The organism is Bacillus sp. MUM 13 (genome assembly GCF_001866725.1).
Taxonomy (GTDB): Bacteria; Bacillota; Bacilli; order Bacillales; family DSM-1321; genus Peribacillus.
In genome coordinates this window covers 1-57,671 of the sequence record NZ_MLYQ01000049.1, presented here as the reverse complement: position 1 = coordinate 57,671, position 57,671 = coordinate 1, and the positions used below count along the sequence as shown (strand labels likewise).

Here is a 57,671-nt window from a genome sequence, read left to right as displayed (position 1 = left end):
ACTAACCTATGCCTGTGATGTTTTAATGATCAGTCGTTGGGATTAATAATGGCAAGTACCTGATGATCTTCCCAATTTCCGTTAATTTTTACATTCTTGATGGCAATCCCTTCCTTATGAAAACCGGCCTTCTCCAATACCCGGATGGAACCGATGTTGTGGGGCATCACGCCGGCTTCAATTCTATGTAATTTAAGTTCCGTAAAAGCATATCGGACCACAAGCTTGGCAGCAATTGTTGTGTAGCCTTTTCCGTTATGATCTTTATTGAGAGAGTATCCGATGAATGCACTTTGCAGAGAGCCTCGAAGTACCTGGAAAAGATTGATATTTCCTATGAGTGTATTATTTTTAGCAAGGAAAATGCCAAAATGATAGGATTTATCTTCCTTTGAATGCTGTTGCCAGGAGTTAATAGCTTTTGTTTGAAATTCTAAAGTATAGTAATCTTCTTTACGTTCAGTGGAAAATGGCTCGAAAAAGCTTTTATTTTTGACAAATAAATTTAGCAGCGCACCGGCATCCGCTTCAGTTAGGGGTCTTAGGTATATCTTTTCGCTATGTAACATGTTGTCCGCCTTTCTTTGCCGCAAAGGACATTTAATAGAATTAAATTTATTTTACCATAAATTTCAAAGCAACTTTATTGGAGTCGGTTTTTTTAAAGCGGTACAATCGCATAGAATTCTGGAAATTGGGCAGATTGGTTAACAGTGTTAGGTGGTTATCATATGGAGAATTTAGATAGTGAAAATACATTTTTTAAAGGGTGCCTTTGGGGAGTACTTTTGTCCATCCCGCTGTGGGCTCTGATTTTGTTTATAATTTATAAAATTTTTGGTGAGATGGCATAAAAAAAAGCCTGCATAGGGAGCAGGCAGCCACGTACATATTTGTTTTACATTCCTTTTACATATAAAACGATTATAACAGTAATGATTAATCCAAATATAATGAAAGTCCCAATCCCTGAACTGTACACAAAATAAACAGTGGTGTGGCTAATCATATTAACAAGCAAGAATATCAATAAAATAAAACACGATAAAAGGACAAAAGGCATATTTTTATTTCTCTTCATGTCAGCCAGGCTCCTCATCATGTAGCGGTATATTTCTATACCCTATGTGAGGGGAGCCTTGTATTATTCTGGATTCTCCAGGAGGCTGATTTTCAACTCGCTCGAATGAAGCGGGATTTGGCTCTAATGAAGACGAATTTCGCTCTAATCAGGGAGGATTTGGCTCGAATGAAGGCTGATTTGAACCAATTATCCATTTAACTGGAAAAAATTAGCCTTCAGAGGGTGACTAAGTTAGGTGTATGCGTGGCTCAAGTCAGCTGAATTTTGTTAATGTGAGGAGGATGATTTTCAACTCGCTCGAATGAAGTGGGATTTGGCTCTAATGAAGTCTAATTTCGCTCTAATCAGAGAGGATTTGGCTCGAATGGAAGCTGATTTGGGTCGATTATCCATTTAACTGGAAAAAATAATCCTTCAGAGGGTGACTATGTTAGATGTATGCGTGGCTCAAGTCAGCTGAATTTTGTATATGTGAGGGGGAAGATTTTCAACTCGCTCGAATGAAGTGGGATTTGGCTCTAATGAAGCCTAATTTCGCTCTAATCAGAGAGGATTTGGTTCGAATGGAGGCTAGTTTGGACCTATTATCCATTTAACTGGAAAAAAATGTTGCCTTAGAGCTCTTGATTCCTGCTGAAAACAACATAATCTTGTAGTTTAGTAACAAAAAAAGGCATGAGGACCCAATCCTCATGCCTTTTTACCTCAGTTATATACCGAACTGGGAATCTTTAAAACAGGATTTCCAGCAGCAAAAGGTGCCAATTCATATTCCTGATAAATCAAGTAAATGCCACCTTGGGCAAAGAAAAATTGGGATTTGCTGTTCATTGGGACATCGCTTCTTTTATGTACAAAGTAGCCGGTGGACTCGTGCTTGATCAGGTAGTTGTAGGCGTATGTTCTGACTTTTTCCATTGTTGCTTTTGTGGTAAGGATGTCGCTTATTTTTACCCGGGTGCCGCTGCTGTTAAAATTAAAGCCTTCAACATAGTCGTTTCCGTGGGCGCCGCCTAGATAAGTATAGTCAGTGATCAGTATGCTCAATTTAGATCCGTCATTGTATTTAACTTTATAAGATGTGATGTATTTGTAGTTACAGGCAAATCCGCTGCACCATTCTTCGCTTCTGTCTCTTTTTTCCTGCGCTTGGGTTGCCAAATATGCCTTATAAGATCTTGCTGCTTCACTCAATAAGGTTTGGTTGATTTTCTTTTCAGCGGTCTTATTTTTCATGCCGGAAACCTGTGGATAGCTAAGATCGCTTACTTTGTATGTGTGCTTAGTAACCTTGATAGCTGTATAGAATTTCAGGTATCTGGTAGAAACATAGGCTTTTTTATTTTTGTACAATATCTCAGACCATCCGGAACTCAGTTTTGCATATACATTTACATTTGTGCCGCTTAATAATGAACCGACAACTTTCCCCTTTAAGCTTGGAGCACTTCTGACATTTAATGTAGTTTTGGTATTCACATAGGCTATCTTGGCCGAAGCTGCACTTGCCCCGTGAGACGTGAAGAGCAAGGAAACGAAAAGTGACAAAACAAGCAGGGTTTTTAAGGCTTTTTGTATGTTCATACTATCCCTCCGTTTAATTTAAGGTACCTTGCTATTATATAAGAAGAAAATTAAAAAAACGATGAGTTTGGTAAAATATGGACAAAAAAACAAGCCGCCCGCCAAGAGGCAGGGGCTTGCATCAGGTTCTTATTTATTGGTACCATAGCTGATCATATTAGTGAAAATCCTGTATGCACCAGGCACCTGGCTTTGGATTTGCCTGTAGAATACTAGGCTTGTATATAGGTAGGTGCCTTTTCCGTAGTCGGCAGCGAGTATGCCTCCAGTAAATGGCGCTTCATTAGGGTCGGCCATGCTGACGAAGGTTTCATAGCGGCTGTCCCATTCCATCGGATAATACAGTCCTCTTTCCTGAATCCAGTTTTCCCAGTCTTTATCGGTAATTTTGTTCGGGTAGCTGAATAGCGGAGAGTTCGGATTTGTTATAGTTACCTTGGCATTTTCATCTGTTACTCTCCAGCGTATGGATGGGTCGCCAATTTTTAGTTTGTACGGCGCGGTGGCAGCAGGGTCCCATTTGTCGCCAGGTTTATGGTATTGGACAACAACGTGTCCGCCATTTTCCGCGTATTGCAGCAAACGTGCATTGTTTTTCAAAAGGTCGGCACGGGAAAGGTAAGCCCGGATGCCTGTAACAATGGTATCGTATTTGCTTAAATCACCTGTGGATAAATCTGCTTCTGTCAGCTTCGTGACATGAAAGCCTGCTTGAATAAGGCTATCTGCCACTTTATCAAATCCGCTGTCCACATAACCGACGTTCAGGTTTTTTGGCTTGTTCAGTTCAAAGGCTACAGCTTTTAGCTTTGCCGGGTATTGATAATAAAATGTTCCGATATGTTTATAGGATATTTCCTGGATGGTGGAGCCGAGTTTCTGTCCATTTCTTTCAGCTATGGCATCTATAGAGTAATCTCCCGCTTTAATGCCAGCTGGCGGTGAAAGCTTAAAGGTGACATCCTGCTCCTCAAGCTTCTTTTTAAAAGAAAGAACAGCTTTTTGAGGAGAAACCTTCCACCCCTTTGGTATGTGTAAGGAGACGGCTGTTTTAGCAGCTCCACTTTGATAGTTTTTAGCTTTGACTGTGACGGGAATTTCCTTTTGCACCTCAAGAGTGTTTACAACAAGGTTATCGGGTGACAAAGTTAAACCGACCTCCGGAAGAACGGCAATGGTTCCTTCCAGATCCTGAACGTGGCTTGCCGCTGTTCCATTGGCCTTGTAGTTTATCTTGGCTTGTATGGCAGGTGCTTGGTACGGGTCATAATAGGCAGCATTCTTAGGGACGGTTATAGTGTAAGTAAAAGTTGCCGTGCTGCCTGGCTTTAGAGTTTTGTTCTGATTATGAGTGGCCGCCTTCCAGCCCTTTGGAATGATGAGAGACGCTCCGGCATTTGTGATGGTATGCTTTCCGTTGTTTACCAGTTTTACTGTAACAGTCGTTTTCTGTCCTTTTGTGAGAATACTTGAAGATGATTTTGCCGTAACTGAGAGGCTCGAGGAAACAAAGCTGGCATTTTGCAGCTGGTCTTCCTTGAGTGAGAGCTTGTGCAGCAAGTCAGCCTTAAGGGCGGAATCCAGGCTTGCACGTTTGGTTTTTGCAAGTGCAGAGCGGACTTCTTTTAATGCCTGCTGGCTTTTGTCAAAAACCTTGCTGCGGTTCGGATAAGAAGAAATAGCAGAGTTAAGGTCATACTGAAGGGCTATAAACTGGTTCTTTAAGGCTTGCTCTTTTTTAGGGAGCTTTTTTGCCCATTGTTTTAAGTCATAGGGTACACCTGCAAACAGGTCCTTATTGTCACCGACTGCGCTTTTCAGGAGTTCCAAATCAACTTGTCTCGGTTCTGCAGGAATGACAGACCCCATTCCCTGGCTTTTGTGCATGAACCGTGATTGTTCTCCTAGCTGAGGATAAGTCATTTTATAGACTGGATCATATTTGCCGATTTCTATGGAAGTGGTTGCTGATTCTTTGGAGGCGGCAGGGAGGTAGAGTTTCTTAATTTGCCAGACGGATAAACCTTCTTTTAATTGCTTTGGAAACACTTTAGGATCTGCGGCGTCTTTAAATGCCCGTTCTGTCAATATCTCCATTGTGCGGTGGTGGCCGTGCTGTGTATCATCGTTTCGGAAGGAGGGCATCGCAATGTCCGGCTGATAGGTGCGGATAAATCGGATGACACGTTCATAGGTGAGTGTTTCTCCCCATTTTGAAAGGGTTTCTTCAGGTGTTTTTGAAAAACCGAAATCATAGATAGGGTCAGAAGTGGTTCTGCTTAAATGGTAAGCTGTGACACCAGTGATTTTGGCAGCTTCAATCATTTCTCTAGAACGGATTATGCCAAGTGCATTGCCTAATTCATCGCCAATCTCATTTTGTCCCCCCTCGCCGCGGTTGGCAATCAGGCTTGATGTTTTGACTCCAAGCCCTCTTGATAAATAGGCCAAAAAGTCACTGCGCTCATCATCAGGATGGGCTCCGGTATTCAAAAAAGAGACGGTTGTTCCAAGAGGCTTTACAGCATTCCAAAGGGCAACATCAGGTTCTTTTGCTGGAGCGGCAATTCCTTCGATAGGGAAAAAGGATGCACAAAGCAGAATCGAAAGGAATGAGAATAGAATTCTTTTCATTTTGTAACCCCTTTCATTTTTTGTGGAGTTTTACAAACTTTCCTCCTTTTGGCCTGGGTATATAGTAGGTTAGTTAATATTCCTAACTAACAGGACGAAAAAACCCCTTAGCTAATGAATAACACAACAATTTGACTTTGTAAATACATGGATAACTTTTATTTAACAGAATAATCCAAATAATAAAAAAATATATTGAAACCGCTTTACATATAATTTATAGTTTAGTTAATTAGTAAAACTTACTAACCAAAATAATTAAGGCCGTGATGTGATGAGTCTAAAAGGGACACCAATGCATATGAAATACATGAATAAAAAAAGAATATTGCTGTGCATCCAGGAGTTTGCACCAATTTCACGGGCAGAAATTGCCGCTAAAATTAACATATCTAAGCCTACTGTATCCATGCTTGTGGAGGAGCTGATCCGGGAAAATTGGGTGTATGAAAAAGGCAGCGGTGAATCTTCATCACAGGGAGGAAGAAGGCCTATTCAGCTTTACTTTAATGAAAAAGCCATGTTCATTCTGGGTACAGATATCGGCGGCACAAAAGTCCATACTATTCTCAGTGATTTAAACGGCAGCATCATAGGGGAAAAAAGCTTTCACACAGCTGAATTTCTGAAGAGCGGGCTTTTGGAAAAAATTGCAGAAGATGTGGACTCCATGCTTATGGATAAGAACATTAACAGGGATTCCATATTAGGGCTGGGGGCAGGTGTTCCCGGTATCACGGATTCTAAACGTGGCATTGTATTGGAAGCCCCTAGCCTTGACTGGGTGAACTACCCGTTCATTGAGGAAGCTAAAAGGTACTTTGAATTTCCGGTTGTGGTGGATAATGATGTGAATGCTGCAGCTTTGGGAGAACAATGGCTGGGAGCAGCAAGGGATAAGAAAAACGTACTATTCATAGCTGTCGGAACTGGAATCGGAAGCGGCATTATCATTAATAATCAGCTTTACCGGGGAGCCTTTGGCGCAGCAGGAGAGATGGGCTATATGGTAACAGACCGGCAGGATGTAAAGAGAGATTTTAAACCGGTTTTTCAGCATTATGGATATTTGGAAAGTGTGGCAGGGGGGAAATCCATAGGAGAGGCATTTACCAGGAGCGTCAGAAATGACCCTGGCCACCCGCTTTACATGGAGGCCCTGTCTTCGGAATTAACTGGGGAGATGGCTTTTCTATGTGCTGCAAAAGGAGACGGGACTGCTAAAAAAGTAATCGGGGAAGCGACCGAGCATTTGGCATTTGGTGTCATTAATGCAGCAAGCCTGCTTAATCCTGAAATAATCATTCTAGGAGGTGGTGTCTCGAAATCATCTAATCAAATTTTGCCTAAGCTGTGTGAAATGGTCAAACAGTATCTTCCGGGATCACTGGAAATCCAGACAACAAAGCTTGGAAATCATGCTGGTGTTCTTGGAGCAGTTTCTCTGTTTTTAAGGGAACATAAAAGCATTCTTACTCATATTGAAGAGGGGGATTTTTTGTGAAGGTGAATAAAAAGATATCGGCAATAACGGCTTTAACCCTATCAGCTGCCATGTTCATGACGGCATGCAGCTCAGAGAAAAGCTCTGGTGATGGAGAAAAGAAAAAAAGTCTGGAAGAGAAAATTGTGGTCTATTCTCCTCATGGAAAGGATATTTTATCAGAGTTTGAGAAGAAGTTCGAAGCGAAGTACAACATTGATGTAGAGTGGCTCGATATGGGCTCGCAGGAGGTGCTCGACCGGGTCCGCTCTGAGAAAAATAATCCTCAGGCAGACATCTGGTGGGGAGCTCCGTCTACAAGTTTTGACCAGGCAAAGGATGAAGGATTGCTTGAACCCTACAAGCCAAAATACGCAAACACCCTCGCAGACGGCTTTCACGATCCAAAGTGGTATTGGACAGGAACTAGCCAAACTCCAGAAGTCATCATGTACAACAGCAAAAAGGTATCCAAAAGTGAAGCACCAAAAGATTGGGATGACCTTCTTGACCCCAAATGGAAAGACAAACTAATTATCCGCTATCCTTTAGCATCAGGAACCATGAGAACAATCTTCTCTTCTATGATTTACCGTGATTATAAAGATTCAAAAGATCCGGCAGAAGGCTATAAGTGGCTTGAGAAGCTGGACAAAAATACGAAGGAATATTCCGCCAATCCTGAAATGATGTATAACAAAGTGGCAAAAGGCGAAGGTGTCGTGACCGTCTGGGATATGCCGGATGTAGTTATGCTGAAGGAAACGAAAAATTATCCTTTCGAATTCATCATTCCGGAAAGCGGGACTCCTGTTCTAACAGAAGGGATCGCTGTAGTGAAGAAGGCGCCTCATCCAAAAGCGGCGAAAGCTTTTTATGAGTTTGTGAATTCTCCTGAAGCGGCTAAGATCCTGGCTAAGGACTTCTACAGGATTCCGACGAGAAACGATATTAAAGATCTGCCGGATTGGATCAAAAATACAGAAATTAAGAGCATGGATATCGACTGGTCTGTTTTCCAGAAGGAAAGCGATGGCTGGATGAAATACTGGGATGAAAATATAAAGAGCGGGAACAAAGAAATCAAGGAATAGGAAGTGAAAGGTATGGCGTCGATACAAATAGAAAATGTCCAAAAAACCTTTGGAAAGGTAACGGCAATTGATCACTTAAACCTTGATATTAGGGATGGTGAATTCTTTACCTTTCTTGGGCCAAGCGGATGCGGCAAGACGACAACACTGCGCATGATTGCCGGTTTTTATTATCCGACAAAGGGCATCGTCCGGTTTGGGGATAAGGATATGACGCAAGTACCTCCTGAAAAAAGAAATACAGGCATGGTTTTTCAAAACTATGCCCTTTTTCCTCATATGACCGTGTTTGAAAATGTAGCGTACGGACTTAGGGTGAGGAAAACCTCTCTCAAGGACATTAAGGAGCGTGTCGGCAATATTCTTCAGAAGGTACGTCTGGAAAAGTATGCTGAAAGACAAGTTAGCCAGTTAAGCGGAGGGCAGCAGCAGCGTGTGGCCTTGGCCCGTTCGCTTGTCATTGAGCCGGAAATTCTTTTGCTGGATGAGCCCCTGAGCAATCTGGATGCCAAACTGCGCGATGAAATGAGAAGTGAAATTCTCAGGCTGCAGCGTGAATATAAAATCACCACAATTTACGTGACTCATGATCAGGCGGAGGCATTATCGATGAGTGACCGGATTGCGGTGTTTCATTATGGAGTCTGCCAGCAGGTTGGAACGCCGGCAGAAATATATAATGAGCCAGCGAATGATTTTGTTGCAAGTTTCATAGGTGACATAAATCTGCTGCCGGTCAAAGAGATTTATAGGGAACATGGAAAACTGGAAGCTGAAGTTTTCCATGAAACCCAGCGTTTTTCTATACATACCCATCACATCGAGTCAGAGTTTGAGGGAGAGAACCTTGCCCTTTCCGTCAGGCCGGAAGCAATCAGGATTTTGGCGGCTGACCAAGACGGGCTATCTAATGTGTTTAAAGGCACGATTGAAGACATCCAGTTTTTTGGCTCGGTCATTAATCTTGACGTTTCGGCCGCGGGACATCGTCTTAAGGTCAATATCCTGAACAATAGTTCCTCTGCCTTGTATAAAAGGGGAGAGCAGGTGCTGGTTCATATACCAGAAGATCATATCCGCATTATTCCAATGGTAAAGGATGATGCTTTATGATGAAAAACCGGGACTCCAGGCTGACATATGGGCTGTTGATACCTGTTGTGCTTGTCCTTATTGCTTATGTGCTTTATCCATCGATTCGTACTCTTGTGGAAAGCCTGAATAAAGACGGCAGCCTGACACTATCAAACTATCAGGATTTCTTTTCCCAAAAATCGAAGACCAATTTAGAGGCGCTTTGGAATTCGGTTTATATTTCTGTATTAAGTGTAGTGGCCAGTGCCGTTATTGGTATCCCGCTTGCTTTGATCTTCAACCGCTATGATTTCCCTGGAAGGAAATTTTTCTCTACGGCAGCTATCATGCCAATTGTTCTTCCGTCGTTAGTCGGTGTAATGGCTTTTATGTTTTTATACGGTGAAACCGGACTGATTCCTAATTTAATAAAAGATTTGTTTGAACTAAAAAAAGTACCCTTCAAAATTGGGGGAGTATCCGGAATCCTGCTTGTGCACGCCTATACGATGTATGTGTACTTTTATATGACCGTTTCATCCGCACTGAATAAAATTGATCCTTCTCTTGAAGAAAGTGCCCACAACCTTGGGGGCTCAAGATTCAATGTGTTTTGGAAGGTGACGTTTCCGCTTTTGACACCTGCGATCGTGGCTGCTTCGCTTCTCGTGTTTATGATTTCTATGGCATCGTTTAGTGCGCCATTTTTATTGGCAGGCGGTTACCGGGTCCTTAGTCTGCAGATATATTTTTCGAAAATTAATGGTGATATGGAAATAGCTGCTGCACAATCGGTCATTCTTTCAATCGTTTCAATCAGCTTCCTGCTGTTCATGAGGTGGTATCAAAACAGGAAGGACTACCGAATGGCGACGAAGGGGATCGGAGCTCATCGCAGTGAAGTGAAAAATCCTGTCACGAAGTGGATCATGGTGATCTTCGGAATCTTGGCTGTCATCATTTTGCTTCTTCCGCACTTTACAATCCTGCTTCTTTCGCTGGTTCCGGATGGCACGTGGACATGGCAGACCTATCCATCGACATTCAACTTTGAAAACTTCCGTTTGCTTTTTGAAGATCCCAATATTCTGAAGCCGATTAAAAACAGTTTATTGCTGGCTGTGATTGCAACCGCAGGCAACCTGGTATTTGGTGTGCTTACTTCGTACTTGCTTGTGAAGAGGAAATTCGTCGGGAAGAACTTTGTGGATATCTTAGTGATGATTCCCTGGGCGCTGCCGGCAACAGTAATCGGGATGAATCTCGTTTTTGCTTTTAATGAACCGAATATTTTTTCCTTTGGAAACATTTTAGTAGGAACTTTTTGGATTTTGCCGCTTGCTTATTTTATCCGGCACATTCCGCTTGTGGTGCGGTCTACAAATGCAGTCCTTGAGCAGCTGGATGATTCGATTGAGGAAGCATCGCGGAGTCTCGGTGCAAAGTGGTTTTATACGTTCAGAAAAGTGATACTGCCTATTATTATGCCAGGTGTCCTTTCTGGAACACTGCTTGCCTTTGTTGAAGCAGTGGGAGAATTTCCTACTTCAGTTCTACTATATACCTTATCAAACCGTCCAATATCCATAGAAATCATGAATCAGCTGCGCATGTTTAATATGGGGCAAGCGGCAGCTTATGGCATGATCCAAATTATCTTAATTGCCGCTGTTCTCTTCATTTCAAATAAATTTTTTGGTGTAAAGGCGGAACAATCACTTTAATGGAGGTATTGTATGTTTGAAGATTTTATCAAAAGCGAAGGCACGGTCTTTCCCGGGAAAACCTATGTAGAGCAATTACTGAAGCCTGTTTTTAATGATCAAAGGGATTTCCTGTTTCATGTGATGTTTGATATTCACCGGGCGCATGTGATTATGCTTGCTGAAGAGGGGATTATTGAAAAGTCTGAAGCTGAGGTCATGCTCGGGGGAATCAATAAGGCCGCAGCTTGTGATTCTTCTTCATTATGTTATAAGCCAGAGTTTGAGGATTTATTTTTTATGATGGAAGCGCGGATTGGGGAGGAAATAGGCGCTGAGCTTGCCGGCAAGATTCATATTGCAAGGAGCCGGAATGATATGGGTGTGGCGATGTACCGGCTCGTGCTGAGACAGAACCTTCTGGAAACCCTTGGGCATGTTCAGTTATTAAGCGAGGCTCTGCTCTATCAGGCAGAGAAACATAAAAATACGGTGATGACCGGCTATACGCATACACAGCCGGCCCAGCCGACAACGCTTGGGCATTATCTGCTCGCTGTTTATGATGTGCTGCAAAGAGATGCGAAGAGGCTCCAGACTGCATATGAAACGGTGAACAAATCGCCTCTTGGAGCGGCCGCCCTGACGACTACAGGCTTTCCGATTTCGCGCAGCCGGACATGTGAATTGCTTGGCTTTGAGGGAGTGATTGAGAATTCCTATGATTCGATTGCAGGTGCCGATTATCTGCTTGAAACGGCTTCTGCCATTATGACGTTAATGGTGGATTCGGGCCGGTGGATTCAGGATTTCCTGCAGCATGTGACAAGAGAGTTCGGCTCCTTTACTGTGGCGGATCCTTATGTCCAGGTGAGCAGCATTATGCCGCAAAAACGAAATCCGGTGTCCATTGAGCATGCGAGGGCACTTGCCAGCAGCTCTTTCGGGGACGCAATGGCTGCTGTGAACATGATTCATAATACACCGTTTGGCGATATCGTGGATACAGAGGATGATCTGCAGCCGCATCTGTACCGGGCATTCAATAATGCAAACCGTGTGCTGAAGCTGATGTATGCCGTCATTTCCACCCTGAAGGTCAATGAAGGGCATATGAAAAAAATGGCCGGTAAATCAAGCATCACCATCACCGAGCTGGCCGATACATTATCACGTGACTACGGGATATCCTTCCGCCATGCCCATTCCATTGCAAGTGCCGTTGCAAAAAAAACAAAGCAGCAGAATATGGAATTATATGATTGGGACGTTCAGGACATAAACAATATGCTGAAGGATTTTGTCTCTGTCACACTTACAAAAGAAGAGTGGCAGAAAATTATTTCCCCGGAATATTTTGTTGAAATCAGGAAGGTACAGGGCGGACCGAATCCTGATGAAGTTGAGAGGATGATTTTACAGCGGAAAGAAGCTCTTTTGAAGGCTAAAGGTGATTGGGAAAAAGTGATGAATATATTGAAGGAAAAACGGGCTGAACTGATAGCTTTTACGTTCAGAGATTGAACCGGGGGGAGAGCTCCCGGTTTTTTTTGGTATCATGAATTTGTGATTGTCCTGCCATTTATTGTATGATAGGGTACTAAGAATATATGGGTTAGGATGAATGTAATGAATCAGCCGCAAACGAATGAGACGATTGCACGCAGGGATAAAAAGCTGTTTAAAATGTTGGTGATTATCGCTTGGGCTTTTGTACTCTGCGTGAACACTTGGACAAAAAGCCTTGAGCAATTCCTTGATTTTAAATCGCTGGGTTTTACCTGGAACCCGTCTCCGGATTTTGTATCCTTTTTTTATTTTTATGATTTAACATTGATACACCAAGACTTTATCATCGTGAAGCTTGGACATTTCACAGGTTTTGCCGTGATGGATCTATTGCTGTATTGGCTCTTGAAAAACCATAAGCGGGCAATTTTGATTTCTTTTGCCTTTGCGTTTTTTACGGAGTTTTTTCAGCTGTTCTTCGGCAGAGACGGACGCTTATATGACCTTGGGATTGACACACTGGGTATCTTGTTTGTCTCCTTTTTTCTGAGTGTGTTTGAGCGGAGGGTACGCGGATAGAATGAGGGGCAAATCTTTAGGGATTTGTTCTTTTTTTATGCCTTCGCTCGAATCAAAGGGAGTTTGGCTCGAATCACTGGACATTTGGCTCTAATGAAGGGGGATTTCGCTCGAATCAGAGCTGATTTGGCGTTATTATCCATAAAAATGGAAATTAAAGTGCGTGATAGCCCTGTGCAGTGAGGGAAACAGAGATGTTTTGAATATATTAATGGCGAAGAGTGCGCCTTAAGACAAAATAAGGCGGACTATCTAGCGTTTTTTGCTAGAGTAAGAGGTAATTTCGGAATGTGTTTCATTCACGACCATGTTCGTTCTCCGTTTGGTTTGTCAAAGCGCCCAATTAGGCCTTTTTTGCATTCGCTCGAATCACCGGGAGTTTGGCTCGATTCACTGCACATTTGGCTCTAATAAAGGGGAATTTCGCTCGAATCAGAGCTGATTTGATACTATTATCCATAAAAATGGAAATTAAAGTGTGGAAAGGGCTATGTAAAGTAAGGAAAACGGGCTTTTTTCGCATTTTTTTAATGATACAGGTAATTGTATATGATTTTCATCTTCTTTATCAAAGGTGAAGTTAAGGTTATTGGGTGATTCTGAATGATATCCCTGAAGTCTTATAACATCTAGCGACAATGTGGAGCACTACAACTTTATTTAATGTGGTTTCAATTCCTCGACAATAGAAAAATGGAAAGCCATTTGAGTAAGAAAAAGCAAATGCTTATCTTGGAAAGTGTTTATGGAACTTGGGAAGCCGCAGATAAATTAAAACTGAGAAACTACGCATTCTGGTTTGAAGATTATTCCAGTTATTTCATAGGAAAATAAAAATACATATAAAAAATAGGAGCTGGAAATTGTATCTCCTAGCTCGTGTGTTTTACTAAAGTAAAGTAAGTTTACTCTCCTAAATTCAATAACCATTTACGCAATTTATCCTTCGGGTAGTACACCTTACCGCCTATTATAATATGCGGAATGTCTGAATGCTCTTGAATTAAAGATTTTGTATCTTCTCTCGATATCCCTATAAAATAATGCACATCATTTTCTTTAATTAGTTGGTGTTCATCATCTTCATTTAACGAATCGAAAAGGCTTTTTGCATTCGGGTTTTTAAAATTTTTCAGTCCATCTCCGATAAAATATCCTGCAACGGCAATCCCTATCGATACAAAAAACATACTCCATTCCATTACTTTCTCTCCCTACTAAAAAATGTTCATTCTATCTAATGTTTGATGTTAAAAACCGTATTCATTTTATTTTTATTAATCTGTGCCTTTAGTTTAAGTACATTCCTTCACAATATTATTCTTATTTTACCGTAAATATCCAGTTTTGTTAAAACTAATTTAATTAGATGGAGGGGGAAGTCATCTCAACATTTTTCAACAAATCAACCTTGTCCTTTAACATAGCTTTATAAAAAAACAAGTAAAAGATCGATATGGCGTTGATTGCCCAAATAGTGATGGTGATGATGAGATCATCCATCCGCCATGTAAGGATGATGGCAACAATAATCATGGAGAGGGAAAGCAGCATTTTTTCAATCATATTTGGCCACCGTTTTTATTTTTAATTGCTCTATAAATTTTTCAGGATGGTCCAAGCGTATCGCTACTTTGCTGTATGTTTTTTCAATTCCGAAGAAAAGAACAGCACGCTGTGGTTCTTTTAATTCTAAAATGATGTGTGGGTGCATCGCCTCGAAGTCTTTGGCTATAAATTCGATTGTTGTGGTCCTGTCGGTTTTTTTCTCAAGTTCATTCGGATTTGTGTTGATTTCAGCGATGTTATCAAGCGGCAATGCCATTTTCTTTGCCAATCCAAGAGAGAGGTACAAGGTGCTGCCTGACAGTTTAACCGGATTCAGCCTGATTGTCTGGATGTCACCAACAAAAAATATGACGGAGCAGATGTTCAGTATGAGAAGCACTAGTGACAGGACAGCTGAATAGTTGTGAAGCCACCAGTGTATGCCAATTGTTTCAATCACAATGGCATGAAGCAACATGATCTGAAATGCAATCATGCTAGTATTTTTATGGAGGGTATAGGTGTTTTCTTCAGCAGCTGGAATTTTTCTCCACGACATAAAGGTATAGTAAAACATTAGGAAATCTGAAGCGGCTGCCCTCACTATAGGATGTTTGCCTGTTTTCTTTTCGACTGCAGACGGAAAGGAGAAAAGCAGGCCTTCTTCGCTTTGGCGGACTTCCTGTATGATTGCAGGGAGATTGCGCATGAGCATAAACAGCAGTCCCAGCTCCAAAAACAGAAGCAGTCCTTCAATTGCAAATCCTCCATATGAAAGAGCCTTGTACGGCTGGAAGTATTCCTGCGGGATCAGAAATCGTGCCAATATAATGCCGGCAGCCATTGAAAGAATTAGACGCTTCACATGGCCATTCTTTTTCCTATTAATCACAACAAGCAGCAGGGGCGATATGATTGCCAAATCAAAAATGGAGCCGAGCGTGACCAAGTTCGTTTCCTCCAGCAGGATAATTGGAGAAAGGGGGGAGCGGTATAATAAAATATTTGATCCAAGCACCAGGAATAACAGCGCCTTCCAGATATAATTTTTATTCCCTAACTTCCGAACTAGCATCTCATCATCTCCCTTATACATTCATTATAGCGTGTTTGAAAATATTTCCTTAAATTAATTTTTACATTTTTTCAAAACTTTTCATGCGGCTGGTAAGGTTTTGTGCTTAATCGGGAAAGTGGTTTCAGAAATCATGGTATAGATAACTGAAAAGGATGATTTTTCAAGGGAGGTGTTTCGTGAGAATAAAGTTATTTAAATCATATTAAAGTCGTTTAAAAAATAATAAAGTCATTTAAAACTAAACGTCAGTTATGCTATTCAACAATAGGGCCAGTTTGTTGAACATCACTTATAAAGAAAAATTGGTTAGAAGGAAGAAACTGTGAAGACTTTCACTTGAACTACCATGAAAATTAACTGACTGCTTGATTGTGTTCTTTTCTCTCTAATCAAATCTGTAGGGTAAAACAAGCTAGATAGCAATATGGTGAAAAACTGCGTAATTAAGAGATAAGTGTTTGTTTAGAGGGAAGTTAGTTGAAAAGAACCGAATGGTAAACATCTTCCCGTTTAAACCGACATAAACAACAAGGGGGGACGACTATGCACAGAAAATGGAAAGCCATGTTGTCATTTTTGATGGTATGTACGATTGGAATGGCCATTCACGCCATGGCGGCCAAGAAAACAGAACAAAGCGGACTGTATGTCTCTCCTGTTGGCGATGATAAAAATCCAGGAAGCAGGAAAAAACCGCTTAAAACCATACAAAAAGCAGTCAATCTCGCAGAACCTGGTACCACGGTCTATGTACGACATGGGACTTATCGTGAACAGGTGGTCATCAAAAAATCCGGGCGTAAAGAAGCCCCTATTACGTTGAAAGCGTATCCGAAGGAAAAGGCGACCATTGATGGAAGCCGCGTTCAGGTGTCGTGGGACCATCAGGGCTTGGTTTCGATCCATGACAAAAGCTATGTCACGGTCGAGGGATTTGAAATCAAGCAGTATAAAACCAAAAAGGAAGACTTGGTGCCCATCGGAATTTCCGTCAGCGGGAGCGGGAAAGGGGTCAAGATTTTACGGAACCATGTGCACCATATCGAAACGCAGCATAAAAACGGGAACGCCCATGGAATTGCGGTATATGGCACCAATGCACCGGACGCGATCGAGGATATTATCGTTTCAGGAAACAAACTGGAAGACATGAAGTTGGGTTGGAGTGAGTCGCTCGTGTTAAACGGAAATGTTTCGAACTTTAAGGTGACAGACAACCTCCTAAGGCGAAACGACAACATCGGAATTGATATCATCGGATTCGAGGGTGTATCCACTGAGGAGAAGTTCGACCAGGCGAGAAACGGAATCATCCGCAACAATACGGTCTATGACATTTCCAGTTACGGAAACCCGTCCTACGGAAATGATTATTCTGCGGGCGGTATTTATGTCGATGGAGGAAAACAGATCACCATCGAAAACAATCGTGTCTATCAGAATGATATAGGCATAGAAGCGGCCAGTGAACACGGCGGAAAATCCACAAGCTCGGTCACGATAAGGAACAATGTCATTTATGAAAACAGAAGTGCAGGCATTGCAATCGGTGGCTATGATCACAAAAGAGGAAGCACCGTGAAAAATAGGATTACAGGGAACATCCTGTATGAAAACGATTCCAAATTTCAAGACGGGGGCCAACTGCTCATACAATACCACACAAAGCAAAACAGGATTGAGAACAACATCATGGTGGCCGGGAAATCAAAGCTTTTAATCAGCAGTCCTACCAATCAAATTAACAGCAATAAGATCGACAACAATGTCTATTACTATGAAAAAGGAGATAAACAAACACGCTGGATCTGGCAATCGGAAGAAGTCACCGGCTTTGCAGAGTATCAACAGAAAAGCCTCCAGGATCGTAAAAGCACGTTCCGGAAGCCCATCTTCGCGGATGAAAGGAAACGGGACTTCCGATTGGTCACCAAAAAGTAACCAGTAGTATAATGGGTACATACTACATCTCGATAGGAACGATGATAAATGAAAAGGATACCCGAACATAATTCTTACTGGAGCCAACGAGGGTTGAGAAGTCTATATAATCGGTATAGAAAAAGTGTTTTACATGAAAATTAAGTGCAAAATGTGCAAGTACGAGAAGCATTATGACCTTCCAAAAGCTAAGGTTGCTGCTATAAGCAGATGCTGCACGATATAGAGCAATGCTGAGCAGTTTCCCTGCGAAAATATTGGTTATGAAATGGAAGCTGAAATCAGGATACAATCTGAGGGAGGTTTTAATGTTAGATTTAGTGATTTAAGAATACTTTCATTGATTACAATATTGCTTCTAATAGATTGCAGAGCAAAAAAAAGAAGACCCGATGGGGCCTTCTTTTTTGCTAAATTTATATACGTTTCGCACCGATAAATTTAGGCTTCCAGTATGAATTGCTTGTTGCAGCAATGGATACTCCTTTTGATGTAGCAGCTTGGATCATTTTTCCGCTTCCCATGTAGATGGAAACGTGAGTTGGGCGGGATGCCCGGTTTGGAGCGAAGAACATTAAGTCGCCTGTTTTTAAAGAGCTGACGCGGCTTCCTTTTTCGTACATATCCGCTGCTGTGCGGGGCAATGTTTTGCCGGCTTTTGCATATGAATATTTCACAAGTCCTGAGCAATCGAATCCGCTTGGTGTAGTGCCGCCGTATCTATATTTGACGCCTAAGTTGCTTTTAGCAACCTTAATTGCTTTTGCATGGTACGCCGTGGTTTTAGGAGCTGAATATGTAGCAAGATATTTTGAACTTACATATCCTGATTTTGAACTTGCTTTGATTTTAGCCCAGCCTTTTGAAGTTGAGTAAACCGTAACTTTTGTGCCTTTTTTTAATTTAGCAACGATGGATGCTCTAGTAGAAGCGCTTTTCCGTACGTTTAGCGTTCCTGAACTGACTTTCACATATTTGCTTGTAGCGGCTTCACTTAAAGTAGGTGCGACCACTGAGATACTTGATGCAAGTAAAACTAACGATAACAATTTCTTTAACAATGTAATTTACCCCCGAATCATATTTGCTAAACTCAATATATACAAATGAGATAACAAAAACATCACAGGTATATTACAAAAAAATTACGTTGCTTATAAATCTATGAAAACGCTGATATAGCAGGCTTGATGGCAATATAGTAATTATTGGTACTTTTTATATTTTGCTAGCAGAACCAGCTGTAAAGGATCCTCGCCCACCCAATTGCAGACACCCACAGTGGGATGCTTAAAAAAACACCCCACATAAATCCCCTTGGAAAACCGCCGGTATCCTCTTTCATAAACTACACTCCTCCCACAGGTTTTTTGCAGACTATGAAAAACACGGGCTCTTCTTTTATTATAAATGCCGCCTGATAAGGAAACTGTCAAATGGCGGACGAATGGCATGAAAATGATTGTCGTAAATCAGAAGATATAGAGTGAAATGCGGACAACTTCCTCAAGATTTTACATATGATATAGAGAATCTATAGTATGGGAGGTTTCTGCATGATAAACTGGAAAGTCCGATTTAAAAATAGGCTGTGGCTTACAGGTTTTCTGTCACAGCTTTTCATAGTCATTGAAATCCTTTTGGTAGGGGCGCATGCGATTGGCCTTACTGATTTTAAACTGACAGAGGATATAAAGGGCTGGGTGCTGTCCCTTGTAAATGCTGTTGCGGCACTTCTGTCCACAGTCACGAATATTCAGGATCCTACTACAAAAGGATATAGCGACAGCAGCCAGGCGAAGGACTACGAGCATCCAAGATAAAAAAAGCCCGGCTGCTGACAGCGGGGCTTCGTTATGTACTGTATGTATGTTTTTAATGCTGCTCTTTCGATTTCCCGCAGCGCACGCAAACATCTGTATAATAGCTGTATTTGTGATTACGGTGGAATAAGCATAATAGAGATTTAATTTTGCTCATGAATGATCGCTCCTTTATTTGTAGCCTTTTCCATTTTACAGAAGGAAACCTTGTCCAGTAAGTGAGTCTTTCTGGATGATAAAGGCATTTATTACAGATAAGGAAAATTGCTTAAGGAATAGGAGATTCAATCATTTTTGTTAAAAAAAGTAGGGTTCGGGACAATAGACCTGTTTTGCCTGAAGTTATTGGGGTATATAAAAATTAACACATCCGTATAAGGGGCAAAATCATTGAAAAGTGATGGCGCAAAGCTATAGGGGCTAACGCATCTGCTATGCCAGCCAGCTGCCGGATTCTTACTGGGACCTGCGAGGGGGACATCATGATGCTGCTTTTTCTTGGAGGGCTATTCTCTGGGTCATTTCTCATGTTATTTGTAATGAGTCTCATGTATGCGGCTAAGCGCGGCGATGAGCAAGGAAGGTATTTTTAAATAGGAGAGGGGACGAAAGGCTGTATCCTTTCATCCCGAATCTGCCATTATGACGTTTTCTTTAAGTTAGCATGTGAACGATAATAGCTGACCGCTTCCAAAACGAATCTTTTTTCCTGTGCTGTTAGCAAGTTCCATGTTCCGGCTTTGATTTTCATAATAATCTCTCCTTCGCTAGTATTTTATATTTTAAATGCTAATTATTTATAATTTATACTCTCAGTATACCGCCAATTCTTGTGAAACAAACAACACAAATTCCATCAGCTTTCCTCAGCAATAGACCTGATTTTACTCTTGGTGCTGAGGCTTTTTAGCATTCTTGGAGGAATGCTGTATGGTTTTGATGAGGAATATGTGCGAAAACACTAAAAACGTCGAATGTTTTTTTATGGGTTTTTTTGAAAAAAATAGGTTTAGTGGAGTTTGCGCTGGCAGAAATACTCTTGAGGGAGTATTTTTTTGTGGACTAGGGGGGTATTTGGGCTAAATATATGAAAAGCTGCCTGGCTGCTGCTTCAGACAGCTTTTCATATTATTTCATTCTATAAATCCTGGCTTCATAAGGACGTAAACTGAAAGAGTTTATATCATCATGTTCCACTTCGTAATTGGACAGCAGCAGTTCAGGAGCCTGAGCCTTTAGTTCTTCTGGCAGTTCAAACACAGGTGTTCTCTCAAAGAAGTTCAGGATTACGAGCAGCTTTTCATCCTCAAGTGTACGTGTGTATACATAAAGGTCGGGATCAAGCGGAAGCAGCAGCTTGTATGCTCCGTATACAAAAACATCGTACTGTTTTCTGAGGGAAATCAGGTTCCGGTAGAAGTGCAGAATAGAGTGCTCGTCCCTTATCGCATGCTGGACATTCACTTTCGGGTAATTGGAATTGACTCCAAGCCACGGCTCGCCTTCTGTGAAGCCTGCGTTAGGTGTGTCGTCCCATTGCATGGGTGTGCGCGAATTGTCACGGCTTTTTTTCCATATCGATTCCATGATGGCATTCAATGGGGTGCTGCTTTCCAGTGCCTGTTTGTAATAATTCAGGGTTTCGACATCCCGGTATCCCTTAATGGATGGGAATTGTGGGTTGGTCATGCCGATTTCTTCTCCCTGGAAAATGTAGGGAGTTCCTTCAAGAGTCAGTAAAAAGGCAGCAAGCATTTTGGCGGATTCCACCCGATACTCCTTGTCATTGCCAAAACGGGAAACAGAACGCGGCTGGTCGTGGTTGCAGAGATAATTTGCATTCCATCCTTTTCCATGCAGGACGGTTTGCCATTTGCTCATCACGTTTTTTAAATCCAAGAGGTTCCAGGACATCAGCTTCCATTTTCCTGTCCCGCCGGCTGCGGAATCTAACTGCATATGCTCGAACTGAAACACCATGTTCAGTTCCTTGCGCTTGTCCCCGATATAATTCAGGGCCTGCTCCGGCCCGAGTCCTGACGTTTCTCCGACGGTCATGATGTCATAGTCCTCAAGCACCTCGTTTAAGTTATGAAGAAGAGTATGCACTTTTTCCAGATTGGAAAAGAGAGTATAGGCCCTGACATATGGAAGGTGGTTCGGATCCGGGGCGTCTGGCAGTCCTTCTGCTTTTACAATATGTGCGATTGCATCAAACCTGAAGCCGTCAATTCCTTTATCCAGCCACCAGCGGACCATTTCATCAATTTCACTGATCATTTGTTCGTTCTTCCAGTTGAGGTCAGGCTGATGCTCGGTATACAGGTGCATGTAGTATTCATCCGTCGTTTCATCATACTTCCACACCGAGCCGCTGAAATAAGACTCCCAGTTGTTTGGAGGGCCTCCGTTTTTTCCTTTTCTCCATATATAATAATCGCGCTTTGGATTGTCGGCGGAAGAGCGTGACTCGATAAACCACGGATGCTCGTCGGATGTATGGTTAACCACAAGATCCATAATAATCTTGATGCCCATATCATGTGCCTTATTCAAGAGCTCATCAAAATCCTCCATCGTTCCAAATTGCTTCATGATACCCCGGTAGTCGCTGATATCATAGCCGTTATCATGATTGGGAGAGGTGTAAATGGGACAAAGCCAGACCACATCGATTCCGAGATCTTTTATGTATGGAAGTTTGGAGATAATCCCCTGAAGATCCCCGATTCCGTCTCCATCGGAATCCATGAATGAAGCGGGGTAAATCTGATAAACCACACTTTCTTTCCACCATTTTCTGTTCATGTTTCTGTGAGCCCTCCTTTGAAACGTTCTTCCATTTTTTTACCCTTTCTTTTTATGATAGAAACGCTCTTGAAGTTTGTATGCGTATTTTTGAATTCGTTCACCTGAAACGGCATTATGCTATTACCAAAAAAAAGATGTAATACTTTCTTAATATTCCCTTCACAAATGTTTAACAGAAAGGGAGTAGTGTAGATTGTGAACGAAACATCCCGAGGAGGCTTCCATATGAAACGATTCCAGTTTGCTAAAGCTATCAATGTAATGAGTGCAGCTGCTTTGGGGACCATGCTTGCAATGTCGCCGGCTGTTCATGCAGAAGAGAAGAATTCTAAAGGGGAAACAAAAACACCGATTAAGCATGTTGTTGTCATATTTGGAGAAAATGTGTCTTTTGACCATTATTTTGGCACCTATCCTTATGCGCTGAACGTGAAAGGGGAGCCTGCATTTACCCCTAAGGCCAATACACCTGATGTAAATAACTTATTAACACCTAAAGATTATAATAAAACGCAGCCGGATATTTCTAAAACCAATTTGATGACAGATAATCCTAATACTTCGAATCCTGCCCGTTTAGATCGTTCTCAAGCGATGACAGCTGATATGGATCATAATTATCATGATGAAATCGCAGCAGCGAATAACGGTAAAATGGACAACTTTGTCAGCGGGACAGGAAAAGGGTCACGCCAGGTAATGGACTATTATGATGGAAATACAGTTACGGCTTTATGGAATTACGCCCAAAACTTCGCGATGAGCGATAATTCATTCGGAACGGGCTACGGCCCATCCACACCCGGCGCGCTGAACCTTATTTCCGGTGAAACCCACGGTGCATCTCTATTTGACAAAGCAGGCAAAGAGGTCAAATCAGATATCCTGAATGAGTATGAAAACAGGACAGTAACGGGTGATCCTAATCCGCATTTGGACAAGGCCTCAACGGGTGTGACAGCCCAAATGGACGATACCAATAAAAACGCCGGCGATTTGCTTAATGAAAAAGGAGTTACCTGGGGCTGGTTCCAGGGCGGATTTGCTGATCCTGCCGCCAAACATAAAAATATCGGCGGTGCAGATGTGACAGACTACAGCCCGCATCACGAGCCATTCCAATATTATAAATCAACCGCTAACCCAGATCATAAGGCACCAAGCTCTCCTGACATGATCGGCAAGAGTGATGGGGCGAATCACCAATATGATATGAAGGATTTCTGGAAAACGGTCGATGCAGGGAAGATGCCGAGCGTAAGCTATTTGAAAGCGCCAATGTATCAGGATGGACATGCCGGGTATTCAGATCCGCTGGACGAGCAGCACTTTATCGTAAACACCATCAATCATCTGCAAAAGACACCAGAGTGGAAGGATACGGCTGTTGTGGTTGCTTATGACGATTCAGACGGCTGGTATGATCATGTGTATTCACCTGACAACGGACAGACCGTAGAATCAGGCAAGGCTGGATATGGCCCAAGATTGCCGCTGCTTGTCGTCTCGCCTTATGCCAAGAGTAATTATGTGGACCATACATTAACAGATCAAACGTCTATTCTCAGGTTTATCGAGGACAACTGGAGCTTAGGCCGCATCGGCGGAGAATCTCTTGATGCAAAAGCAGGCAGCCTTGAAAATATGTTTGATTTCAGCAAGAAACCGAGCAATAAAAAACTGTTCCTTAATGAAGAAACAGGACAGCCTGTAAAAGGGAAAGATGAGAAAACGGAGCATAAGCATCATTCCCAACATCATCATAATCACTAAATGAGAATTCACTAACGGTAGCTGTCCAAAATAGAATGTTCCGCATCGAATGAATTCTGGTGCATCACTAGCTATTAGTGGTGTGCCTTTTTTGTTTTTAAGACCTCTAAATGACCTCATTATTTACCGCACTAATCCAAAATAGTTAATTATTTATAACAATTATTACACTTAACGGGTAGAATAGTTGAAAAGGGAAACGGATATGAAACAAAGATGTCCTTAATGCGTATGTATGAATAAGGCGGTGAAAAAGGGGGCATTTTATTGATTCAGTTTTTTCTAATTGTAGGGATAGTAGGTATCATTATTTCAGGTGTTTTTATCGGGGCTTGGGTTGATGGAGACCGTCAAAGAGGAAATTTTTATTCAGAAACCCCAGAAGACAGAAGTTCCAGAACGAAAATAGCATTAATATCTGGTATCGCAGGCATAATTTCTTTATTAATTTCTGGGTTAATTTATTTCATATTTCAATAACAGATTCTAAAGTGCTTTACTTTAAAAAGAGAGTAAAGCTTTTTTCTTGTTCAACTAAATGGCAGGTCTGTTTAATAAGAGCCCTAGATTTTATATTGTACTTTTCCATATTTTTAACAATATGCATAATGACCCCAAAAAGATAAACTATGCATATAGCATTCTGAATAAAAACACCCTAATAGGAAAGAGTGGTATTTCATGGACATAGATTGGCAATTAGATATTCTACGTGCTTTGGATGGGAAAATAAGCGATATTAGTGAAACCAAAAATGGCTTTTTACTAACAGTGGAGGCTAGTACCTTTGAACCTTATTACTCGCACTCTGTTTTTAAATGTGAATTACATAATTGTAAAGAGTTCCTTCTGAAGTTAAACGGAAGCATAAATATTAAGGATATAGATGAGTTCAAGAAGTATGAGATAGAAATCAATAATACAGAATTTGAAAACAATAAACTTGTTGTTAATTGTCTAAATAAATGAGAGATGGTCTGAAATTCACATTGAGACAGAGACTATAAAGGTGTACGACGAATTCAATAAAGAAATTTCGCCTTTAGACTTTTTAATCATGCAGAATGAATTATGCAGCACAGGGATAGGGATTGATTTTCATATTGGAAATTCCATAAAGGATATCTACGAAGATAGTGTAAAATTTGACGAAAAGGTGCTTGGATATCTTCGGAACCAGGAACAATATTGGCAGAGATATAAGAACAGGGGTCCAAATAAAGATATTGATTTACTCATTGGTTTAGATGAGTATGGAGATAAAATTTTTACAATGGATGAAGTAAATATGTTGATAAAAATACGCGACAATTTATGCAGTACATACAATACAGATAATCTAATCGACCTAAAAATTAGATATTTTGCCATGAAACTAAAAGAGACGTGTGAAGAAGCGAAACTAAAAAATAGGAGAATAATAGCAGTTGGTGATTAAAGTTTTTTATTCCTTCTATAATGTTTTCTTATGCAACTATCAGCCCAGGTTTGTTGAAATGTAATATATGCCCATATGAGAAATAACCCAAAAATAAAAGGGGAACAGTGTATGAATAATGAATTTGAAAAGGCCATAAATTTACTGAAAAATAAGGATAATGAAACTTATCCGACATTTGCTTACTCTGTGTTAAATAATTATATTCCTGGACAGGTATATATGGATGAATTGAAGAAAACTGTTTTAGTCGGAACTGATTCAGGTATTTTTATTGTTGGTGGAGACGAAATGAACAATGGTCTTGATAGCATATTTTTGGAAATTTTTAGAAGTAGAAAAAATGAAAAAAAGCGATTCACTTTGTTTTCTCCATCAAAAGAATGGGATCAAGTTATAGTTAAGTTGTTTGAAAATGAGTTAAGACCCGTGCATAGATATTCTTTTCATTTTAATAAGGATACATATTCAAAAATAAAAAAGGGGAAATTACCCCATGATTTTATAGTAAAGAGAATAGATGAAAAAATAATTACTGAAAGTCTGGAGTTTAATGAATCTTATTATAATGAATATTGGGGTTCAGTATCAAATTTTCTTGAAAATGGTTTTGGTTATTGTTTGCTACATAATGATACTGTTGTAAGTGAATGTACATCTATATTTAGTTCATCACAATTTGCTGAAATTGATATTGCAACTAAAAATAAGTTTAGAGGAATGGGCTTAGCTCAAAATGTTGCAGAGATATTCATTGAACATTGTATTGAAAGAAATTTGAAACCCAATTGGGATTGTAATGTTAACAATTTTGCGTCGATAAAGCTGGCTGAAAGATTAGGTTTCGAAAATCCAATGGAATATTCAGTATTCGTTAGAAAGTAAAATCCTGTTTTCGCTAACGGGTATTTTACTCCAATTATAGATGTTGCTAAAGCAACCTTTTTTTTATGGAACTAACGGGCCGAGCAGCCTTTTTCTTATGGAACTACCATGAAAATAAGTTTCTTCAGAATTGGAAAATGACAATAGTTAAGAAGACCCTACTCAAACGTTAAAAAAAAGAGGAGAGCGATAAATAATAAGTCTATGGATTAGGGTTGGGTTGACTGGATTAAGGTCAGTATCAGTATTGACACTCCTAATCATTTTCATTCTCTGTGGTGAAACGGTGATTTTTCTGCTTCATGGATGGCTAACGGGTCAGTTTAGTTGAAGAAGGATTTTCATTCTCCTTTGTAGAAGGTGAGTAATGTATGTGCATTTCCTTATGAAAGAAGGTTGTATTATGGAGTCTTATCCTTCTGAAATTGATTTCATTTCTCTATTTGAATGTCTTCCAGTAAAGAAAGATGTTGATGAACTGTTCGAATATAATGAATCAACCTTCAGGTTCAAGGTTAATCAGCATAAATATGAGGTTATCGTTTGCCCGTTTTATAATCAATTTGGGTTATTAGTACAAGAGGGAAGTATGGTTATTGGAAGATATAATTTTCAAACGGTAAGTAAAATCGAAATACTTACCGATAAAAAGGATGAATCTTCTATACGGTTATTTTTAGATGATGATAGAGAAAGGTTTTTAATGATTGCAGAAATTACCTTCAAACCGAACTTTAAGATTGAAATAAAAGAAACGTTTGTTTGATTATATTTAAGAACTGGCTGCCCAAACCGGTAGCCTTTTTATTGAACTAAAGGAGCTCAATACCTGTAATGAATGTTCTTAATGAACAAACGAAGCAGGTTACTTGAAGAAGGATTTACATTAAGATGTAGAGAATAACTCAATAATTGAAAGTTCTTTAAAGGAGATAATGTGATACATTATGGAATTGACTTGTAGATTAGGCAAAATAGAAATGCTACTACCCGATGCATCAATTTCATATTTCTTTATTGATGAAGATTTAGCTGAACTGTTTAAATTGGAAACAAATAATGAGGCATTAAAACTTCTACGCAAAACAGCCAGAGAAAAGATAGAACCCAATATATATAAGCGTATTGGTTTTGATTACGAATCGAGTGCGGTTATTATACGTACGACAAATGCTGAAACGATATTGGAGATAGCTTTAGTTATAAACGACCTTGCTAATGTGACCTTATCCGAAGAAGAAATAAACAATACCAAAAACCAATTACTCTCACACAAAATACCCAAGAAACAAAAATGGAAAGTGGGAGATATATTCCAAATCCCACTAGAGAATGGCACATACGCTTTTGGTCAGGTGGTATGGAAAAGCTATACACAGCCAGTTTGCGGTTTATTTGATATTAATAAAACGAATGTTCCAACCTTAGAAGAAATCATGAACTATCCTTTCATTTCAGTGCTTTCGTTAACACCTAGTTCATTAGATAATCACAGATGGAAGGTACTTGGTAATATGCAAGTTAAGATTCAAATGGAGGATGTCCCTAGAAAATTTAATGGAACGCCTTGTGCTGGTGCTATGAGTTTTACTGATGGAATCCTCGAAGACTTAGCAAATGCATTTTACGGGGTTACACCGTGGAACGTATCCGCTGAAGAGGATTATTTCGACCGAATTTTATTACCTACAGTGAAACGTCCTTCAACTGCAAAAGTTTTATCGATTTCCGAAAGGAACATTTATCGGAAAGAGAGAAAATGGGATTAAATATCTTTGCTATAGCAGATTGTGAAGGAATGTACTTAAACTAAAGGGTAGTTTAGTACAAGAAGGCTTTTTGAAGTAAGGAAGAGAATAATTGTAAATATGCAAAAGAAAAAAATAGCGGGGTGTGCCTTCCCGAAGAGCAAAGAGAAGGGAGCATAAATCCTCATTGCCGGTGAAACAGCCGGGGACTTATACTCCCTATATATCAGTGTTCTGGTTCGCTGCCCAAAGCTTCCGGAATCATCGTGAAGCCCTCGATCACGGCATCTTCTTCCACTTCGATCATGAGGTAGCGTTTTCTGTCAAACATAATTTGCTTTACATACCTTAAGTCTTGTGGACTGATCGAAATGTTCGCCGCTTTTGTGTTAATCTTAATCGATTTGGACGTATATTTCGGAAGGATGCTGCTGGCTTTAATCTCATACTTGTCATCGTCGATGATTTTTTGGTAAGCTGACTCAACCTTTTCCGAATCAATGTCCTCAAGGCCGCTCAATTTTAGTACCCGTTCCACATCTTTGGCATCTAATCTCGGCGGCTCTTCCTCTTCTTCATTTTCTTCGATTATACGGTGGATCTCTTCATACACATTGGAAAGCGCGGAGGTGCTTAACTGATCCCCTGTTATGTCTTTCACGATTTCTTCAAAAATGATTTTGTCATCTTGTGCCGTCATTGTTTCTTCGCCGTTTAAGACTTCTTCAATGAACGCATGGTCAGGCTCGTGAACCTTGCCTGCCGAATAGAGAACGTGATTGACGTCTGCCGCGTTTTCGGTGAAGCAGGGAAACAAAAAGCCTGAAATCGGAGCCTTTAGGTTGATAATGGGGTCCACGACAAAGTGATATTTAAATTCTTTTTCTACATAGTCGAAAAGCAGCTCTTTCTTCGGCTCCTGTGTGTTATTGATGCTGCACAGAATAAACGGGTGGGAATAAACGGTATCCCGTTTGCTTGTCTCGTCCTCTTCATTTCGCCGCTTCATGGGTTTAAAATATTCTCCGCGAATGAAAGTGACGACGATATCCTTCTCATATTGGCGGAGTTCCAGCATTCTGCCAACAATGTGGTGCATTTGCTCTGTCCAGCCGTCTACATCAGGGCTCAGCAATCCTTGATGCAAAATGAGTTGGCTGTTCTCTCCCCCGTCCCGCTTGAACTTTAACTCAAAGAGCTTTTCATCCAATTGACCGGCTAGCATTTTTTTGAAGTTATTCATGAATAACTCCTGCTGTTCCTGGTCGAGCATTTCAAAAGGCTGGCTTTCATGATGATAAATGTCACTGGGTTCCTTCGTGATATAAACATTAAAGATATCGGAAATGGTGAGTAAATCATTTCCTGCTTTGAATTGTTTTCGAATATGTGCAATGTCTTTTTGGTTCATGCTTGCATTCACTCCTAAGTTGACCTGAATTGCCTATTTACTAGAATAACAAAGCTTCATATCATTTGAACATACTTTTCTATCGATCGTCCACAGCTCCTGAAGGGAAGGAGATTGATTTATTTAAAGTAAGGTGTATTTGATTTATGAACCAACTACTTTGTGAAATATGCTACTTAAACTATCGGGTGTTTTAGTAAAAAACGGATATCAAAGAAAAATGAGCTTGGAGATAAATTTTCCAGCTCATTTTTTATGTGTATTTTTAAATCAATCTTTACCTTTAACATAGCCTAAATTTAATATGTTGTAGTAGTAAATGAGGTCATATGTGGTACTAAAAAAGGATAGATAAAACGGATTATAAATGCTTTTACCTATCCTTTTCTTTTACCTCATATAATGTGGAATTTTTAAAAAAGGAGTCAGGTCCTTTTTGGCGTGAAAAAGAGCTGATTGTTAAATATATGAAAAATTATCATGTGATAACATTTACAAACTTTTATCATTCACTGTTTTTTAATAATGCCTATTTGCTCATGACTTTGGGAGCCGGTTTAGGTAACAGGCAAAAATTATACCATCATAGAATTAGAGAAACCTGGATGGTCTTGAGGTTTCTTTGCATATCCCATCGGTTTTTCTTGGCACAATGCTTGTGTGTACTTTGGACTATGGCATGAGCCTTGAATGGGATACTAGTTATATGGTTCTGGATAAAAAGTCGAAAAAAGGTATATTTCTATTTTACAAAAATTTCATGAAAGCTACATATATTGGAAGTAGTCTATAAAAGTAATCTATTAACAAATAAAAGGCAGGAGTGAAAGTGATGCTAAAAAAACTTAAGAAAAAGAAAAGGCTGCTTTATGGCCTTGCCTTCAGCACTGCACTTATTGGCTCAGCGGGTGCTTATGCTTCACATGAGGGTGCATTTGGAAGCAATCTTGTCGGACAACTTGCTGATGGTTCCGTTCAGACTCCTGTTAACCAGCTGATCACACCTGCCGGGAAGCAGATTGAATTCGGTGGAAATCCTATTTCGGCTGCTGTGAACCCAAATGGTAAAACGGCTGTCACCTTGATTGGCCGGAATAATTACGGCGGCAATGGAATTAACGTTGCAGACCTTTCAACAGGAAAACTGATTAAGGAAAACTTCTCTTTGGGCCTTACAAGCATGTGGGGATTAGCTTATTCAAAGGACGGAAGCCAGCTTTATGCAACCGGCTCTAAAAGCGGGACAGGCAAGGTCGTTGTCATGTCTATTGCCGGGGACGGAACCCCGAGCATCCAAAAGACTTATAATCTTCCAAAACCGGCTGCCGGAGGAAATATCAACCCGCTTGACTTAGCGGTAGGGCCACAGGGACAGCTGCTCGTAGCACTGAACCGGGATAACAGCCTTGGCGTGATGGATCCTAAAACAGGTACACTAACAGCTAAGATTCCGGTTGAAAATGCCCCTTCGAGTGTATTAGTTGACGGAGATACCGCCTATGTAACCAATCAGGGCGGGAGAACGGCCAAGGCAGGGGATGCGACAGTCGATTCTTCGGGAACGCAGGTTGTGGTTGATGCTAAAACCGGCGCGACGAATACTGGATCTGTTTCGGTTGTTGATCTTAAAACAAATACAGTGGTTAAACACATTGAAGTCGGCGTGCAGCCTGAAAGAATGGCTCAATCAGGACAATACATCTTCGTAACCAACACCAACAGTGACAGCGTCTCTGTCATTGACTCCAAGACAAATAATGTGGTCCAAACAATAGACATCAAACCATATCCGAACAGCCACAAGGGATCTGCACCAAATGCCGTGAAGATGGCGGATGGTAAATTAATGGTCAGTCTTGGCCGTGATAACGCGATTGCTGTATATGACTGGAAAGGCCCAAAAAAGAAACCTGAATTACAGGGACTTTTGCCAACAGCGTGGTTCCCGGTAGATATTGCTATTGATAATGAAAATAAAAATCTTGTTGTTGCAAATGCAGACGGAATTGGCTCAAGAGGGCCAGCCCGCAATTTAACGATTCAGGGAATCACCGTTTCAGGCCGCTCTTCTTATGCTCAAGTTGGCTCTCTTTCCTTGATTCCATTTCCAAGCGCCAAAGATTTGGTTAAGGGAACAAAGCAGGTATATGAGAACAACAACTGGTATGGTTTGAAGCATTTAAACGCCAAGCCGCGAAAGCATAAAAAACCTGTTGCCATGCCCGAGCGTTCCGGCGAGCCGTCAACGATTAAACATGTGTTTTATATCATCAAAGAAAACCGGACATATGACCAGGTATTGGGCGATCTTGGAAAAGGGAACGGAGAACCAGCTTTAACCCAGTTTCCAAAGCAGGTCACTCCAAACCTGCATAAACTCGCAAACACATACCCGCTTTTGGACAATATGTATACGTCAGGCATTCAGTCAGCAAGCGGACATCAATGGGTGATGCAGGGAACCAATACCGATTATGAAGATAAAGAAACGGATACAGGCAATGTGAAAAGCTATCCGGGAGGTGCCGGAGATGCCATGGCCTATGCACCAACTGGCCATCTTTGGGATCAGGCAGCAAAATACGGCGTTTCTGTCGAGAACTTCGGGGAAGATACGACTGGCTTCACGGGTCCTGAACCATTCGGTAGCTGGATGGACTGGTATAAAGACTATCAAATCCTTTCAGGACAGAAGCAAGGCGACCTTCATGTTCCGGTTGGCAGCTACGGGGCAACCTATGATATTCCATCACTTGGGCCGATTACCTATAAGCCGTTCCCGACATTCGATACAAATATCCCGGATCAGTATCGTTTTGAAATTTTCAAGGAGCAGTTTGAAAAGCATGTGAAAAATCATGACCTGCCGGCTCTGAACACAATGTGGGTGATGGATGACCATACAGCCGGAAATGCAACAGGATCTCCTACACCGCAGGCCATGGTAGCAGACAATGACCTGGCTGTCGGCAAAATTGTGGACCTGATCTCACACAGCCCTTATTGGAAAGACTCGGTGATCTTCATTACGGAAGATGATGCGCAAAATGGATTAGATCATGTAGATGGCCACCGTGAACCTGCCCATGTAATCAGTCCCTGGGTGAAAAAGGGAATCACCAATAGCCACTATTGGACGGTGATCAATATGGTCCGCAGCATCGAACAAATTCTCGGTCTTCCTGCTATGAACCAGAACGATGCCGCTGCTGAGCCGATGAGTGAGCTCTTTACCAATAAACCGGATTTTGCACCGTACAGCTTTGAACAGAACCAAATCCCGCTCGATACCCTAAACGGGCAGCCGGATTCCAATAAAGCTTCACTTGCAAGTACAGATAAAGTGACAAAGCAAACAGAGGAACTTTCCAAGCAGTGGACGGAATGGTCGAACAAAAACAAGAAATTATTTACCGGCAAAAATGCTTCACCGGATGAAGTGAACGCAAACATGCTGAATCATTCCGTATGGTACGCGACTAAAGGCTTTGATAAACCATATCCTGGCGATAAAAAGGCCCATACACCTGCTGAAGTGGAGAAGCAGCCCGAAAGCAGTGCTCCTTCACCTGCTGACAATGACTGATCATTAGAAAAGAAAGAGACATAACAAGCAGCTTCCGTTAAAGGTAGCTGCTTGTTTTTAAGACTCGCTCGAATGAAGCGGGATTTCGCTCGAATGGAGCTGGATTTGGCTCGAATACCAGGTGATTTGGCTCGAATCACAGCGGATTTGGACTTATTATCCAAATATTTGGAAAATATCACAGCGTGAACCATTGAATATCCAGCAAAAAACATGATACAAGTAGATTCCGAGCTAATCTTCTCTTTTTTTGAAAAAATCCATATGAATAGGAGGGATTCCGGGATCTTTCATGCCTGGATGCATATATGAAACGATTAATAGAGGCGGCGATGAAGCGTTCCATTCTAATTGTGACATTAATTGTCCTGATCCTCGTTTGGGGCGGTATTTCTGCGATACATATTCAGCGGGATTACCTGCCGGAAATCAGCAATCCCACTTTGATGGTTACTGTTCGTGCGGATGATCTGCAGGCAGAACAGATTAAAACAAGGATAACAGAACCCATCCAGCAGGCAGTCCGCACGGTGGACGGGCTGCTGGATGTGGAAACCAATTCCTTTAATGGAGGGACCTTGGTCAGCTTGAACTTTCCGATGAACTTTGATATGAAGCAGGCTGAAGAACAGGTATCAAAGGCCCTTGATGATGTTAAGATGCCTGCGGGAATTCAAAATCCGACTGTTACCAGGCTAAGTACACACTCTATGCCCATCATACGGATGAGCTTGAGTTCTTCTGGAAATGTTACGGAGGATACGCTGCGGACTGCGATACAAGAAGATGCTGTCAATCGGCTGAAAACAGTGCCGGGTGTAAAGGATGTGCGGGTTTCAGGCGGGGGAAGCGCCGGATATGCCATCAGCATCCGAACAGGAGATCTGAAAAAAGCGGGATTAACCGCCGAAGATGTCAAAAGGTCTCTTGCAGAAAATGACACAACTGAACTGTATGGAAATGTGTCAAACCAGCATATTTCGGTACCTATAGAGGTTTCAGGCTGGGACATCAATCAGCAGGATCTGCTGAAGCTGCCGATTACTGGTGAAAATAAAAAAACCGTATCCTTGTCAGATGTAGCGGATATTTCTAACTCGATCGTGAATCTGGAGACCATTTCAAGGACAAATGGGGTTCCTGGCGTTTTGCTGGATGTGCTCAAAACACCTTCCTCCAATATTACGGATGTTTCAGAGCGGGTCAAAAATAAAATGAAGGAACTTCCCGCCCTGAAAAATAAGGATGTGAAGCTTTCCATCGTATTTGACCAGGGTGAGCAGGTAAATGCATCTCTAAAGGGTCTTTTAAAAGAGGGCTTGTTAGGCTGTTTATTTTCCATGATTTGTGTGTTCCTGTTTTTCCGTAAGGTCCGTTCTACCTTATTGATCGCTATTTCTCTGCCAATCTGCTTACTGCTGACAACGGGCATTTTAAAAACAATGGGAATCAGCTTGAATATCCTTACTGTTTCAGGGCTGATTGTGGCGATGGGCAGAGTGGTCGATGACTCGATCGTCATCCTTGATAATATGAACAGAAAGGTGCATGAAGCTAAAAAAAGCAATGCTTGGCTGTTAACAGACGCCGTGTCGGAGATGATTCCTGCGATTGTCTCATCTACCGCAACAACCATTGCTGTTTACGTTCCAATTGCCATCATTGGTGGCATGGTGAGTGCAGCCTTTTCAGGATTCGCCTGGTCGGTTGTGATTGCACTCGTTATTTCGCTATTTGTTTCCATTTTGATTGTGCCGGCTCTTTATCATCTTTTCTGGAAGGAAAGGCCGCTTGCTTCCGCTGATCCTATAGAGCCGATCGCCCGACGGATGCTTACCTGGGTATTTCAGCGAAAGGGCAAGGTAGCGGCTGTTTTTCTCGCTTTATTTATCATTACTGCGGCAGGCGCAGCTCTTCTTCCGGTTAATTTTTTGCCGGCTGCCAATCAGGCGGGCCAAATCGGTGTGCAGGTTGAAATGCCAAGTACTGCTACACTTTCAGAAGTCGATCATGAAGTGCAAAGAGTAGAAAACATCCTTAAAAAAAATCCTGAGGTGGACTCCTTTTCTTCAGGGCTCGGTTCTTCTTTTACCCCGCAGTCAGATGATGTATTCGATTCAGGAGGGGGATGGATCCAGAAACCGAATATTGCCAATCTGTCCATTACGGTTAAAAAAGGTGAAACTCCAGATGTCTTTATACACAAGCTGCAGAAGCAATTGCATGCTTACTCAAGTAAGGCGGTCTTTACGGTTTCGAATTCAAGCATAGCGGGCGATGATTCGCAGCTGAAGATAAATATCACAGGAGCTGATAGCGATGCACTTGAATCTGCGGCCGGAATCATCCGGAACAAGCTGAAGCTTGTGCCAGGGCTAGCTGTGCAGGGGACGGCGGATGAAGGGGATCATATCACCCAGTATGTGATAGAGCTTAACCGTAAGGCGATTGAATATAATGGTATTAAGGAAGATGACATTTTAAATCGGATCCAGCTATATACCGCTGAAGGATCAAAGGGTGTCATTTCTATTAATCAAAACACCTATCCCGTAGTCCTTCATACCGATTTGCAAAGAGATGCAAATGCTGCCGGCATAGGCTCAGCCAGGGATATTTTTTCTTTAATGGGCGGGGAGACCTTTTTGAATAAAGAAGGAAAGAAAGTACGATTGGATCAGCTTGCCTTACTTATGCCATCAGGTACGCCGGTTATTGAAGAGAAGGACGGGCAGCCTTATGCCGCAGTGACGGCAAACATTGTTTCAAGGGATATTGGAGGGGTGACGAAGCAGGTTAAAAGTGCCCTTGGGGAAATTTCGCTGCCGGGAGGAATACAGTACTCCTTAGCGGGTGCCCCTCAGCAGGTGTATGAAATGATTTATGAAATGGCGATTGCTTTATTCTTTTCCATTTTGCTTGTTCTCTTAATCATCAGTGCTGTGTTTCGGGGATGGAAAGCGCCTCTGTCTGTATTAATGTGCCTTCCATTGGCCTTTATTGGATCGGTCGTCGGGATGTTTCTTTTTAGGATGGAATGGAATCTTGCGGCACTGGTTGGACTTATGATGCTGACAGGGATCGTGGTGACGAACGGAATTGTTCTTGTTGATAAAATTGAGAGAAATATAGCAGCTGGGGTGAACGCAGAAGAGGCCATTTTGCAGGGAACCATCTCCCGTGTCCGTCCAATCCTGGCAACTGCCTTCACAACGATCCTGACTCTCATGCCGCTTGCCTTGTCATCACGGACAGATACGGTTATTTCTCAAACTCTTGGAGTCACCGTAGTCGGAGGGCTGATCAGTTCGACATGTATTAGCTTGTTTATGATTCCGATATGCTATAAATGGATGCACCGGGGAGGCAAAACATCGGTGATTTCTTCCTCTAAAACTGAATTAAAGCAGGCGCGGTGAAAGGTAATATTGCTGCAATGGAACATGGTGGCTGATTTCCGCTTCAGGCTGCTCGCTTTCCGCGGGGCGTGAGGTGAGCCTCTGATTCTCCTGCAGGGTCTCATCTTCCCGCTAATCCCGCAGAAGTCTCGCACCTTGCGCTCCAATCAGCCTGGTTTAATTATGAGATTGCCTCATAGAACTCATAGGAAAAGAGATTATGCAAAAAACAATACATATAAAAACAGTGATATGGATGTCAAAACATGATAGTTTCCGTTATAAGGGTTCCGCTCCTTGCTTGTGAAAAGGAATTGAAAGGTCCTTGAAAAAAGGTTTGTATTCTAGTGAAGAGGACAAGTTGATTAATGTGGAGGGCTGGCCGTATTCCATGGCGCTATCGATGAAATCCTCCAATGTGTGGACAGATTCGGTTACAACTTTTACGAGGTAGCTGTATTGTCCTGCGAGCCGGTGGCATTCCAATACTTCCGGGTGACCACTGCAGAATTCACGGAAGGCTTTGCATCTTTTGGAGTCAAACAAGATAAAAGCGGTAACGTATTTGTGGATTTTTTCCGGGTTAATCACGGCTCTGTAGCCGGTAATGACTCCTTTATCCTCCAGTTTTTTAACTCGTTCTTTCACAGCAGGTACAGACAAATTGATCCTGTGGCCAAGCTCCGTCATGGAAATCCGGGCATCCTCCTGCAGCTGATAGATTATTTTTTGATCCAATAAATCCATTCAAAACAGCCCCCTTAAAATATAAGTCTATGAAGCATAAATAACGTAAAAAATAATGTTTCCATATGTAATTACCTCATAAAACATATGTTAAAGTATACCAATTAGAAATACAATTAAAGGGTAAACAGATTGGAGGGATTAGCTGTTGAATAGTCGTACGCCGCTGCTGATTATTGATGTTCAGAATGCTTTTGATGACCAAAGCTGGGGTAGAAGAAACAACGAAAATGCAGAAAGGAACATTGCCAGATTACTACATTCATGGAGGAAGTCGGGCTGGCCGGTTATCCATATTTCGCATATATCTGATCATCCTCAATCCCTATTTTATAGAGAAAGAGATTCGAGCAGAATAAAAGAAATTGTTTTGCCTGAACCGGATGAAATCATCATAGAGAAGTCTGTTAATAGTGCTTTTATCGGAACGAATTTAGAGTCTCTTCTTCATGAACTTGAATGTGAGAGGTTGATTATTTGCGGATTAACAACGAATCATTGTGTGGAAACGACGACTAGAATGGCAGGAAATCTCGGTTTTGACCCCATCCTAGTTTCAGATGCTTCTGCCGCTTTTGATAGATCTGGGCCTGATGGAAAAACATATAGGGCAGAGGATATTCACCAAATGACCCTGGTGAATCTGCACGAAGAATTTGCGGAAATCTTGACAACAGAAGAAGTATTGAAAAGAGAGAGGAGTTTGAATGATGGGACTTGAAATGAGAACGAACTGTGAGAAATGCGAAAATCCTTTGGATAACCAATCGTTCGCATACATTTGTATCCATGAATGCACTTTTTGCCATGACTGTACAACCCAAATGAGCCATGTCTGTCCGAATTGCGGAGGCGAGCTGGTGCAAAGGCCGAGAGCAGGCGGGGTTTGTCCGATTAACAGGGTTGAATCTTAACAATTTACTGGCCGTCCCTAGAATTGGGATGGCTACAATTTCATGTTTGATAAGAAAGAAAACGATACAATAAATATAAATGAAGAAAAAGAAAAACTTAGTTTTTAATGTAACTAAATTATTATTAGATGAAGTAGCGGCCTCTATTAACGATTTAATTGATTGTAATCAAATGGATTCAATAAACTGTTTTGAAAAGGTGTTATTACTATAACCTTTAGGAGGAAATAGTAAATTATACCAATTCGTGATATATTACCTGTATCAATACTTGAGAGGAGATGGTGTTTTATGACTAATACGTATGTGACTGGATTTGTAATTTTTAGGGAGGTACGTGTTAATTAATCTCATACATTAGGCCTTCCAAAAGTTGTACTTAAACTTTAGGAGGATGATTCTTTGAATATTGAAATGAAAGATTTGGGTTTGAATGACTTTTTCTTAAAAGAGGTAAAACAATTTGAAGACTTTCATATTGGAAGAGTGGCGTCATTATCAAAAGGAATGTATAAGTTAATTACTGATCAGGGTGAGCTAAAGGCTGAGATATCTGGAAAGTTTCGTTTCAAAGCTACAGGAGCAAGAAGTTATCCGACTGTAGGTGACTTTGTTATGATTCAACGAACGGATGAGAATAGTATCATACACCATGTGTTATCTCGAAAAAGTTTACTTGTACGCAAGGAAGCTGGGATGACCCAAGAAACGCAGCTTATTGCCGCTAATATTGATAAAATTTTTATATGTATGTCATTAAATAATGATTTTAATATAAGACGAATGGAACGCTATTTAGCTATTGCATGGGATAGTGGAGCGGTACCAGTAATCGTGTTAACTAAGGCAGATTTGTGTGAAAATATTGAAGCAATGCTAGAGAAAGTATCCAGGGTTTCTATAGGCGTAGATGTTATCGTGACTTCAAGTGTCAATAATGAGGGGTATGAACCGGTTAAAAACTACTTATCTAGTGGTCAGACGGCTGCCTTTATTGGATCATCTGGTGTTGGAAAATCAACATTAATAAATGCTTTACTTGGTCAAGAGCTTATTGAAACGCGCGATATTAGAAATGATGATAAAGGAAAGCATACGACAACAAGGCGCGAACTTTTTCTGATTTCGGGACTTGGTGTTGTGATTGATACCCCTGGTATGCGAGAGTTGGGGGTTCAAAGTGTTGATTTATCAAAATCATTCTCAGATATTGATGAGTTAACTAAGCAATGTAAATTTAATGATTGCCAACATAAGAATGAACCTGGCTGTGCCGTGCAGCAGGCCATTACAGTAGGAGAGCTTTCAAATAAAAGATTACAAAGCTATCAAAAGCTTGAAAGAGAAGCAAGACATGCCGAGCTGAAAGCCGAGAGCCGGGAAAAAGAAAGACTAAAATATATGTTTGATAAATTGCGGGAAACCAAGCGAATTAGGAAAGCTGTTAAGGCAAAAAATAGAAGAAGATAACATAGCATCGATTGACATACAGGTAAGTAGAACAATCGAAGGGGCTAATGCTCAATTATTAGAAAATTCAAATAAGATGTTTGAGAACAAAGAGTGCCTAAACCAGTTTATCTTGTTGCCACCCAGCTATACAGGATTGGATAGGTGGGTGGGAGTCTTTTTTTTAGAATATGAACATCCAGGAATCCTATAAGAGCCAAAATAAAAAATGTAGAGAAAAACATACTTTCTCTACACCTTTATGGGCGGCAATGTTACATTGCCGCCCATAAGTTCTAAGCTTTTACCATCTTGTATCTAAGCAATTATCCGCTGAATGAGCCATATCAGCCCAAGCGCAAAAATACAGGATGATCCAATCTTAAGATAGGTTGGATATTTGAATGCTTTTTGCCACTAAATAGTATAGGCACCAAGATGAGCACAATCACCAATTGAATACATTCAATTCCAAGGTTGAAGTACTGGGGGGAAATTGATGATGAGTACGTTTGTTTATATGGTGAGACACAGCGAGTCGCCAAAGGATGGAAATGAAAGAACAAGAGAATTGACTGAAAAAGGCCATATAGATGCTCAACGAGTAACTGACATATTAAAAGATGAGAATATTGATGCTGTTATTTCAAGTCCATACGTACGTTCTATTTTAACTGTTGAAAAGTTAGCAAAAGAAATAGGAAAAGATATTTTGGTATTTGAAGATTTAAAAGAGAGGATATTTTCTCCTGAAGGCAATCGGGTATCTGACAAGGAATTGGCTCCACTATTAGAGAGATCATTTTCCGAACCCAATTTCACTTTAGAGGGAGGAGAATCAAATGCGGATTGCCAAAAAAGAGCGATTAACGTTTTGAAAGAACTATTAGATACTTTTAGGGATAAGAAAGTTGTGATCGGTTCTCATGGGGCTGTTATGACCTTGATGATGGGATATTTTAATCGTAATTATGACTTGAGTTTTCTAAATAGCACATCAAAACCTGATATTTATAGAATGGAATTCAAAGAACAGGAATTACTAAAGGTTGAAAGATTATGGAGTGAAAATTGTGGAGTTGGCCAATAAGAATCCTTATCAGAATATTAGCATTCCCAGCCGCAGGCCAACAACAGAAAAAAGAACAATAGATATACAATCTGCTGCTCCTTCTTGCCGGTATTGAAAATTAACTTCCGATTTTCATCGTATTTTCATAGGTTTTGCCATTGGGCAGTTCAGCAACAATAGAAAGTCAGCCGCCTTTTAGAAGGGGTCCTTTTCCATCTTCAAAATTGATATTTACATTTGTTGTCGTTGATGGTGCAAGACTGGTAACAGAACCTAGCTGAACGGAACCTTGAGTTGAACCGTTAGGATTGTATACTTTTACTTCATGTATCGTGACTGGTACTTTGCTCATTAATGGCATCAAAATCCATTTTATCAATTCGTTGATACCCAGTACTAGGATCTGCTTCCCATCCGCTTGCAAAGAAACGCAGGTCAGGCCTGCCGGAAACGGTAATCGCTAAGAATTTAAATCTTTTTCAATATGAGATGGATTTTCATATGAGTTAAAGCAGTTCTCGTATCAGCAATTTTTTTTTGAAATTATTTAGTAAAGATAAAAAATCATAAATGATGAGATATTGGAAAAATAGGTGGTTGAATGAAGATAAGAAAAGCTGAGTTAACCGATGCTAAAGGAATAGCGAAAGTACACGTTGAAAGTTGGAAAATCACATATGCAGACATCATCCCAGACAGATACTTAAATAATTTGGTTTATGAAGGACGAGAAAAATTATGGAAAGAAAACATTCCTAATAGCGAGGTATTTGTAGCAGAAAACGAGGAAGGGGAAATTGTCGGATTTTCTTCTGGCGGTAAAGAAAGATCTGGTAAATACCCTGATTACAAGGGTGAATTATATGCTATTTATATTTTAAAAGAGTATCAAGGAAATGGGCTGGGGAAATTATTGATTAAAGCAATAGTTCAAGAACTGCATAAAAATAATTTTCCCTCAATGATAGTTTTAGTGCTTGCGGATAATCCTTCTCGTCTTTTTTATGAGACTCTTGGCGGTAAAAATATAGACACCATTGAGGTTAACATTTCCGGGAAGAAACTCAATGAACTTGTTTATGGATGGGATAATATTAGAACACTGCTCTAAATTTAACATTTATAGGCTTCGTCACATTAGATTAATGATCACTAGTAATTTTTTATCACAGTATTAATATACGATGTACCAGTCACATTAGAAAAAAAAATGTATTGAAGTTATGTGGGTAAAAGGAGAATGCACAAGAGGGCTGGCTTAGCAAAATATGAATTCGAACGGCATTCTTGCCGACTCAAAATCATGGAGGAATGAATATGTCAAAAACAAACCAAAAAATCGTTCCACATTTATGGTATGAAAAGGAAGCAAAAGAAGCTGCCGAGTTTTATGCTTCCATATTCCCGGACTCAAAAATCAATAATGTCACAACCATCAAGGACACACCATCAGGCGACTCCGAGATGGTCTCATTTGAGCTATGGGGACAGAAGTTCATGGCAATCAGTGCTGGGCCTTATTTTAAAATCAATCCGTCAATTTCATTCACAGTTAATTTCAATCCATCGAGAGAAATTGATGCTCGAGAAAAAATAGATGAGGTATGGAACAAATTGTCGGAAGGCGGCACAGCGTTAATGCCGCTTGATAAGTATCCCTTCAGTGAAAGGTTTGGGTGGATTCAGGATAAATATGGATTGTCCTGGCAATTAATGCTTACCAATCCAGAAGGTGAAGAACGGCCTGCTATAATTCCATCACTTTTGTTTGTCGGCGAAAAATGCGGCATGACCGAAGAGGCGATTCATTTTTATTTATCTGTATTTAAGAACGCAAAACAGGGACTTCTCGCCCGTTACCCTCAAGGCATGGAACCTGATAAAGAAGGAACTATCATGTTCTCCAAATTTATGCTGGAAGACCTGTGGTTTTCCGCAATGGATAGCGCACATGAGCATCAATTCAATTTTAATGAGGCCATATCATTCATGGTGTATTGTGACACACAAGAAGAGATTGATTACTACTGGGAAAGGCTATCTGCCGTTCCTGAAGCAGAACAATGCGGCTGGCTGAAAGATAAGTTCGGTATATCCTGGCAGATTGTGCCAAGCGAGATGGATGAGATGATGAGCAATGCCACACCGGATCAGCTTGCACGCCTGACGAATGCTTTTCTTAAAATGAAGAAATTTGATCTAGAGAAATTACGGCAAGCATACAAGGGATAATCAGACTTTGAGAGCTTCTTCTTTTCACGCAGGGCCCCTGATATATACCTAACATAAAAAAGGGTGATTTATTCACCCTTTGCATGTTTAGATATTTTCATTAATTGTATGTCATCGAATGCTTGCTGAAGGTTTGCCATTGTTTTGATCCCAGCAAGGTTCAATCCAAGGCTGACCATGGTTTGTGCCACCTCTGGACGAATTCCTGTGATAATGGTCTGTACACCGGTTAAGGATAAAGCATCGATTACCTTAAAAAGCTGATTGGCCACCATCGTATCAACAATCATCACACCTGACACATCTAAGATAAGCTGGGAGAGCTTAAGCTCAACCGAACGGTTCAAGGTAGTTTCCATGAGTAAATGCGCTCTATCAGTATCTAAGTTTCCAATTAACGGAAGAATACCTACCCCTTTTGTCAGCGGAACAACAGGCACGGAAAGCTCCATAAATGCATTTTTCGCATTTTCAAGGGTCTTTTGATGAAATTCCACATAAGAGAGGCTAAAACTATAAACAGCCTGATCTAACAGGGGATCAATCATATGAATGACATCAAATACAGTGGATGCAGCCATATTTTTGGAGGCTGTTTCCTTTTCGATAGCTTTCCAAATATAGGTCCGGTAATAGCTCGTATCTTTCAATGCTTCGTCCAGCGGTACTCCAAGCTTATAAAAGTATTCGCCGGTTTCTCTTCCCCAATTAAATATTTTTTCATACGTTCTTTCTTTGTCCATATGTTCGATTAACGCTTCTCCAAATAAACCGATGAAATTAGCCCGAATCTCCAAAATATGTGCTTCTATTTGCTGAAATTCCCTTTTTTCATTTTCGGACATTTGCACTCCAGACATCCTGTCGCTATGTACGTTGTGGGCAATTTCATCCTTCTTTTCTAAAATCATTTCCCCTAACAATTTCAAATCATTATTCAATGTACTTCCTCCAAATCTTAATGGAACCACAAAAGTGTTTTTCTATTTTTCACAATATAGTCTATCTATTTTATCATTAATAGAAAAATAATGATATTTTATGGTGCAGCCGCAATGCCTTGGTTAAAAGACGGTCTAGTGGATTGTCCCGGCAATTAATGCTTACCAATCCAGAAGGTGAAGAACGGCCTGCTATCGTTCCATCACTTTTGTTTGTCGACGAAAAATGCGGCATGACCGAAGAGGCGATTCATTTTTATTTATCCATTTTTAAGACGCAAAAATGATTGTTGAAAGCTGCCTGTTCTCAATAGATACGACATATGATAATGTTATATTATCAAAATTTCCCAAATACGAAAGACGTTGTTCGATATGTGGGGAAGGACATTTAATTCAATTAGTAAAATAAATATCACCTCAATACATATTTAATATAATGGGAGGTTATATGTGGGTTATATAATGGAATTAAGAAAAATAGTGGGAAGCCGTCCCCTAATAATAGCTGGAGCTTGTGTTATTTTAATAAATGATGATAAAGAGATATTATTGCAACTCCGTAATGACAATAACTGCTGGGGATTAGCTGGAGGTTCATTGGAGACTGTGAAACTTTGGAACAAGCAGCAAAGAGAGAGTTATTTGAGGAAACCGGATTAATTGCAAAAAAATTAAAGTTATTCAATGTTTACTCAGGGGAAAATTTCTATTATAAATATCCTCACGGTGATGAGGTATATAATGTCATATCAGCCTATGTATGCAATGAGTATGAAGGTGCAATTACAAAAGAAGCATATGAAGTTCAAGAATTAAGATTTTTTAAGTTTAATGAACTTCCTCAGAACATAAGTCCCCCAGATTTACCAATATTGAATGAATATATAAGTAGTGCGTATTAATTAAAGGGAGCTTTAATGAAACAAGGGAATTCCAAGAAAAGCAGTTCCCTTTCTTTATTTTTGAAAATTAAAACTATTGTTTAACAACATAAGTAGTGATAGTCCTGCTATTTCCTTTTGCAAAAAAAAACGATGTTTTCTTACACTGCGTCTAGTAAAAGCATGATCCATCGCCTGCTGATAATGGTGTTTAAAGGACAAAGAAATGGATGGTCACAAGACAAGCAGCAGCCTTTAAGGCGGCTGTTTTTTTCTTTAGACAAACTCGCTCGAATGGAAGCCGATTTCGCTCGAATGGAGGTCAATTTGGCTCTAATCATCAAGTAGTTGGCTCGAATCACAGCGATTTTGAACTTATTATCCATTTAATTGGAAAAAATCAAGTCTCTTGCACCCTCCAAACAGGAGAAATTAATGAGATTTGTCCCTATTGTTGATGAATTATGATCTTTTGCTCAATAATCATGACATTTGCAGGTTCATTCTGAATACATTTGTAAGTAAGTTTCCCAGAGCTGACTGTGCTATCTGATTTTGAAAAGGATGTTGAAAAATTTATGATGAGTGATGATCAAAGAAACGCCTATCTTGATGCGATATATGCGGCTATTGAAAAAGGGATGGCTGCGAAGGAAGTGGTGTGCTCGATTACAACGGGTTTTCGTTCTGTTAAAACATTGCGGATCCAGCCTGGCCTTAATCCGTATCATGCTTCTGTTGCGGATATTGGTTATGGATTTGATGCTGTGCAGGGAACGATTGACCGGTTGCGGAGTGGTGTAACTTCCTATAAGGTGAGCATGCTTGTTTTTGATCTGGATACATTAAGAATTTCTGAGCAGCAGCTGAGCCCTAACTTTGAGTTGGCGGTAAAAAATGCACCTTCTGATGTTTATTATTTAGTTGATTACAGCAGGAAACTGAACAGGCAAATTGCAGGCAGTATTTGGGAGGCGAATGATCTTGGCAAAGAGCTGCTAGGATCTCAGTGGGATGTGATTTTGTCGCAGACTGAACCGGTTCAAGCCATTCCACGACTTTAACGGTAAGGAGGATGTGAATGAATCATGATGAGAATGAGCGCCTGCTGGATTGGTGGAAGACGATGGAGGAGGCAAAACCAGTGGTGCGCAGGCTGATGTCATTGATGACAGAGCTCCGGCTGCATCCGGAATCAAGCCATAGCACCGGAATGATTTTGCTGTATAGAGCTGCGTCTGAGGTATCATACGGCTATGCAGGAGTAAGGGGCTGTATCAGGCGCGCGTTTACAAACGAGTACGGAGAACCATTGAGAGTCAATATGGTGAGGTGCCATAGCTTTGTACATAAATTTTCAGCTGATACAAAAGTACTTTTGAAGCATGTGAAAGCAAACACTGCCGGTCCCCATGCTCAGCAAATCATCATCAAGCTTGAAGAGGTGTTAATGGAAAATGACCGCTTCTTAATAGAAATAGAAGAAAAAGCACAGGCCTTTTTTGGGAAGAACACATTCATGGCTTTGAATGAAAACATAAAACAAGAAGAGTGAACCCAACTCTTCTTGTTTTTTTGTCTTAGACACCTAGCACCGCTGATTTGTATGGTATTTTCAGCCGCCAATAGTATCATTGTTCAGAAGATAAAGTATATTGTTGTGCAGTACATGTGACAATAAACGGACCCAAAAACCGTACAGTTTTTGCTTGCAGTGCTGTATGGTTAATTCATAGGAGGATGAAAGATGCAATTAGATGAACGAAGTGCTCACTTGCTGCGGATATTGCAGCAGTCGTCTCCTTTAAAGATGGATGAGCTTGAAGCGCAGACCAGCTTGACCCGAAGACAGGTGCAATATGGGATAGGGAAGGCGAATGATTGGCTTCAATTTCATAATTACAAGCCTATCGGATATGAACGTAAAACGGGTTATTACTTGTCAGACAGCATCCTTGCTGAGGATTTGCAGGTGAATCTGACTACGCGCACATATCTATTTTCCGAGGGAGACCGTGAGAAGGTTTTTTCTCTGACGCTTCTGCTTAGCAGGGAGGCATTGTCTCTTTATCACTTTCAGTATATTTCAGGAGTTTCCCGAAATACAGTATTAAAGGATCTGCAGCGATTAAAGGAAAAAATGAGGCAGGCAGATCTTACAATTAGATATTCCAAGCAGGACGGCTACCTTGTAAAAGGCTCGGGCACAGCAAAAAGATATGTGGCTGAACAGCTGATACATGAGGTTCTGAATAGTGCAAACAGCTCGCTCATCATGGAGTGTGTATGGGGACATGCAGCACAACAGATTCATTCCATCCAGCATGAGCTTGAAACCATTGAACGCAAGCTCGGCATTACTTTTACAGATGAGCGGCTCCAGGAATTGGCGTATTTGTTTTTGACTGCAGATGCGCTGATTGCAAAAGGGGACCCGCTGGAATCCATTGACAGCTGGAAAGAGCTTATGGCTGCGAAGGAATGTAAGCTTGTTGAAGACATGGTAAGAACGGATGGCTTTCAATCAAAATGGAATGAAACCGACATCCTTTATGGAACGCTGCATTTATTAAGCATGAACCGGACAAGGGATGTGTCTCCCCTGCAGGAGGATCATGTCATTTTGCAGCTTTTGAAAAACATTGTGGAGGAATTTGAGAGGCTGGCATGCCTGCATCTGCAGGATAAGGAATTGCTTTTAAATCAGCTTTATATTCATTTTAGGCCGGCCTATTACCGAATGCAGTACCGCATTTCACATGTCAATAGTATGGCGGAGCGGATTCAGCGGGTGTATCCGGAGCTGCACCATTTGACACGAAAAGCGTTGAATTCGCTGGAGCAGGCAATCGGCTGCAAAGTCCCGGAAGATGAAGCAGCGTATTTTACGATTCATTTCGGCGGCTGGCTCCGCAGGCAGGGCACTGCGCTTGATGACAGGAAGCGTGCGATTGTGGTTTGCCCGAATGGAATAGGCATCTCAAGCATCCTGATGTATACGCTTAGAGAATTATTTCCTGATGTACTGTTTTTAGATGCATTATCGATCAGAGATATGGTGAATTACCCTTTATCATATGATCTCGTATTTTCCACAGTCCATCTTAGGACAGATGCCGCCTTATTTATTGTGCCGCCGATTTTGGAGATTGCAGATAAGCAAAAACTCCGGCAGCAGGTTATGCAAAAGCTTTACGGTTATTCAGGGCAAAGCCTTGATGCCGGCGCGCTTTTGAAGGTTATTGCACAATATGCGGACATTCGTGATCATGAGCAGCTTGAGGCAGCTCTTTCATCCCACATTTTTGCCGGGACACAGAAGATGAACAAACATTCAATAGAGGAGGCAGAGAAACCTGTGCTGGAAGAATTATTAACATCACAAACCATTCAATTAAAAGCGTCTGTATCTGATTGGAAGGAAGGCATTAAAGCCGCCTCACAGCCCCTGGTCGATTTAGGGACGATAGAAGAAAGATACGTAGACAGCATGATTTCATCCATTGAGGAAAACGGGCCATATGTCATCATTACTCCAGGGGTTGCCATTCCCCATGCAAGGCCAGAAGCTGGCGTGCGGTCATTATCTATGAGTCTATTAAAGCTTGATGAAGCTGTGGATTTTGCTCCGGGTAAACCGGTCCGACTGATTATTGTGCTTGCAGCAGCGGACAGCGAATCGCATTTGCGGGCATTGGTTCAGCTGACGCAATTGCTTGGCGAGCCATCAAACATTGAAGATATTCTGCAAAGCTCGGATAAAAACGTTCTGCTGAACTATATTCATAAATATTCGAAGGAGGAAACAGTATGAAAATCATGGTGGTATGCGGAAATGGATTAGGAAGCAGCTTTATTATGGAGCTTAACGTGAAAAAGGCGCTTACTGAAATGGATAAAACAGCGGAAGTGGATCATACGGATTTAACATCCGCAAGAACAGTCCAGGCTGATATTTTCATAGGGGCGGCTGACATTATGGGCCAGCTTGATGATGGGAAGCGCACGGTTGTTACCCTGGAAAATATGATGAGCATTCCGGAAATCAAATCTAAACTAGAAGCGCACTTAGCGTAATAAGGAGGAAATAGTATGAAGAAAATCATGGTAGTATGCGGAAATGGATTAGGAAGCAGTTTTATTATGGAGCTTAACGTGAAAAAGGCACTTACTGAAATGGGTAAAACAGCGGAAGTGGATCATACGGATTTAACATCTGCAAGAACGGTCCAGGCTGATATTTTCATAGGGGCGGCTGACATTATGGGCCAGCTTGATGATGGAAAACGCACGGTTGTAACCCTGGAAAACATGATGAGCATTCCGGAGATCACCTCAAAGTTAGGTTCAGTTTTAGAATAATACGAGCAGAAGGAGATAAAAGTTATGTTAGATCTTTTAATGAATGATATCCTCGGAACGCCTTCTATATTAGTCGGGCTTTTCGCTCTTATTGGTTTGCTGCTGCAGCGCAAATCAGCGGCTGATGTAGTATCAGGCACGCTAAAAACGGTAATGGGCTTCATTATTATAGGAGCAGGTGCAACCGTTTTGACTGGTGCACTGACCATTTTCAGCAAAATGTTTGTCCACGCCTTCCATGTGCAGGGTGTGATACCGACAAATGAAGCGGTTGTAGCGGCTGCGCAGGGCAAATTCGGAGCCTCAACAGCGCTTATCATGGTATTTGGAATGATCGTCAATATCATTCTTGCCCGTTTTACCCGTTTCAAATATATTTTCTTAACAGGCCATCACACGTTATTTATGGCATGCTTGCTGGCTGTTACCTTATCGGTTGGCGGATTGAAAGGATTTCCGCTTATCCTGGCAGGTTCGATTCTTTTAGGGTTATGTATGGTACTCTTTCCTGCTTTACTGCAGCCATATGTCCGCCAAATTACAGGCAGCGATGATTTTGCAGTCGGCCATTTTGGCTCCATCGGATATTTTACTTCTGCAAAGGTCGGAAAATGGTTTGGCAACAAGGAAAAAACAACGGAACAAATCAATGTTCCAAAGTCATTGGGATTTTTGCGCGATACATCCGTAGCGGTTTCTCTGACAATGACCATTTTCTTTGTCATCGTAGCCTTGTTCGCCGGGCAGGGATATATTGAATCGAAGCTTTCGGGCGGATCGAATTTCATCATCTTTTCATTAATGCAAGCGATCACATTTGCTGCTGGTGTTTATATCATACTTGCTGGTGTACGTATGCTGATTGCTGAAATTGTTCCCGCATTTAAAGGAATTGCAGAAAAGATTGCACCAAATACAAAACCTGCACTGGATTGCCCGACGGTTTTCCCGTTTGCGCCAAATGCAGTCATTATCGGATTTTTATTCAGCTTTCTTGCCGGCCTGTTATCCATGTTCATTCTTCCGGTCATCGGTTTGAAAATCATCGTTCCGGGACTTGTTCCGCACTTCTTTACAGGTGCAGCGGCTGGGGTATTCGGGAATGTGACAGGCGGAAGGCGCGGCGCGATGTTCGGTTCGTTCGCCAATGGTCTCATTATTAGCTTCATTCCAGCCATTCTATTAGTCTTGATGGGAAATGTTGGCTTTGAAGGTGCAACATTCGGCGACTCGGATTTTGGTATCGTCGGAATCATCATTATAAGCATCCTGAAGTTTTTTGGATTATCTTAAGGTACATAGCAGGAGGGGACTACGGTTCCCTTCTTTTTTTGCATTTCCGGACGCTAGCGAATCCCAGCCAATCAATAAAGAGAAACAGCAATGTACTTTGCCATTGTCAAAAAAAGTCGATTTATTTTAATAGTTTCAGAGAGTAAGCTTCTGTTCAAATATGTTACAATTTTGATAAAATAGAAGTTTAATTTTAAAAGATAAAGGGAATGGTGAAAAATAGAGAGATAAAAGCAGATTGCTTTTTTTGGTGTGAAATCGGCTATAAGTTGTTGGCTGCTCATATGTATGCCCAAAGGCTTGCATGATAAATCCTATAAAAGCCTTTTGTACTGCCAAAAAATACTTTCTGCTGATAAGAAGTTAGGGAGTTGTCCAGTATGGAAGTAGTGCCCGAAATGATGAAAAATCCAAAACTAACGAAAGGCGGTCATATATTTTATCTTTATGATAATGTCGAGAGCTACCTTTGCAATGCCGTTTCGTTTATAGTCACAGCAGCTAAAAATGGTGATCATGTCATATTTATTGAAAATGACCGAAATCTCCTTCATATCAATAAAGTGCTGCATAAGAAGTTAAGCCATGATGAAATGGCTAAAGTACATATCATGAATAATTTTGATTTTTATTATTCTCATGGGAACTTCCACCCGCATACCGTTCTTAATTACTTTTTAACCAGTATTGCACCTCATCATGAAGCCGGTGCTTCCATATACACATGGAGTCAGATTGAATGGGGAAATGATCAGGAAATCCACAATGAAATTGAAAAATACGGGCGCGATTTAAATAAATACATTCCTAATAAAGGAGTTATTTCTGTTTGTGCATACGATGCCAAAAGAACTCCTGAATCTTTAAAAAAGCTATTAATGGAATGCCATGGAGTATTGTTAACAGATGAAGAATTCAGATTTTTGCAATAAGTGATACTTATTTGCGGCAGACAAAGGGCGCATAATTTGCTGTGCGCCTTTTGTCTGCATTGTTTGCGCTGGCGTTAATACCTTATCCTGATCCTGTAACCCATCAATGGCGCTGACGATATAAAGGCATCAAAAAAAATTTTCATTGTTAGACTTTTTTAAGGCTCTTTTCTTAAAGATTGTTGTTTTTTAATTGTTCTGTGAAGCGATTCTGTTGATAAATCTGGTTGATTGGAGTGTAGGGTGCCAGACTCCTATGGGATTAGCGGGAAGGTTAGACCCCGCAGGCAAAGCGGAGAAAGCTCACCGCCCGGCCCACGGAAAGCGAGCATTCTGGAGCGGAAATCAACCCCTTGTTCAATAGCAGCAAAATTCACGAAGAATTTTAAGATATTTTCGTTGACGAAGGTTTTTTCAAAGAGTATCATGAAAGCGTAATCAAAATGAGTAACCGTTTACGTAAATTATTTAATCAATGAAAAAAGAGGGGAATTATGGATCCTACGATTAAGCATGTTGCGAAAAAAGCGAATGTTTCAACAGCTACAGTATCTAGGATTTTAAACAATAAACCAGGTTTCTCCCTAAAAACCAAGGAAAGAGTTTTAGAGGTTATTGAAGAGCTCGGTTATCAGCCTAATGCTATTGCAAGGGGATTGATTAATGGGAAAACAGAAACCATTGGTGTGATGATGCCGCGGCTGCTGGATATGTTTGCCTCAAAAGTGTTAGAAGGTATTGATAAGTATGCCCATGAACGGGGTTCTAGTGTTATTGTCTGCAATACGGATAACAACAGAGACCGGACAATGAAATATCTGCAGTTCCTTGGTGAAAAGCGGGTAGACGGCATCATCTTTGTCAGTCAATTGCTGGAGGAAGACTATTACAGGATGATGGCGGATATGAAGATACCCATTATCTTGGTTTCAACCATCTCTTATGAGTTTCAGCTTCCATATGTAAAAGTTGACGACTATCATGCGGCCTTCAGTGCCACGCAGTATCTGATTCAAAAAGGACATAAGAAAATTGCCATGATAGCAGGAGAACAGACCGATCCTGTTGCAGGGATACCCCGAATTGAAGGATTTAAATCTGCCCTGAAATCTGCAGGACTGACTCCGGATGACCGCTATATCATATCCACTGGCGGATATAGGCACGGTGACGGTAAGCGGGGGATGGAGCAGATACTGGAAAGCGGGCTTGATGTCACGTCAGTCTTTGCCTGCAGTGATGAACTGGCAGTAGGAGCTATGTCTGTCGCTTATAAAAAGGGAATTTCCATACCAGATGACTTGTCGATCATCGGGTATGATAATACGCCATTAGCTGAAATGTCATTCCCTCCATTAACAACGGTTGCACAGCCTTTGTATGATATGGGAAACAAGTCGGCTGAAATGCTGTTTAACATGATGGAAACTGGCGAAAGATCTGAAAGCAGAATCATGCAGCATAAAGTGATTGAAAGAGAAACAGTGAAAGAAATACTTGATTGACCCGTATCTTTTTTTGAACAAAACGTAAACGTTTACTTAATTACGTAAACGTTTTCTTAAAACAGGAGGGAAAACCATGGAAAAACAGTGGTGGAAAGATAGTGTAGTGTATCAGATTTATCCAAGAAGTTTTAAAGACAGCAATGGTGATGGCATAGGCGATATTCAAGGGATTATTTCCAAACTGGATTACTTGCATAAACTTGGCATCGACATTATCTGGCTGTCGCCTGTATACAAATCTCCAAATGATGACAATGGCTATGATATCAGTGACTATCAGGATATTATGGACGAGTTTGGCATAATGGAGGATTTTGATAAGCTGCTCGGGGCTGCCCATGACCGCGGCATTAAAATCATGATGGACCTGGTTGTGAATCATTCATCAGATGAGCATCAATGGTTTGTTGAATCACGTTCTTCCAAAGACAATCCTAAACGCGATTATTACATTTGGAAGCAGGGCAAGGACGGGGCAGCACCAACAAACTGGGAAGCGGCTTTTAAAGGCTCTGTATGGGAATATGACGAAGTTACTGACGAATATTTCCTTCATCTTTTCAGCAAAAAGCAACCGGACTTGAACTGGGAAAACCCGAAACTCCGCAGTGAAGTATATAACATGATGAAATGGTGGCTGGATAAAGGGATCGATGGTTTCCGTATGGATGTAATCAACTTTATCTCCAAGGATACAAGCTATCCTGATGGAGAGGTACAGCCCGGGAAGCAATATGGAAATGGAAGCCCGTATTTCATGAACGGCCCGCGCATCCATGAATTTTTCCAGGAAATGAATCAGGAGGTTCTTTCCAAGTACGACATTATTACCGTTGGGGAGACACCGGGAGTCACTCCAGAGGAAGCGAAATTATATACCGGCAGGAACAGAAATGAACTGAACATGGTCTTCCAATTTGAGCATATGGGCTTGGGTGATGGCCCTGAAGGCAAATGGAGCAATGGTCCTTGGAAGCTGACGGAGCTTAAGCGTATTTTGACCAGATGGCAAAAGGGTCTTGAAGAGGATGGCTGGAACAGCCTTTACTGGAATAACCATGATCAGCCCCGGGTCGTCTCACGATTCGGAAACGATCAGGAATATCGTGTGGAGAGCGCCAAGATGCTGGCAACCCTTCTTCATATGATGCAGGGAACTCCTTATATATACCAGGGAGAAGAGATCGGCATGACAAACGTTGCGTTCGATACCATTGATGAATACCGGGATATCGAAACGCTGAATGCCTACAACGAGCTTGTCGGGGAAGGGAAGATGAGCAAGGAAGAAATGATGTCAGCCATCTATGCCCGCAGCAGGGATAATGCCCGGACACCCGTCCAGTGGGATTCCTCGGAATATGCAGGCTTTACATCCGGAAAGCCATGGATTGATGTGAATCCAAATTATACAGAAATCAATGCAGAAAAGGCGTTGGAAGACCAGGATTCTATTTTCTACTATTATCAAAAACTGATTAGCCTTCGCAAGGAACACAGCATCATTGTCGATGGTACCTATGATCTGATTTTAGAAGATAGCGAGAATATTTATGCGTATACACGGAGCATGGAAAATGAAAAGCTGCTTGTGATCTGTAACTTTACGGCTGAAACAGTACCGTTTGACTTGCCTGAACATATTTCCTATACAAATAGCGAGATACTGATTCAAAACTATCATACAGACAGCAATGATATTCACCATATTGAATTAAAGCCATATGAAGCACGCGTATACAAACTTTCATAAAAGGGGCGAAAATGAAAATGAAGAATAAGAAATTAGTAGGTACAGTTGCAGCATTGTCTATTGGAGCTTCATTACTGGCAGGATGTTCTACTGGAGGATCGAAGGATGACGGAAAAACGCATATCGAATTTTTCTCGACAAAAGTAGAAAACTCCAACACATACAAAGAACTGATTAAGGATTTTGAGAAAAAGAATCCGAAAATCTCGGTCGATCTTACTTCACCGCCAGATGCCGGTACAGTTATTAAGACTCGTTTAACAAAGAATGACCTGCCTGATATTATTGCTTCAGGAGATGACACTACATTCACGAATCTGGCAGACTCCGGAGAGCTTCGGGATCTTTCTAATAAAAGCTACAAGGATAACATCCAGCCGGCATTCATCGATATGGTTAAAAAAGATTACAAAAAAAGCAGTGCACTTTACGGAATTCCATATGCAACAAATGGGAACGGCGTCATTTACAACAAAGACAAATTTGAAAAGCTTGGCATCAAAGAAACGCCGAAAACATGGGATGAGTTTATCGCTGATTTGGATAAAGCAAAAGCGGCAGGCGAGATTCCGATTTACTTTACCTTGAAGGATGCATGGACCGGAATGGTCGCACTTAACTCTGTTGCTGCTCCAGTCGGGGCCGACCAGTTTGCCAAAGATAAAACTGATGGTAAAACAACCTTCAAGAAAAGCTACACCGAGGTTGCCGACAAGCTGCTGACACTTGAAAAGTATGGACACAAAGACAATTTGGGTGTTGCATATGGTGATGGAAATACGGCTTTTGCACAAGGTAAGGGCGTATTCTATCTCCAAGGAAACTGGGCAATCCCAGAAATTCTGAAAGCAAATCCTGATGCGAAGCTTGGCGTATTCCCATTCCCTGCTACAAATGACGTGAAGCAAAACAAGCTTGTATCAGGCATCGATGTACTGTTTTCTGAAACAAAAGCCACCAAACACCAAAAAGAAGCGGATAAATTCATTGAATTTTTGGCAAGTCAGGATTCAGCCCAGACTTATACAAAAGAGCAAAAATCATTCTCTGCAATTAACGGCGTAACACAGGACGATCCGACACTTGCAGGATACAAGGACAGTTTTGCAAACGGAAATATTGCGGGCTATGCAGACCACTTCTTCCCAGCCAGCCTGAACGCTCCAAACATTGTACAGGACTTCTTTATTAAGAAAAATAAAGATGCCTTCCTTACAAAAATGGACAAGGAATGGGATAAGGTAGCAAACCGAAAATAATAAAGTAAGCGCAATGGAGCAAATAGGGTATCCATCTGGATGCCCATTCTCTTTCTAAGGGGTGGTTATTGATGAAAAAGCGCAATTATGCCTATCTGTTTATGGTATTGCCCGGTGTATTACTGTTCTTCATCTTTCATACTTTTCCGGTTTTAAAAGGGATTTTTTATAGTTTTACAGACTGGAAGGGCTACGGGGACTGGAACTTTGTCGGCATAAAGAATTATCTGAATGTGTTCAAGGATGACCGGGCGCTTCATGCCTATTTATTCACCTTTAAATTTGCGATTGTTTCGACCATTATCGTAAATGTGCTAAGTCTATTAATTGCGATTGGACTTAACTCGAAGATTAAGGCAAGGAGCTTTTTCAGGGGAGTCTACTTTCTGCCCAATATTCTCAGTGTGTTAATTGTAGGATTTATATTTAACTACATATTTGCCCATATGCTTCCGCAGATCGGGGACGCGCTGCATCTTGATGTATTATCAAGAAATATTCTCGGAGACCCGGATCTTGCCTGGATCGGTGTGGTCATTGTCGCATCATGGCAATCGATTGCTTTTAACACCATCCTTTACCTGGCTGGTCTGCAAACGATTTCATCGGATATTTATGAAGCCGCAGCCATTGACGGAACAGGAAAATGGCGTGAATTCTGGAGTATTACATTCCCGCTGATCGCCCCGTTCTTTACGATTAACATGGTGCTTTCATTAAAGAACTTTTTAATGGTGTTCGACCAAATTGTGGCGATGACAGGCGGGGGACCCGGCCAGTCTACAGAATCAATTTCGTATCTGATCTATAAAGGCGGCTTCCAGGGAGGAGATTTTGCCTACCAATCTGCCAATGCGGTCATTTATTTCATTGTGATTGTGGTTATTTCCGTTCTTCAGCTTAGATTCCTGCAAAAACGGGAGGTTGACATGTAATGAATAAAACAAAAACAAATTGGACCGTTCAAATCCTGATCGCGCTTGGTGCATTGTTCGTTCTGATTCCCTTATACTTAACCATCACCATTGCCTTAAAGGATCCGCAGCAGCTGGCACAATCTGTACTGGCTTGGCCGGATAAGCTGCACTTTGAAAACTTTTCCGAAGCCATTCAAATGACAAACTTTTGGGCTGCGTTTGGAAACAGTGCCATTATTACAGTCAGTGTCGTGATTTTGACGCTGCTGACGAATTCAATGGTTGCCTATGCAATTGCCAGAAACATGCATAAGCGTTTCTTTAATATCATATACTATTTTCTTGTCAGCGCCATGTTCATCCCGTTTCCGATTATCATGCTTCCTATCGTGAAGCAAATGAGTGACTGGGGGCTGGATAATATGGTCGGGCTTATTCTCTTGTATGTAGTTTACGGCCTTTCATTCAACATTTTCGTATATGTCGGATATATTAAGTCGATACCAAAGGAGCTGGAAGAAGCGGCTATCATGGACGGAGCCAGTACGTGGGGAGTGTTCTGGAAAGTGATTTTCCCTCTATTGACACCAATCAACGCAACAGTTGCCATCCTGACTGCTCTTTGGGCGTGGAATGACTTTATGCTTCCTCTCGTGTTATTGGATCAAAATTCAGCTACATTGCCTCTGGTACAATATGTATTCCAGGGACAATTCAGCACAAACTACAACTTGGCTTTTGCTTCCTATATCATGGCTCTTGCGCCAATGGTCGTTGTTTACCTGTTCGCGCAAAAGTGGATCATCAACGGAGTTACAAAAGGGGCCATCAAATGAGAAACCGGATTTTTCCGGTTTCTTTTTTTTTGAGAATAAAAGATTTGCGGGAGGGTGAAAAAGTGTTTAAGGGATGGCCTTTGTTATATGGGCCGGCTGATTTCCATTCCAGGATGCTTCGCTTTCCGCGGGGCGTGCGCGAGCCTCCTCGGCTGGCGCCTGCGGGTTCTCGCCTGCCACGCTAATCCCGCAGGAGTCTCGCACCTTCCATTCCAATCAGCCTATAGCTTTTAAAGAATATTCACCTGAATTCAGGAGGTAAAGTTCCTCAGTACTTTACGTAACAGCAATCCATTAAAATGTTGGAAAGGAAAAAAAATTAAAAGGATGGCCTTTGTTATATGGGCCGGCTGATTTCCACTGCAGGATGCTTCGCTTTCCGCGGGGC

48 protein-coding genes, 2 pseudogenes and 1 riboswitch are annotated in these 57,671 nt (G+C 41.2%); of the genes and pseudogenes, 38 read left to right on the top strand and 12 right to left on the bottom strand.

Annotated features, from left to right (window positions below; genetic code table 11):
• Positions 1-29: 29 nt before the first annotated feature.
• From BIV59_RS14040 to BIV59_RS14025, 3 genes are all read right to left on the bottom strand, one after another.
• Entirely contained in the window at positions 30-569 is a 540-nt protein-coding gene (locus BIV59_RS14040) for a GNAT family N-acetyltransferase (RefSeq protein WP_071352093.1), read from the bottom strand.
• 1,220 nt (positions 570-1,789) lie between these two features.
• Complete coding sequence (locus BIV59_RS14030; RefSeq protein ID WP_071352091.1) at positions 1,790-2,668, bottom strand: PdaC/SigV domain-containing protein; 879 nt, start codon at positions 2,666-2,668, stop codon at positions 1,790-1,792.
• A 129-nt stretch (positions 2,669-2,797) separates the two neighbouring features.
• Positions 2,798-5,302 carry an NEW3 domain-containing protein gene (locus BIV59_RS14025; protein ID WP_071352090.1) on the bottom strand — a complete coding sequence of 835 codons (2,505 nt, stop codon included), beginning with the start codon at positions 5,300-5,302 and terminating at the stop codon, positions 2,798-2,800.
• A gap of 301 nt (positions 5,303-5,603) precedes the next feature.
• Here BIV59_RS14025 and BIV59_RS14020 point away from each other — a divergent pair, with 301 nt between their 5' ends.
• The 7 genes and pseudogenes from BIV59_RS14020 to BIV59_RS23280 all read left to right on the top strand — a co-directional run.
• Positions 5,604-6,806, top strand: coding sequence for an ROK family transcriptional regulator (locus tag BIV59_RS14020; RefSeq protein WP_240501908.1), 1,203 nt, complete (start codon positions 5,604-5,606; stop codon positions 6,804-6,806).
• Positions 6,803-7,879 (top strand): extracellular solute-binding protein, encoded by a 1,077-nt coding sequence (locus BIV59_RS14015; protein ID WP_071352088.1) that lies wholly within the window; start codon positions 6,803-6,805, stop codon positions 7,877-7,879. Before BIV59_RS14020 ends, BIV59_RS14015 begins: the two co-directional genes overlap by 4 nt.
• A 12-nt stretch (positions 7,880-7,891) precedes the next feature.
• On the top strand, positions 7,892-8,992 hold the full coding sequence (locus tag BIV59_RS14010; protein ID WP_071352087.1) for an ABC transporter ATP-binding protein: 1,101 nt from the start codon (positions 7,892-7,894) through the stop codon (positions 8,990-8,992).
• Positions 8,989-10,677 (top strand): ABC transporter permease, encoded by a 1,689-nt coding sequence (locus BIV59_RS14005; protein WP_071352086.1) that lies wholly within the window; start codon positions 8,989-8,991, stop codon positions 10,675-10,677. The genes BIV59_RS14010 and BIV59_RS14005 overlap by 4 nt, the downstream gene beginning before the upstream one ends.
• 12 nt (positions 10,678-10,689) lie before the next feature.
• Positions 10,690-12,180 carry an argininosuccinate lyase gene (gene argH / locus BIV59_RS14000; protein ID WP_071352085.1) on the top strand — a complete coding sequence of 497 codons (1,491 nt, stop codon included), beginning with the start codon at positions 10,690-10,692 and terminating at the stop codon, positions 12,178-12,180.
• A gap of 105 nt (positions 12,181-12,285) precedes the next feature.
• The gene (locus tag BIV59_RS13995) at positions 12,286-12,744 is read left to right on the top strand and encodes a VanZ family protein (protein ID WP_071352084.1); all 459 of its coding nucleotides are present in this window, start codon (positions 12,286-12,288) and stop codon (positions 12,742-12,744) included.
• A gap of 648 nt (positions 12,745-13,392) precedes the next feature.
• Positions 13,393-13,578: pseudogene (locus BIV59_RS23280) on the top strand (hypothetical protein); the annotation flags it as partial.
• Between the two features lie 71 nt (positions 13,579-13,649).
• Here BIV59_RS23280 and BIV59_RS13990 read toward each other — a convergent pair.
• The 3 genes from BIV59_RS13990 to BIV59_RS13980 form a co-directional block, all read right to left on the bottom strand.
• Positions 13,650-13,946: a MerR family transcriptional regulator gene (locus tag BIV59_RS13990; RefSeq protein ID WP_071352083.1), complete on the bottom strand. Its 297-nt coding sequence runs from the start codon at positions 13,944-13,946 to the stop codon at positions 13,650-13,652.
• Positions 13,947-14,109: 163 nt separating this feature from the next.
• Complete coding sequence (locus BIV59_RS13985) at positions 14,110-14,310, bottom strand: hypothetical protein (protein WP_071352082.1); 201 nt, start codon at positions 14,308-14,310, stop codon at positions 14,110-14,112.
• Positions 14,303-15,367, bottom strand: a complete 1,065-nt coding sequence (locus BIV59_RS13980; protein WP_071352081.1) for a hypothetical protein — start codon at positions 15,365-15,367, stop codon at positions 14,303-14,305. Before BIV59_RS13980 ends, BIV59_RS13985 begins: the two co-directional genes overlap by 8 nt.
• 546 nt (positions 15,368-15,913) lie before the next feature.
• Between BIV59_RS13980 and BIV59_RS13975 the strand changes: the two genes are divergently transcribed.
• Complete coding sequence (locus BIV59_RS13975; protein WP_071352080.1) at positions 15,914-17,311, top strand: right-handed parallel beta-helix repeat-containing protein; 1,398 nt, start codon at positions 15,914-15,916, stop codon at positions 17,309-17,311.
• Positions 17,312-17,727: 416 nt separating this feature from the next.
• Here the strand turns inward: BIV59_RS13975 and BIV59_RS13970 are convergent, their stop codons facing one another.
• Entirely contained in the window at positions 17,728-18,372 is a 645-nt protein-coding gene (locus BIV59_RS13970) for a C40 family peptidase (protein ID WP_139194372.1), read from the bottom strand.
• A 495-nt stretch (positions 18,373-18,867) separates the two neighbouring features.
• Here BIV59_RS13970 and BIV59_RS13965 point away from each other — a divergent pair, with 495 nt between their 5' ends.
• Complete coding sequence (locus tag BIV59_RS13965) at positions 18,868-19,134, top strand: phage holin (protein WP_071352079.1); 267 nt, start codon at positions 18,868-18,870, stop codon at positions 19,132-19,134.
• A gap of 370 nt (positions 19,135-19,504) precedes the next feature.
• Positions 19,505-19,587: riboswitch (cyclic di-GMP riboswitch) on the top strand.
• A gap of 675 nt (positions 19,588-20,262) precedes the next feature.
• On the opposite strand, the gene BIV59_RS13960 is transcribed toward BIV59_RS13965, so the two are convergent.
• Positions 20,263-21,942 (bottom strand): glycoside hydrolase family 13 protein, encoded by a 1,680-nt coding sequence (locus BIV59_RS13960; RefSeq protein WP_071352078.1) that lies wholly within the window; start codon positions 21,940-21,942, stop codon positions 20,263-20,265.
• Between the two features lie 228 nt (positions 21,943-22,170).
• On the opposite strand from BIV59_RS13960, the gene BIV59_RS13955 reads away from it, so the two are divergent.
• The 7 genes from BIV59_RS13955 (at position 22,171) to BIV59_RS13925 (ending at position 27,810) form a co-directional block, all read left to right on the top strand.
• The gene (locus tag BIV59_RS13955; RefSeq protein WP_071352077.1) at positions 22,171-23,718 is read left to right on the top strand and encodes a phospholipase C; all 1,548 of its coding nucleotides are present in this window, start codon (positions 22,171-22,173) and stop codon (positions 23,716-23,718) included.
• A 267-nt stretch (positions 23,719-23,985) separates the two neighbouring features.
• On the top strand, positions 23,986-24,198 hold the full coding sequence (locus BIV59_RS13950; protein ID WP_083392181.1) for a DUF5316 family protein: 213 nt from the start codon (positions 23,986-23,988) through the stop codon (positions 24,196-24,198).
• Positions 24,199-24,399: 201 nt separating this feature from the next.
• Positions 24,400-24,687, top strand: coding sequence for a hypothetical protein (locus BIV59_RS13945; RefSeq protein ID WP_071352075.1), 288 nt, complete (start codon positions 24,400-24,402; stop codon positions 24,685-24,687).
• Positions 24,688-24,727: 40 nt separating this feature from the next.
• Positions 24,728-25,156, top strand: coding sequence for a hypothetical protein (locus BIV59_RS13940; protein ID WP_083392180.1), 429 nt, complete (start codon positions 24,728-24,730; stop codon positions 25,154-25,156).
• A gap of 111 nt (positions 25,157-25,267) precedes the next feature.
• Entirely contained in the window at positions 25,268-26,041 is a 774-nt protein-coding gene (locus BIV59_RS13935) for a GNAT family N-acetyltransferase (protein ID WP_071352074.1), read from the top strand.
• A 403-nt stretch (positions 26,042-26,444) separates the two neighbouring features.
• Positions 26,445-26,807, top strand: coding sequence for a hypothetical protein (locus BIV59_RS13930; RefSeq protein WP_071352104.1), 363 nt, complete (start codon positions 26,445-26,447; stop codon positions 26,805-26,807).
• Positions 26,808-26,988: 181 nt separating this feature from the next.
• Positions 26,989-27,810, top strand: coding sequence for an Imm26 family immunity protein (locus tag BIV59_RS13925; protein ID WP_071352073.1), 822 nt, complete (start codon positions 26,989-26,991; stop codon positions 27,808-27,810).
• Between the two features lie 205 nt (positions 27,811-28,015).
• Here BIV59_RS13925 and BIV59_RS13920 read toward each other — a convergent pair whose 3' ends face one another.
• Positions 28,016-29,200, bottom strand: coding sequence for a DUF4317 domain-containing protein (locus tag BIV59_RS13920; RefSeq protein WP_071352072.1), 1,185 nt, complete (start codon positions 29,198-29,200; stop codon positions 28,016-28,018).
• Positions 29,201-30,032: 832 nt separating this feature from the next.
• On the opposite strand from BIV59_RS13920, the gene BIV59_RS13915 reads away from it, so the two are divergent.
• Both BIV59_RS13915 and BIV59_RS13910 read left to right on the top strand, forming a co-directional pair.
• Positions 30,033-32,786 (top strand): bifunctional YncE family protein/alkaline phosphatase family protein, encoded by a 2,754-nt coding sequence (locus BIV59_RS13915; protein ID WP_071352071.1) that lies wholly within the window; start codon positions 30,033-30,035, stop codon positions 32,784-32,786.
• A gap of 308 nt (positions 32,787-33,094) precedes the next feature.
• On the top strand, positions 33,095-36,205 hold the full coding sequence (locus BIV59_RS13910) for an efflux RND transporter permease subunit (protein ID WP_071352070.1): 3,111 nt from the start codon (positions 33,095-33,097) through the stop codon (positions 36,203-36,205).
• Between the two features lie 258 nt (positions 36,206-36,463).
• Here BIV59_RS13910 and BIV59_RS13905 read toward each other — a convergent pair whose 3' ends face one another.
• Positions 36,464-36,931, bottom strand: a complete 468-nt coding sequence (locus BIV59_RS13905; RefSeq protein WP_071352069.1) for an Lrp/AsnC family transcriptional regulator — start codon at positions 36,929-36,931, stop codon at positions 36,464-36,466.
• A 148-nt stretch (positions 36,932-37,079) separates the two neighbouring features.
• Between BIV59_RS13905 and BIV59_RS13900 the strand changes: the two genes are divergently transcribed.
• The 4 genes from BIV59_RS13900 (at position 37,080) to BIV59_RS13890 (ending at position 40,384) form a co-directional block, all read left to right on the top strand.
• Positions 37,080-37,652, top strand: a complete 573-nt coding sequence (locus BIV59_RS13900; protein ID WP_071352068.1) for a cysteine hydrolase family protein — start codon at positions 37,080-37,082, stop codon at positions 37,650-37,652.
• Complete coding sequence (locus BIV59_RS22855) at positions 37,642-37,845, top strand: DUF1272 domain-containing protein (RefSeq protein ID WP_083392178.1); 204 nt, start codon at positions 37,642-37,644, stop codon at positions 37,843-37,845. Before BIV59_RS13900 ends, BIV59_RS22855 begins: the two co-directional genes overlap by 11 nt.
• 402 nt (positions 37,846-38,247) lie before the next feature.
• Entirely contained in the window at positions 38,248-39,315 is a 1,068-nt protein-coding gene (gene rsgA, locus BIV59_RS13895) for a ribosome small subunit-dependent GTPase A (protein WP_139194371.1), read from the top strand.
• 481 nt (positions 39,316-39,796) lie between these two features.
• Positions 39,797-40,384, top strand: coding sequence for a histidine phosphatase family protein (locus BIV59_RS13890; protein ID WP_071352102.1), 588 nt, complete (start codon positions 39,797-39,799; stop codon positions 40,382-40,384).
• A 166-nt stretch (positions 40,385-40,550) separates the two neighbouring features.
• Here the strand turns inward: BIV59_RS13890 and BIV59_RS13885 are convergent, their stop codons facing one another.
• Positions 40,551-40,745, bottom strand: a complete 195-nt coding sequence (locus BIV59_RS13885) for a hypothetical protein (protein WP_139194370.1) — start codon at positions 40,743-40,745, stop codon at positions 40,551-40,553.
• A 222-nt stretch (positions 40,746-40,967) separates the two neighbouring features.
• On the opposite strand from BIV59_RS13885, the gene BIV59_RS13880 reads away from it, so the two are divergent.
• Positions 40,968-41,477, top strand: coding sequence for a GNAT family N-acetyltransferase (locus BIV59_RS13880; protein WP_071352066.1), 510 nt, complete (start codon positions 40,968-40,970; stop codon positions 41,475-41,477).
• Positions 41,478-41,683: 206 nt separating this feature from the next.
• The gene (locus BIV59_RS13875) at positions 41,684-42,598 is read left to right on the top strand and encodes a VOC family protein (RefSeq protein WP_071352065.1); all 915 of its coding nucleotides are present in this window, start codon (positions 41,684-41,686) and stop codon (positions 42,596-42,598) included.
• 68 nt (positions 42,599-42,666) lie between these two features.
• Here the strand turns inward: BIV59_RS13875 and BIV59_RS13870 are convergent, their stop codons facing one another.
• Entirely contained in the window at positions 42,667-43,539 is an 873-nt protein-coding gene (locus BIV59_RS13870) for an STAS domain-containing protein (RefSeq protein ID WP_071352064.1), read from the bottom strand.
• 143 nt (positions 43,540-43,682) lie between these two features.
• Between BIV59_RS13870 and BIV59_RS23275 the strand changes: the two genes are divergently transcribed.
• From BIV59_RS23275 to BIV59_RS13805, 14 genes and pseudogenes are all read left to right on the top strand, one after another.
• Positions 43,683-43,826: a VOC family protein gene (locus BIV59_RS23275; protein ID WP_205684393.1), complete on the top strand. Its 144-nt coding sequence runs from the start codon at positions 43,683-43,685 to the stop codon at positions 43,824-43,826.
• A 166-nt stretch (positions 43,827-43,992) separates the two neighbouring features.
• Positions 43,993-44,444 (top strand): annotated as a pseudogene (locus BIV59_RS13865) (NUDIX hydrolase).
• Positions 44,445-45,001: 557 nt separating this feature from the next.
• Entirely contained in the window at positions 45,002-45,487 is a 486-nt protein-coding gene (locus BIV59_RS13860) for a hypothetical protein (RefSeq protein WP_240501907.1), read from the top strand.
• Between the two features lie 17 nt (positions 45,488-45,504).
• Complete coding sequence (locus tag BIV59_RS13855; protein ID WP_071352063.1) at positions 45,505-45,978, top strand: hypothetical protein; 474 nt, start codon at positions 45,505-45,507, stop codon at positions 45,976-45,978.
• Between the two features lie 192 nt (positions 45,979-46,170).
• Entirely contained in the window at positions 46,171-48,237 is a 2,067-nt protein-coding gene (locus BIV59_RS13850) for a BglG family transcription antiterminator (RefSeq protein WP_071352062.1), read from the top strand.
• Positions 48,234-48,500 (top strand): PTS sugar transporter subunit IIB, encoded by a 267-nt coding sequence (locus BIV59_RS13845; protein ID WP_071352061.1) that lies wholly within the window; start codon positions 48,234-48,236, stop codon positions 48,498-48,500. The genes BIV59_RS13850 and BIV59_RS13845 overlap by 4 nt, the downstream gene beginning before the upstream one ends.
• Positions 48,501-48,515: 15 nt before the next feature.
• Entirely contained in the window at positions 48,516-48,785 is a 270-nt protein-coding gene (locus BIV59_RS13840; protein ID WP_071352060.1) for a PTS sugar transporter subunit IIB, read from the top strand.
• Positions 48,786-48,809: 24 nt separating this feature from the next.
• Positions 48,810-50,078, top strand: a complete 1,269-nt coding sequence (locus BIV59_RS13835; protein ID WP_071352059.1) for a PTS ascorbate transporter subunit IIC — start codon at positions 48,810-48,812, stop codon at positions 50,076-50,078.
• 380 nt (positions 50,079-50,458) lie between these two features.
• Positions 50,459-51,010, top strand: a complete 552-nt coding sequence (locus tag BIV59_RS13830) for an MEDS domain-containing protein (RefSeq protein WP_083392177.1) — start codon at positions 50,459-50,461, stop codon at positions 51,008-51,010.
• A gap of 494 nt (positions 51,011-51,504) precedes the next feature.
• Positions 51,505-52,515 carry a LacI family DNA-binding transcriptional regulator gene (locus BIV59_RS13825; RefSeq protein ID WP_071352058.1) on the top strand — a complete coding sequence of 337 codons (1,011 nt, stop codon included), beginning with the start codon at positions 51,505-51,507 and terminating at the stop codon, positions 52,513-52,515.
• A gap of 76 nt (positions 52,516-52,591) precedes the next feature.
• Positions 52,592-54,271, top strand: coding sequence for a glycoside hydrolase family 13 protein (locus BIV59_RS13820; RefSeq protein WP_071352057.1), 1,680 nt, complete (start codon positions 52,592-52,594; stop codon positions 54,269-54,271).
• Positions 54,272-54,288: 17 nt separating this feature from the next.
• Complete coding sequence (locus BIV59_RS13815; RefSeq protein ID WP_139194369.1) at positions 54,289-55,530, top strand: ABC transporter substrate-binding protein; 1,242 nt, start codon at positions 54,289-54,291, stop codon at positions 55,528-55,530.
• 71 nt (positions 55,531-55,601) lie between these two features.
• A complete protein-coding gene (locus tag BIV59_RS13810) occupies positions 55,602-56,465 on the top strand; it encodes a carbohydrate ABC transporter permease (protein ID WP_071352055.1) in 864 nt (287 codons plus the stop codon).
• Positions 56,465-57,283 (top strand): carbohydrate ABC transporter permease, encoded by an 819-nt coding sequence (locus BIV59_RS13805; protein ID WP_071352054.1) that lies wholly within the window; start codon positions 56,465-56,467, stop codon positions 57,281-57,283. Before BIV59_RS13810 ends, BIV59_RS13805 begins: the two co-directional genes overlap by 1 nt.
• Positions 57,284-57,671 lie beyond the last annotated feature (388 nt).

Excerpts from the sequence above, each read along its gene's own strand:
- BIV59_RS14040 (WP_071352093.1), bottom strand. The coding sequence starts at position 569 with ATGTTACATAGCGAAAAGATATACCTAAGACCCCTAACTGAAGCGGAT.
- BIV59_RS14030 (WP_071352091.1), bottom strand. The coding sequence starts at position 2,668 with ATGAACATACAAAAAGCCTTAAAAACCCTGCTTGTTTTGTCACTTTTC.
- BIV59_RS14025 (WP_071352090.1), bottom strand. The coding sequence starts at position 5,302 with ATGAAAAGAATTCTATTCTCATTCCTTTCGATTCTGCTTTGTGCATCC.
- BIV59_RS14020 (WP_240501908.1), top strand. The coding sequence starts at position 5,604 with ATGAAATACATGAATAAAAAAAGAATATTGCTGTGCATCCAGGAGTTT.
- BIV59_RS14010 (WP_071352087.1), top strand. The coding sequence starts at position 7,892 with ATGGCGTCGATACAAATAGAAAATGTCCAAAAAACCTTTGGAAAGGTA.
- BIV59_RS14005 (WP_071352086.1), top strand. The coding sequence starts at position 8,989 with ATGATGAAAAACCGGGACTCCAGGCTGACATATGGGCTGTTGATACCT.
- argH (WP_071352085.1), top strand. The coding sequence starts at position 10,690 with ATGTTTGAAGATTTTATCAAAAGCGAAGGCACGGTCTTTCCCGGGAAA.
- BIV59_RS13995 (WP_071352084.1), top strand. The coding sequence starts at position 12,286 with ATGAATCAGCCGCAAACGAATGAGACGATTGCACGCAGGGATAAAAAG.
- BIV59_RS13990 (WP_071352083.1), bottom strand. The coding sequence starts at position 13,946 with ATGGAATGGAGTATGTTTTTTGTATCGATAGGGATTGCCGTTGCAGGA.
- BIV59_RS13985 (WP_071352082.1), bottom strand. The coding sequence starts at position 14,310 with ATGATTGAAAAAATGCTGCTTTCCCTCTCCATGATTATTGTTGCCATC.
- BIV59_RS13980 (WP_071352081.1), bottom strand. The coding sequence starts at position 15,367 with ATGCTAGTTCGGAAGTTAGGGAATAAAAATTATATCTGGAAGGCGCTG.
- BIV59_RS13975 (WP_071352080.1), top strand. The coding sequence starts at position 15,914 with ATGCACAGAAAATGGAAAGCCATGTTGTCATTTTTGATGGTATGTACG.
- BIV59_RS13965 (WP_071352079.1), top strand. The coding sequence starts at position 18,868 with ATGATAAACTGGAAAGTCCGATTTAAAAATAGGCTGTGGCTTACAGGT.
- BIV59_RS13960 (WP_071352078.1), bottom strand. The coding sequence starts at position 21,942 with ATGAACAGAAAATGGTGGAAAGAAAGTGTGGTTTATCAGATTTACCCC.
- BIV59_RS13955 (WP_071352077.1), top strand. The coding sequence starts at position 22,171 with ATGAAACGATTCCAGTTTGCTAAAGCTATCAATGTAATGAGTGCAGCT.
- BIV59_RS13945 (WP_071352075.1), top strand. The coding sequence starts at position 24,400 with ATGGACATAGATTGGCAATTAGATATTCTACGTGCTTTGGATGGGAAA.
- BIV59_RS13935 (WP_071352074.1), top strand. The coding sequence starts at position 25,268 with ATGAATAATGAATTTGAAAAGGCCATAAATTTACTGAAAAATAAGGAT.
- BIV59_RS13930 (WP_071352104.1), top strand. The coding sequence starts at position 26,445 with ATGGAGTCTTATCCTTCTGAAATTGATTTCATTTCTCTATTTGAATGT.
- BIV59_RS13925 (WP_071352073.1), top strand. The coding sequence starts at position 26,989 with ATGGAATTGACTTGTAGATTAGGCAAAATAGAAATGCTACTACCCGAT.
- BIV59_RS13920 (WP_071352072.1), bottom strand. The coding sequence starts at position 29,200 with ATGAACCAAAAAGACATTGCACATATTCGAAAACAATTCAAAGCAGGA.
- BIV59_RS13915 (WP_071352071.1), top strand. The coding sequence starts at position 30,033 with ATGCTAAAAAAACTTAAGAAAAAGAAAAGGCTGCTTTATGGCCTTGCC.
- BIV59_RS13910 (WP_071352070.1), top strand. The coding sequence starts at position 33,095 with ATGAAACGATTAATAGAGGCGGCGATGAAGCGTTCCATTCTAATTGTG.
- BIV59_RS13905 (WP_071352069.1), bottom strand. The coding sequence starts at position 36,931 with ATGGATTTATTGGATCAAAAAATAATCTATCAGCTGCAGGAGGATGCC.
- BIV59_RS22855 (WP_083392178.1), top strand. The coding sequence starts at position 37,642 with ATGGGACTTGAAATGAGAACGAACTGTGAGAAATGCGAAAATCCTTTG.
- BIV59_RS13890 (WP_071352102.1), top strand. The coding sequence starts at position 39,797 with ATGAGTACGTTTGTTTATATGGTGAGACACAGCGAGTCGCCAAAGGAT.
- BIV59_RS13880 (WP_071352066.1), top strand. The coding sequence starts at position 40,968 with ATGAAGATAAGAAAAGCTGAGTTAACCGATGCTAAAGGAATAGCGAAA.
- BIV59_RS13875 (WP_071352065.1), top strand. The coding sequence starts at position 41,684 with ATGTCAAAAACAAACCAAAAAATCGTTCCACATTTATGGTATGAAAAG.
- BIV59_RS13860 (WP_240501907.1), top strand. The coding sequence starts at position 45,002 with ATGATGAGTGATGATCAAAGAAACGCCTATCTTGATGCGATATATGCG.
- BIV59_RS13855 (WP_071352063.1), top strand. The coding sequence starts at position 45,505 with ATGAATCATGATGAGAATGAGCGCCTGCTGGATTGGTGGAAGACGATG.
- BIV59_RS13850 (WP_071352062.1), top strand. The coding sequence starts at position 46,171 with ATGCAATTAGATGAACGAAGTGCTCACTTGCTGCGGATATTGCAGCAG.
- BIV59_RS13845 (WP_071352061.1), top strand. The coding sequence starts at position 48,234 with ATGAAAATCATGGTGGTATGCGGAAATGGATTAGGAAGCAGCTTTATT.
- BIV59_RS13840 (WP_071352060.1), top strand. The coding sequence starts at position 48,516 with ATGAAGAAAATCATGGTAGTATGCGGAAATGGATTAGGAAGCAGTTTT.
- BIV59_RS13835 (WP_071352059.1), top strand. The coding sequence starts at position 48,810 with ATGTTAGATCTTTTAATGAATGATATCCTCGGAACGCCTTCTATATTA.
- BIV59_RS13830 (WP_083392177.1), top strand. The coding sequence starts at position 50,459 with ATGGAAGTAGTGCCCGAAATGATGAAAAATCCAAAACTAACGAAAGGC.
- BIV59_RS13825 (WP_071352058.1), top strand. The coding sequence starts at position 51,505 with ATGGATCCTACGATTAAGCATGTTGCGAAAAAAGCGAATGTTTCAACA.
- BIV59_RS13820 (WP_071352057.1), top strand. The coding sequence starts at position 52,592 with ATGGAAAAACAGTGGTGGAAAGATAGTGTAGTGTATCAGATTTATCCA.
- BIV59_RS13815 (WP_139194369.1), top strand. The coding sequence starts at position 54,289 with ATGAAGAATAAGAAATTAGTAGGTACAGTTGCAGCATTGTCTATTGGA.
- BIV59_RS13810 (WP_071352055.1), top strand. The coding sequence starts at position 55,602 with ATGAAAAAGCGCAATTATGCCTATCTGTTTATGGTATTGCCCGGTGTA.
- BIV59_RS13805 (WP_071352054.1), top strand. The coding sequence starts at position 56,465 with ATGAATAAAACAAAAACAAATTGGACCGTTCAAATCCTGATCGCGCTT.